This is a genomic window from Paraburkholderia rhizosphaerae, from assembly GCF_004366595.1.
In the GTDB taxonomy this organism is placed as follows: domain Bacteria; phylum Pseudomonadota; class Gammaproteobacteria; order Burkholderiales; family Burkholderiaceae; genus Paraburkholderia; species Paraburkholderia rhizosphaerae.
Genome location: NZ_SORE01000022.1, coordinates 54,919 through 112,589, shown reverse-complemented (window position 1 = coordinate 112,589; position 57,671 = coordinate 54,919). Strand labels below are relative to the sequence as shown.

The 57,671-nt window shown below is 62.7% G+C and carries 51 protein-coding genes and 1 pseudogene (2 of these 52 only partly in view); 25 read left to right on the top strand and 27 right to left on the bottom strand.

The features are described from left to right. From groL to BX592_RS25220, 3 genes are all read right to left on the bottom strand, one after another. Positions 1-1,629, bottom strand: the 5' portion of a protein-coding gene (groL, locus tag BX592_RS25230) for a chaperonin GroEL (RefSeq protein ID WP_134195739.1). 12 nt of this gene lie to the left of the window's left edge; only the first 1,629 of its 1,641 coding nucleotides appear in the window; it begins with the start codon at positions 1,627-1,629; the stop codon falls past the left edge of the window. A 46-nt stretch (positions 1,630-1,675) separates the two neighbouring features. Beyond that, positions 1,676-1,966: a co-chaperone GroES gene (gene groES / locus BX592_RS25225; protein ID WP_134195737.1), complete on the bottom strand. Its 291-nt coding sequence runs from the start codon at positions 1,964-1,966 to the stop codon at positions 1,676-1,678. A 362-nt stretch (positions 1,967-2,328) separates the two neighbouring features. Continuing rightward, positions 2,329-2,550 carry a hypothetical protein gene (locus BX592_RS25220; RefSeq protein WP_134195735.1) on the bottom strand — a complete coding sequence of 74 codons (222 nt, stop codon included), beginning with the start codon at positions 2,548-2,550 and terminating at the stop codon, positions 2,329-2,331. A gap of 260 nt (positions 2,551-2,810) precedes the next feature. Between BX592_RS25220 and BX592_RS25215 the strand changes: the two genes are divergently transcribed. Next, positions 2,811-3,215 carry a TerB family tellurite resistance protein gene (locus BX592_RS25215; protein ID WP_134195733.1) on the top strand — a complete coding sequence of 135 codons (405 nt, stop codon included), beginning with the start codon at positions 2,811-2,813 and terminating at the stop codon, positions 3,213-3,215. Positions 3,216-3,299: 84 nt separating this feature from the next. On the opposite strand, the gene BX592_RS25210 is transcribed toward BX592_RS25215, so the two are convergent. Then, positions 3,300-4,181: a LysR family transcriptional regulator gene (locus BX592_RS25210; RefSeq protein ID WP_134195731.1), complete on the bottom strand. Its 882-nt coding sequence runs from the start codon at positions 4,179-4,181 to the stop codon at positions 3,300-3,302. A 127-nt stretch (positions 4,182-4,308) separates the two neighbouring features. Here BX592_RS25210 and BX592_RS25205 point away from each other — a divergent pair, with 127 nt between their 5' ends. From BX592_RS25205 to BX592_RS25195, 3 genes are all read left to right on the top strand, one after another. After that, positions 4,309-5,079, top strand: a complete 771-nt coding sequence (locus BX592_RS25205) for a TerC family protein (protein ID WP_134195728.1) — start codon at positions 4,309-4,311, stop codon at positions 5,077-5,079. A gap of 89 nt (positions 5,080-5,168) precedes the next feature. Beyond that, on the top strand, positions 5,169-5,513 hold the full coding sequence (locus BX592_RS25200; RefSeq protein WP_134195726.1) for a TFIIB-type zinc ribbon-containing protein: 345 nt from the start codon (positions 5,169-5,171) through the stop codon (positions 5,511-5,513). Positions 5,514-5,919: 406 nt separating this feature from the next. Next, positions 5,920-6,276, top strand: a complete 357-nt coding sequence (locus BX592_RS25195; RefSeq protein ID WP_134195724.1) for a BON domain-containing protein — start codon at positions 5,920-5,922, stop codon at positions 6,274-6,276. A gap of 153 nt (positions 6,277-6,429) precedes the next feature. On the opposite strand, the gene BX592_RS25190 is transcribed toward BX592_RS25195, so the two are convergent. Continuing rightward, complete coding sequence (locus BX592_RS25190) at positions 6,430-6,888, bottom strand: GNAT family N-acetyltransferase (RefSeq protein ID WP_134195721.1); 459 nt, start codon at positions 6,886-6,888, stop codon at positions 6,430-6,432. 131 nt (positions 6,889-7,019) lie between these two features. After that, positions 7,020-7,340, bottom strand: coding sequence for a hypothetical protein (locus BX592_RS34015; protein WP_166676460.1), 321 nt, complete (start codon positions 7,338-7,340; stop codon positions 7,020-7,022). Positions 7,341-7,384: 44 nt separating this feature from the next. On the opposite strand from BX592_RS34015, the gene BX592_RS25185 reads away from it, so the two are divergent. Both BX592_RS25185 and BX592_RS25180 read left to right on the top strand, forming a co-directional pair. Beyond that, positions 7,385-8,779: a dienelactone hydrolase family protein gene (locus BX592_RS25185; protein ID WP_166676459.1), complete on the top strand. Its 1,395-nt coding sequence runs from the start codon at positions 7,385-7,387 to the stop codon at positions 8,777-8,779. Positions 8,780-8,958: 179 nt separating this feature from the next. Then, the gene (locus tag BX592_RS25180; RefSeq protein WP_134195717.1) at positions 8,959-9,363 is read left to right on the top strand and encodes a hypothetical protein; all 405 of its coding nucleotides are present in this window, start codon (positions 8,959-8,961) and stop codon (positions 9,361-9,363) included. Positions 9,364-9,503: 140 nt separating this feature from the next. Here BX592_RS25180 and BX592_RS25175 read toward each other — a convergent pair whose 3' ends face one another. Then, positions 9,504-9,764: a hypothetical protein gene (locus BX592_RS25175; protein WP_134195796.1), complete on the bottom strand. Its 261-nt coding sequence runs from the start codon at positions 9,762-9,764 to the stop codon at positions 9,504-9,506. A gap of 499 nt (positions 9,765-10,263) precedes the next feature. Between BX592_RS25175 and BX592_RS25170 the strand changes: the two genes are divergently transcribed. The 6 genes from BX592_RS25170 to BX592_RS25145 all read left to right on the top strand — a co-directional run bounded on the left by BX592_RS25170 (position 10,264) and on the right by BX592_RS25145 (position 18,640). Beyond that, the gene (locus tag BX592_RS25170) at positions 10,264-11,616 is read left to right on the top strand and encodes a TAXI family TRAP transporter solute-binding subunit (RefSeq protein WP_134195715.1); all 1,353 of its coding nucleotides are present in this window, start codon (positions 10,264-10,266) and stop codon (positions 11,614-11,616) included. Positions 11,617-11,816: 200 nt separating this feature from the next. After that, complete coding sequence (locus BX592_RS25165; protein ID WP_134195713.1) at positions 11,817-12,185, top strand: superinfection immunity protein; 369 nt, start codon at positions 11,817-11,819, stop codon at positions 12,183-12,185. A 220-nt stretch (positions 12,186-12,405) separates the two neighbouring features. Beyond that, positions 12,406-13,623, top strand: a complete 1,218-nt coding sequence (locus tag BX592_RS25160) for an MFS transporter (RefSeq protein ID WP_134195710.1) — start codon at positions 12,406-12,408, stop codon at positions 13,621-13,623. A 127-nt stretch (positions 13,624-13,750) separates the two neighbouring features. Continuing rightward, on the top strand, positions 13,751-14,947 hold the full coding sequence (locus tag BX592_RS25155; protein WP_134195696.1) for a cytochrome P450: 1,197 nt from the start codon (positions 13,751-13,753) through the stop codon (positions 14,945-14,947). 106 nt (positions 14,948-15,053) lie between these two features. Beyond that, complete coding sequence (locus tag BX592_RS25150) at positions 15,054-16,961, top strand: tetratricopeptide repeat protein (protein ID WP_134195694.1); 1,908 nt, start codon at positions 15,054-15,056, stop codon at positions 16,959-16,961. A 182-nt stretch (positions 16,962-17,143) separates the two neighbouring features. Further along, a complete protein-coding gene (locus tag BX592_RS25145) occupies positions 17,144-18,640 on the top strand; it encodes an amidohydrolase family protein (RefSeq protein WP_134195691.1) in 1,497 nt (498 codons plus the stop codon). 67 nt (positions 18,641-18,707) lie between these two features. Here the strand turns inward: BX592_RS25145 and BX592_RS25140 are convergent, their stop codons facing one another. The 5 genes from BX592_RS25140 to BX592_RS25120 form a co-directional block, all read right to left on the bottom strand. Then, the gene (locus BX592_RS25140; protein WP_134195795.1) at positions 18,708-20,216 is read right to left on the bottom strand and encodes an ABC transporter ATP-binding protein; all 1,509 of its coding nucleotides are present in this window, start codon (positions 20,214-20,216) and stop codon (positions 18,708-18,710) included. A 163-nt stretch (positions 20,217-20,379) separates the two neighbouring features. Then, positions 20,380-21,309: an ABC transporter permease gene (locus BX592_RS25135; protein ID WP_166676457.1), complete on the bottom strand. Its 930-nt coding sequence runs from the start codon at positions 21,307-21,309 to the stop codon at positions 20,380-20,382. 2 nt (positions 21,310-21,311) lie between these two features. Then, positions 21,312-22,430, bottom strand: a complete 1,119-nt coding sequence (locus BX592_RS25130) for an ABC transporter permease (RefSeq protein WP_134195689.1) — start codon at positions 22,428-22,430, stop codon at positions 21,312-21,314. Positions 22,431-22,543: 113 nt separating this feature from the next. Beyond that, on the bottom strand, positions 22,544-23,641 hold the full coding sequence (locus tag BX592_RS25125) for a BMP family ABC transporter substrate-binding protein (protein WP_243849721.1): 1,098 nt from the start codon (positions 23,639-23,641) through the stop codon (positions 22,544-22,546). Positions 23,642-23,764: 123 nt separating this feature from the next. Continuing rightward, a complete protein-coding gene (locus BX592_RS25120; protein ID WP_134195685.1) occupies positions 23,765-24,541 on the bottom strand; it encodes a GntR family transcriptional regulator in 777 nt (258 codons plus the stop codon). 404 nt (positions 24,542-24,945) lie between these two features. Here BX592_RS25120 and BX592_RS25115 point away from each other — a divergent pair, with 404 nt between their 5' ends. Next, positions 24,946-25,932 (top strand): polysaccharide deacetylase family protein, encoded by a 987-nt coding sequence (locus BX592_RS25115; RefSeq protein ID WP_134195683.1) that lies wholly within the window; start codon positions 24,946-24,948, stop codon positions 25,930-25,932. Between the two features lie 37 nt (positions 25,933-25,969). Here BX592_RS25115 and BX592_RS25110 read toward each other — a convergent pair whose 3' ends face one another. Next, a complete protein-coding gene (locus BX592_RS25110) occupies positions 25,970-27,661 on the bottom strand; it encodes an alkaline phosphatase family protein (RefSeq protein ID WP_377681596.1) in 1,692 nt (563 codons plus the stop codon). Positions 27,662-28,032: 371 nt separating this feature from the next. On the opposite strand from BX592_RS25110, the gene asnB reads away from it, so the two are divergent. Next, positions 28,033-29,868: an asparagine synthase (glutamine-hydrolyzing) gene (gene asnB, locus BX592_RS25105; protein WP_134195679.1), complete on the top strand. Its 1,836-nt coding sequence runs from the start codon at positions 28,033-28,035 to the stop codon at positions 29,866-29,868. Positions 29,869-30,018: 150 nt separating this feature from the next. Here the strand turns inward: asnB and BX592_RS25100 are convergent, their stop codons facing one another. Beyond that, entirely contained in the window at positions 30,019-32,199 is a 2,181-nt protein-coding gene (locus BX592_RS25100) for a malate synthase G (RefSeq protein ID WP_134195677.1), read from the bottom strand. A gap of 81 nt (positions 32,200-32,280) precedes the next feature. Further along, positions 32,281-32,688, bottom strand: coding sequence for a heme-binding protein (locus tag BX592_RS25095; protein ID WP_134195675.1), 408 nt, complete (start codon positions 32,686-32,688; stop codon positions 32,281-32,283). A 520-nt stretch (positions 32,689-33,208) separates the two neighbouring features. Between BX592_RS25095 and aldA the strand changes: the two genes are divergently transcribed. Beyond that, positions 33,209-34,654 (top strand): aldehyde dehydrogenase, encoded by a 1,446-nt coding sequence (aldA, locus tag BX592_RS25090; RefSeq protein ID WP_134195673.1) that lies wholly within the window; start codon positions 33,209-33,211, stop codon positions 34,652-34,654. Between the two features lie 327 nt (positions 34,655-34,981). Then, positions 34,982-37,366 carry a phosphoketolase family protein gene (locus tag BX592_RS25085; protein WP_134195671.1) on the top strand — a complete coding sequence of 795 codons (2,385 nt, stop codon included), beginning with the start codon at positions 34,982-34,984 and terminating at the stop codon, positions 37,364-37,366. Between the two features lie 15 nt (positions 37,367-37,381). Here the strand turns inward: BX592_RS25085 and BX592_RS25080 are convergent, their stop codons facing one another. Both BX592_RS25080 and BX592_RS25075 read right to left on the bottom strand, forming a co-directional pair. Further along, positions 37,382-37,810 (bottom strand): hypothetical protein, encoded by a 429-nt coding sequence (locus tag BX592_RS25080; protein ID WP_134195669.1) that lies wholly within the window; start codon positions 37,808-37,810, stop codon positions 37,382-37,384. A 277-nt stretch (positions 37,811-38,087) separates the two neighbouring features. Further along, entirely contained in the window at positions 38,088-38,357 is a 270-nt protein-coding gene (locus BX592_RS25075) for a hypothetical protein (RefSeq protein ID WP_243849720.1), read from the bottom strand. Positions 38,358-38,666: 309 nt separating this feature from the next. Here BX592_RS25075 and BX592_RS25070 point away from each other — a divergent pair, with 309 nt between their 5' ends. Further along, positions 38,667-40,424 carry a phospholipase C gene (locus BX592_RS25070; RefSeq protein WP_134195667.1) on the top strand — a complete coding sequence of 586 codons (1,758 nt, stop codon included), beginning with the start codon at positions 38,667-38,669 and terminating at the stop codon, positions 40,422-40,424. Between the two features lie 141 nt (positions 40,425-40,565). On the opposite strand, the gene BX592_RS25065 is transcribed toward BX592_RS25070, so the two are convergent. After that, a complete protein-coding gene (locus tag BX592_RS25065) occupies positions 40,566-41,471 on the bottom strand; it encodes a LysR family transcriptional regulator (protein ID WP_134195665.1) in 906 nt (301 codons plus the stop codon). Positions 41,472-41,621: 150 nt separating this feature from the next. On the opposite strand from BX592_RS25065, the gene BX592_RS25060 reads away from it, so the two are divergent. From BX592_RS25060 to BX592_RS25050, 3 genes are all read left to right on the top strand, one after another. Then, positions 41,622-42,365, top strand: a complete 744-nt coding sequence (locus BX592_RS25060) for an SDR family oxidoreductase (RefSeq protein WP_134195663.1) — start codon at positions 41,622-41,624, stop codon at positions 42,363-42,365. A gap of 89 nt (positions 42,366-42,454) precedes the next feature. Next, positions 42,455-43,354: an SDR family oxidoreductase gene (locus tag BX592_RS25055; RefSeq protein ID WP_166676456.1), complete on the top strand. Its 900-nt coding sequence runs from the start codon at positions 42,455-42,457 to the stop codon at positions 43,352-43,354. 208 nt (positions 43,355-43,562) lie between these two features. After that, positions 43,563-44,585 carry a GlxA family transcriptional regulator gene (locus tag BX592_RS25050; RefSeq protein WP_134195661.1) on the top strand — a complete coding sequence of 341 codons (1,023 nt, stop codon included), beginning with the start codon at positions 43,563-43,565 and terminating at the stop codon, positions 44,583-44,585. A gap of 223 nt (positions 44,586-44,808) precedes the next feature. Here BX592_RS25050 and BX592_RS34605 read toward each other — a convergent pair. After that, positions 44,809-45,157, bottom strand: a pseudogene (locus BX592_RS34605) (LLM class flavin-dependent oxidoreductase); the annotation flags it as partial. Positions 45,158-45,180: 23 nt separating this feature from the next. Here BX592_RS34605 and BX592_RS34915 point away from each other — a divergent pair. Further along, positions 45,181-45,315, top strand: a complete 135-nt coding sequence (locus tag BX592_RS34915) for a hypothetical protein (protein ID WP_279589207.1) — start codon at positions 45,181-45,183, stop codon at positions 45,313-45,315. Then, positions 45,316-45,555 (top strand): type 2 periplasmic-binding domain-containing protein, encoded by a 240-nt coding sequence (locus BX592_RS34600; protein ID WP_243849724.1) that lies wholly within the window; start codon positions 45,316-45,318, stop codon positions 45,553-45,555. Between the two features lie 72 nt (positions 45,556-45,627). On the opposite strand, the gene BX592_RS25040 is transcribed toward BX592_RS34600, so the two are convergent. The 7 genes from BX592_RS25040 to BX592_RS25010 form a co-directional block, all read right to left on the bottom strand. Then, the gene (locus BX592_RS25040; RefSeq protein WP_243849723.1) at positions 45,628-46,245 is read right to left on the bottom strand and encodes a superoxide dismutase; all 618 of its coding nucleotides are present in this window, start codon (positions 46,243-46,245) and stop codon (positions 45,628-45,630) included. A gap of 500 nt (positions 46,246-46,745) precedes the next feature. Next, positions 46,746-48,026 carry an MFS transporter gene (locus BX592_RS25035; RefSeq protein WP_134195657.1) on the bottom strand — a complete coding sequence of 427 codons (1,281 nt, stop codon included), beginning with the start codon at positions 48,024-48,026 and terminating at the stop codon, positions 46,746-46,748. Between the two features lie 14 nt (positions 48,027-48,040). Then, complete coding sequence (locus tag BX592_RS25030; protein WP_134195655.1) at positions 48,041-48,832, bottom strand: peptidylprolyl isomerase; 792 nt, start codon at positions 48,830-48,832, stop codon at positions 48,041-48,043. Positions 48,833-48,842: 10 nt separating this feature from the next. Then, positions 48,843-49,526 carry a respiratory nitrate reductase subunit gamma gene (gene narI, locus BX592_RS25025; RefSeq protein WP_134195653.1) on the bottom strand — a complete coding sequence of 228 codons (684 nt, stop codon included), beginning with the start codon at positions 49,524-49,526 and terminating at the stop codon, positions 48,843-48,845. Beyond that, positions 49,519-50,280: a nitrate reductase molybdenum cofactor assembly chaperone gene (gene narJ / locus BX592_RS25020; protein WP_134195651.1), complete on the bottom strand. Its 762-nt coding sequence runs from the start codon at positions 50,278-50,280 to the stop codon at positions 49,519-49,521. Before narJ ends, narI begins: the two co-directional genes overlap by 8 nt. A 1-nt stretch (position 50,281) precedes the next feature. Continuing rightward, positions 50,282-51,808, bottom strand: a complete 1,527-nt coding sequence (narH, locus tag BX592_RS25015; RefSeq protein WP_134195649.1) for a nitrate reductase subunit beta — start codon at positions 51,806-51,808, stop codon at positions 50,282-50,284. Continuing rightward, positions 51,805-55,608: a nitrate reductase subunit alpha gene (locus tag BX592_RS25010; protein WP_134195647.1), complete on the bottom strand. Its 3,804-nt coding sequence runs from the start codon at positions 55,606-55,608 to the stop codon at positions 51,805-51,807. Before BX592_RS25010 ends, narH begins: the two co-directional genes overlap by 4 nt. A 215-nt stretch (positions 55,609-55,823) precedes the next feature. On the opposite strand from BX592_RS25010, the gene BX592_RS25005 reads away from it, so the two are divergent. The 3 genes from BX592_RS25005 to BX592_RS34010 all read left to right on the top strand — a co-directional run bounded on the left by BX592_RS25005 (position 55,824) and on the right by BX592_RS34010 (position 57,270). Then, positions 55,824-56,390, top strand: coding sequence for a TetR/AcrR family transcriptional regulator (locus BX592_RS25005; RefSeq protein ID WP_134195645.1), 567 nt, complete (start codon positions 55,824-55,826; stop codon positions 56,388-56,390). A gap of 206 nt (positions 56,391-56,596) precedes the next feature. Continuing rightward, positions 56,597-57,022 carry an organic hydroperoxide resistance protein gene (locus BX592_RS25000; RefSeq protein ID WP_134195643.1) on the top strand — a complete coding sequence of 142 codons (426 nt, stop codon included), beginning with the start codon at positions 56,597-56,599 and terminating at the stop codon, positions 57,020-57,022. 92 nt (positions 57,023-57,114) lie between these two features. After that, entirely contained in the window at positions 57,115-57,270 is a 156-nt protein-coding gene (locus BX592_RS34010; protein WP_166676455.1) for a hypothetical protein, read from the top strand. 61 nt (positions 57,271-57,331) lie between these two features. On the opposite strand, the gene BX592_RS24995 is transcribed toward BX592_RS34010, so the two are convergent. Then, positions 57,332-57,671, bottom strand: the 3' end of a protein-coding gene (locus BX592_RS24995) for a hypothetical protein (RefSeq protein WP_134195641.1). The gene runs 449 nt beyond the window's last position; 340 of the gene's 789 nt are visible here — the last part of the coding sequence; the start codon falls outside the window, past its right edge; the stop codon is at positions 57,332-57,334.

The following is a 57,671-nucleotide window of genomic DNA, read 5'->3' as shown; positions in this document are numbered from 1 at the left end:
GCCCATGCCGCCCATACCGCCGGGCATGCCACCAGGCATCGGTGCATCTTCCTTCGGCAGTTCGCACACGGCTGCGTCCGTCGTCAGCAGCAGGCCAGCGACCGAAGCTGCGTTTTGCAGCGCGGTGCGCGTAACCTTCGTCGGATCGACCACGCCTGCTTCGACCATGTCGACGTATTCGCCGGTCGCTGCGTTGTAGCCGTAGTTACCCTTACCGGCCGACACCGATGCGACCACGACGCTGGCTTCTTCGCCGCCGTTCGTGACGATCTGACGCAGCGGCTCTTCCATCGCACGCAGCACGATCTTGATACCTGCGTCCTGATCGGCGTTGTCGCCCTTCACGCCAGCGATAGCCGCACGAGCGCGGATCAGCGCAACGCCGCCACCGGCCACGATGCCTTCTTCAACGGCTGCGCGCGTTGCGTGCAGTGCGTCTTCGACACGTGCTTTCTTTTCCTTCATTTCGACTTCGGTCGCAGCGCCAACCTTGATCACTGCCACGCCGCCGGCCAGCTTCGCCACGCGTTCCTGCAGCTTTTCACGGTCGTAGTCCGACGTCGCTTCTTCGATCTGCGTGCGCACTTGCTTCACGCGCGCTTCGATGCTGCCTGCTTCGCCAGCGCCGTCGATGATCGTCGTGTTTTCCTTGCCCACTTCGATGCGCTTCGCCTGGCCCAGTTCAGCCAGCGTTGCCTTCTCGAGCGACAGGCCGGTTTCTTCCGCGATCACCTGACCGCCGGTCAGGATTGCGATGTCTTCCAGCATGGCCTTGCGACGATCGCCGAAGCCCGGCGCCTTCACGGCAACCGTCTTCAGAATGCCGCGGATGTTGTTGACGACCAGCGTGGCGAGCGCTTCGCCTTCGACATCTTCAGCGATGATCAGCAGCGGACGGCCAGCCTTTGCGACCTGCTCGAGCACCGGCAGCAGATCGCGGATGTTCGACACCTTCTTGTCGTGCAGCAGCACGAACGGGTTGTCCAGAACGGCGACTTGCTTGTCCGGGTTGTTGATGAAGTACGGCGACAGATAGCCGCGGTCGAACTGCATACCTTCGACGACGTCGAGTTCGTCTTGCAGCGACTTGCCGTCTTCGACGGTGATCACGCCTTCCTTGCCGACCTTGTCCATCGCTTCAGCGATGCGATCGCCGATCGACGAATCGCTGTTCGCCGAAATCGCGCCGACTTGCGCGATTTCCTTGTTCGTCGTGCAGGGCTTGCTGATCTTGCGCAGTTCTTCGATCGCCGCTGCGACCGCCTTGTCGATACCGCGCTTCAGGTCCATCGGGTTCATGCCCGACGCGACGTACTTCATGCCTTCGCGGACGATGGATTGTGCGAGCACCGTAGCGGTCGTCGTACCGTCACCGGCGTTGTCGCTGGTCTTGGAAGCGACTTCCTTGACCATTTGCGCGCCCATGTTCTGGAGCTTGTCTTTCAGCTCGATTTCCTTCGCGACCGAGACACCGTCCTTGGTGACCGTCGGGCCGCCGAAGCTGCGCTCGAGCACGACATTGCGGCCCTTCGGGCCCAGCGTGACTTTGACTGCGTTGGCGAGAATGTTCACGCCTTCGACCATTTTCGAGCGGGCGGAATCGCCGAATACGACGTCTTTAGCTGCCATCTTCTAACTCCTTGAATGCTTTTGAATGAACTGGGACGTGAGCGACTTACTTGTTCACCACAGCCATGATGTCTTCTTCGCGCATCACCAGCAGTTCCTGACCGTCGACTTTGACCGTCTGGCCAGCGTACTTGCCGAACAGGACGCGGTCACCGATCTTCACGTCGAGCGCGATCAGGCTGCCCTTGTCGTCACGCTTGCCCGGGCCGACTGCGAGGATTTCGCCTTGATCCGGCTTTTCCGCTGCGGCGTCGGGGATCACGATACCCGAAGCGGTCTTGGTTTCCTGGTCAAGACGCTTGACGATCACGCGATCGTGCAAAGGACGAAGGTTCATACATACTCCTCTCTTGGTTGAGACTGAAGGACGCTGAGGACAACCCGGCCGGAGAGCCCGGCCGGAGAAATTGTTAGCACTCGGGTGCGACGAGTGCTAATTATATGGAGGGGGAGTGACAAATTCAAGAAGCGAGATCACGCCTGGTGGGGCCGGTTGTGACGCTCACTCAACTTTGAAATTTGCGTGACGGCGAGCGCGTGCATGCGGCTCCGAGGCCCGAAACAAGCTTTAGGATGCTTTTCAGAACAATTGGGAAGCGCAAATCTTCCGCATCAGGGATAACCCTTATCCAACTACGGAAGCGCGATCCGCACGGTCGTCCGGCGACCGTGCTCGCCAAGATCGGATAACCGCCCGCGTTAGCTGAAGTGATTCCGAAACGTCACCGCCGCAATCACCGCGACGCAGGGAATGAGCAGCAATGCGCCCCAGGGCAACTCATTGCGCTCGACGACCACAAACCAGTACATCCAGCCGGCGCCCAACGCGAGCGTCGCGAGGCCGACAAGCCAGGTCAGCGCGTACAACGTCGCACTCGACGGTTTTTTTCGCGTCTTCGGCTGTTCAGGAGTAGCTGGCATCGTATTTTCGCTGCTGCTTCAAAAGAATGTGTGCGCACTGGGATGCAGTCCCACTCGCGTGCACACCACGTTAAAAGATTACTCGAATTACCTGTCACCGGGCTATCACCCGCAGGCCCGGATTCACGCAAAACCCTCGCCCATCCCACTTCGGTTTTTTCGAAGTGCCGCTTCCGCCTTTGCAGATTTATCCGATCGCGCGCGTCGCCGAAACTAGGCGCTCCATCACTGCGGACCCGCTCCGCGAAAGGAATCGAGCCATGCGCACCTATCCCCGTAACAGCCCCGAAGCCGCCGCCCGCATCGTCGCGCTCGCGTTGACCGCGGACGGTCACGTCTGCAGTTCGGAAGACCGCGCGCTCGACCGGCTCAACGTATCGCGCGAACTCGGGCTCGCGCCCGGCGAATTTCACGGCATCGTACAGACGTTCTGCGAAGACCGGATGTTAGGGCCGGCATCGTGGGCCGAGCCGGCAGGCGACCCCGACGGCGATCTGCTGACCACACTGATGGCCGATATCGACGAGCCCACGCTACGCCGCAAAGTACTGCGCATTTGTCTTGCGGTCGCCGTCGCCGACGACTATCTCGCCGACGGCGAAATCGCGCTGCTGGCCGCGATGCTGGACGCGTGGCGTCCGCACCGCACGGCAATCGCGATGTAACGCGCCGAGCGCCAGGTTACCGCACCGAAACGCACCGCCGCACGGCACCCGCACGGCACCCGCACAACCCGACCGCACGCCGCGTCAAGCACGCGGTGCGGCCAGCACCTGCAATGCGAGCGGATGATGCTGGCCGCGCCGCGACCGTATCGCATGAATTTCCTCCGCGACACCGTCCGCGCGGCCAAGCCAGCGCAGCCCGCGCATCAACGACAAGTCCTCCGCGCCGAGCTCCGCAAGCGGAAACACACCCAGCCCGCGCGCCGCGAACACAGCCAGCAGCGCACTGTCTTCGAACTCGCCGACAATCTTCGGACGGATACCCTCAGCCTCGAACCACCGGTCCAGTCGCGCGCGCAGCGCGGCGTGCCCGGTCGGCAACAGCACGGGCAGTTCCGCCAGGCACGCCGGAAAACTGTCCTTGACGTTCTTGCGCACCAGCGCGGCCGGCCCATACCAGTCGACCGGCGATTCAACCAGACGCTCGCTGAACACGCGCAAGTCGCTGTTATGCGGCGCCGGCTGACACGCAAGCACAAGGTCGAGCCGATGCTGCGCAAGCTCCGCGAGCAGTTCGCCATGTTCGCCCTCATGGCACAACAGCCGCAGCGCGGGCGTTTCGAGCACCGGCGCGAGCAGCGCGTGCGCGGCAAGCTTCGAGATCCCATCCGACAGTCCCACCGCGAGCCGCGCAGCCGGTTCGCTGGCCGCCTCGCGCACTTCTTCGACGAGCGTCGCACCGAGATGAAAAATCTCCTCGGCCCGTGCGAATGCGGCCTGCCCCGCTTCGGTCATCGTCACGCCACGGCCAGCGGGCTTCAACAACTGGCGGCCCATCGACTTCTCCAGATCGCGAACCTGCGCGCTGATCGTCTGCACCGCCATATCGAGGCGCTCCGCAGCACGGGCAAACCCGCCCTCCTTCACAACAATCCAGAAGTAATACAGATGGCGGAAGTTCAGCATACAGACCTCGCTTCGAAAAAACCGATGTCGAACTGCGATTATCTCTGATTTCTCCGAAGCGCAACGAGGCCGATGATCGCACCTGGCGCATTACCCGACTCACTCTTTCTTTCGACTGCGAACTGCCATGGACCACCTGCTCGCGCTCGCCGCCGACCCCGCTGTCTGGGCGGCCCTCGTCACCCTTGTCGTGATGGAGGTCGTGCTCGGCATCGACAACCTGATCTTTATCTCGATCCTCAGCAACAAGCTGCCTGAAGCGCAGCGCGACCGCACGCGGCGCATCGGCATTCTGCTCGCGCTCGGGCTGCGGCTCGGACTGCTTGCAACCGTCGCATGGATCGCGCGCCTGACCGAGCCCGCGTTCGAGCTGTTCGGACACATGTTTTCGTGGCGCGACGTGATCCTGATTTCCGGTGGTCTCTTCCTTGTCTGGAAAGCGACGCGCGAAATGCACCACAACGTCGCGCACGACAGCGACGCTGAGCACATCGTGAGCGCCGCCGGCTCACTGACCGCATGGGCCGCGATCAGCCAGATCCTGGTGCTCGACCTCGTGTTTTCGGTCGACAGCATCATCACCGCGGTCGGCATGACGCAGCACGTGCCGATCATGTTTATCGCGGTGATCGTCGCGGTCACCGCAATGCTGTTCGCCGCCGGACCGCTGTCGCGCTTTATCGAACGTAACCCGACCATTGTGATGCTCGCGCTCGCATTCCTGCTCGTGATCGGCATGGCGCTGATCGCCGAAGGCTTCGGCTCGCATGTGCCGAAGGGCTACATCTACGCGGCGATGGGGTTCTCCGCATTCGTCGAGGGAATGAACATGCTGTCGCGACGCAAAAAGCGGCCGGCTGCAGCCAAGCGTCGCCAAAGTGCGGAATTTTCGAAGTAAAGACTCGACTTATCCAGATTCTTTCGACACGCACTCCGCGCTACATTGAAGCCATCGGAAGCGCTGACGAAAGCGCAAAGGAGCACGCAATGAAATGCCCCGTCTGCAAAACGCCCGACCTTTTGATGACCGAGCGCCAGTCGATCGAAATCGACTACTGCCCAAGCTGCCGCGGTGTGTGGCTGGATCGTGGCGAACTGGACAAGCTCGTCGCGCAGATGAACGACGCGCCCGCCGCACGTAGCGAAGCGCAGTCACGTAACGACGACGTGCGCGCGCACCAACGGGCACGTCCGCACCACGACAGCGAGCGGCGCCACGACGACCGCCATCGCGGCGATTATCGACACGACAACCGGCACGACAGCTACCGGCAGGAACACGGCGGATACAGAAAGAAACGATCGCTGTTCGACATCTTCGACTTCGACTGACGGTGCGGCAGCCATCCTTCGAAGGCAAACGTGACAGACCCTCAGGCTCTGGCCCCCAAGGTCCTCGGAAAGGCTAGAGCTCTTTAGGCCGGCGCAAGCCGGCCTCTTTTTTTGCCCCTCCTTTTTACCCTCACAGCAGCACTCCGGTGGGCCGTGACGCGGCGTGAGTAACCGGTAACCGGAACGAAACCGTTTGTCGCACCGACCCCGATTTCCGTGCGTTTCGAGAACTTCAGTGCGCTGAATAAAGTCGCATCTATTTTCGAAGGACAGAATGCGGGGGCATGCGAAATCGCGGCAGGCCGCGTGACACGACTCGCCTGTGCCCGATGTTCGTCCGCGTCGCCGCTCAGCCAGCGTGCCCGGCACGTCCAACGATCCACGAGATAACCAAGAGGAGCAATTGATGAAATTCCCGGTTCAGAAGCTGTTTGCATCCCGTACTCTCGCCGCCTGTGTGGCAGTCGCCGCATCGGTGATCAGCGCGGCAGCGATCGCGCAAAGCGCGCAAACCACCGAACAGCCGACCCGCGCGAGCATTCGCAAGGCAAACCACCGGCTCGAACACAATGTGCGTACCGCGCTGCTTCGCGCGAAGATCGACAATGCCGATATCCGCGTCGTCGCGCGCGGCGGCAAGGTCACGCTGGATGGCACGGTGTCGGATCAAAGCATGGTGCAGCCCGCCGGCGAGATCGCGGGCAAGGTCCCCGGCGTCACGTCGGTGCAGAATCTGCTGACGATGCGCGAAGCAGGGCATTAAGCACGACGCCAGGCAGGACATCAAGCGGTGCATTGAGCCGAACCGCAAGCAGCATGCTGGACGCGGCGCGCACGCCGCGCGTCCAGCCGCTTCACCCCACATCGCTCGCATGCCGGCGGTTGCGGTGTTCTTTATACCGACCGCGGCACAGCATCACCCCGCAACCGGCTTCGCCATCTCCGTCGTCGCCCCCCACCCGAGGCCTGCATAAAGGTCCCGCCCCGCATCGGTCGCATGAAGGATCGCAAACTGCACGCCGCGCCTCGCGAATTCCGCGTCGGCGCGCTGCATCAGTTCGTGCGCCAACCCTCTTCCGCGATACGCAGGCTCGACATAGACGTTCAGCACATAACCGCGCTGGTCCGAGCCCGGATGAGACGGATGCGGCGGCCAGTCGAGCAACATCAGGCCGATGCCCGCCACCGGATCACGACCGTCGGTCATCGCAAAACCGAAATATGTGCGGTTGCGCAAACGCGGGCGCAGCCATTTGCGGAAATGCGCGGTCATCGTTTGCAGCACGGCTTCGTCGCGGCCTGCTTCGCGGAACATCTGCTCGCGATGCCGGCAGATGAGTTCGAGATCCGTTTCTTCGAGCGCTCGCATTTCCATTCGATGCTTCTCCCCGATGCCGATCGGCATTCCCACCCCACTTCGGTTTTGCCGAAGTCTAGCATCGGGAATGCCAGATTGTGACCGCATCGCATCGTCATTAGCATCGCCGGCATGCATTCACTTCCACGTTAAGCGCCGCGCGTCACCCGCTTGCGTGCGCGATGGAGACCATGATGACCGCGCTGCTCGAAACGATCGGTTCCGTTGCCATGCTTGCCAGCCTTGCGACGCATGTATCGTCGTTGTGGCGCAGGTTGCGTGCGCGCTAGCGTCGGGCCGCTCGCCGGGTAGCGGCGGCACAGCGCAATCAAAACAAAAACCGACGCACTCCAGGTTTGCACTTCAGGTTTCAAGCGAATTCGTCGATATACATGTTCAGCGCGGCCACCCGCATCTGAAAATTTTCGCGAGACTTTTCGCTGGCTCTTTCGCAGATCGCTCGCGATCAAACCCGCTCACCATCAAACCGATAGAAACTGCAATGCGTCACACGATGACGCGACCGATCAAAGCCCTGCTGCTTTTATGCGCAGCGACTGGCGCGCTGAGCGTTGCGCCCGCGCCCGGCGAAGCGGCCACTCTGCCCGTCGCGCCGCTGAACGAACGCGTGCTGACCGTGCCGGTCGACGCGTCGCCTGCACCGGTGCGTCTGCAAGTCACCCTCTATATGCCGTCGCATGGCGGACCGTTTCCGCTGGCGCTGATCAACCACGGCGCGTCCGACAATCCCGCGCATGCACCACGCGTCGCCGACGAATTCATCCCTTACTACTTCCTGTCACGAGGCTACGCGGTCGCGATGCCGATGATGCGCGGCTATGCGGGCTCGGGTGGCCACCTGCGCCCGCATGGCTGCGACGTAATCGGCATCGGGCTCGACGCGGCGCACGACATCCGCAAAGTGCTCGACGTCGTGAAACAGCAGCCAGGCATCGATGCGTCGCGTATCGTCGTGGCGGGAAAAAGCATGGGTGGCTGGAACACGCTCGCGTTCGGCACGCTGAACTCACCCGATGTGAAGGGGTTGCTCGACTTTGCCGGCGGTGTCAAGGAAGGCGACTGCCCGACGCCCGACGCGAGCCTGATCAGCGCGGCTGCGCAACTAGGTGCACGCACACACTTGCGGTCGATCTGGTTCTACGGCGATAACGACGCGATATTCGCAACCGCGACGTGGCGGCAGATGTTCGCGCAGTACACCGCGGCGGGCGGCAGCGCGGAACTGGTCGACTACGGCGCGTTCCAGCAGGACGCCCATGCGATGACCGCATCCGGCGCCGGGCTGCCACTCTGGGTGCAAAAGGCCGATGCATTTCTGCGCAGCATCGGCATGCCGGGTGCCGAAACAGACCCGGCATATCTGCCGGGCCACGCACCCGCGTCGACCGCGTACGCGACCGTGAACGACCTGAAAGCGATTCCGTACCTGAGCGACGACCAGAAGGAAAAACTCTATCGTGGCTTTCTCGCCGCACCGCTGCCGCGCGCAATCGCAATCGGCGTAACCAACGGTTCATGGGCGTCGGGCGGCTTCGATCCGGCCGACACCGCGCTGACACGCTGCTGGCAAACCACGCAGTATTGCCAGTTGTATGCGGTGGACAACGCGGTCGTCTGGCCACGGCTCGCTGGCGCGCCACCAGCGACGAAGTTCGCGCCGCTTGCCGAAGTCTCGGCCGTCCCCTATCTGAACCCGCAGGGCCGCGCCGCATACGGCAAATTCCTCGCGATGAACCGGCCGCGCGCATTCGCGATCGCACCAGATGGCGCGTGGGGCGCGTCGTCGGGACTTGACCCGATCAACGGCGCGCTCGTTCAATGCGCGAACGGACACGCGGATTGCAAACTGTATGCGGTCGATAGCGATGTCATCTGGGGCGGCAAGTAATATCGCCAGCGCAGCGCGATGCCAATCCTGACGTCTTTGCCAGAAAGCACCTATCGATCGCCGCGAAAACACTTGACCTTCGTTCACGGGAATCATCGACACGCGTTGCTGTCGGAATCTCGCTTGCCGGTCGCGCGCATAGCGCAAGCGGCAGCCGCCTACGTTTCCGAGGATCCGCAATGAAACTGAGTTTCGTCCATCGATTCACCGTTCACGCAGCCGCACTGGCGCTCTCGCTTGCCGCTCTGGAGGCGGCCGGCGAGTCGCTGACCGAGCGCACCGCAAGCAACACCAATGGCATCCCGATCGGCGCGATCAAGCGAGATGCGCAAAAGATGCTCGAGGCGATCAGCGCTGAGCAGTACACCGGCAACGAGAACATCGGTTGGATGGCACAGGTCGTTCCGCACCGGGAAGACGGAATGGCTCGCGAAGACGAAGACGAAGACACGCGCGCGCGCACCGGCTCGCAAACCAACAGCGTTTTGCGCCTGCAGATGATCGCCGAACAGATCGCAACCGGCGAAGCAAAAGAAATCAGAGCGATAAAGCCCGTAACCGGCGACGCTCGCGTGCGCCCATAAACGCGCGCGTTTGCGCAATAGATGAAATAGATGACGATGAACCGATAACCAGCGCAATTCGCGCGGCGGACACTTATTCAGAATCGGCGTACCGCTCGCGACCGACACCCGAACGCCGTGAACGCCGCACACGCGCCGGTTCAGCCGACGTCGGCTTCGTCGATTTCCTTGCGCTCGCGCCGTTCTTCATTGCCGCGGCGTGCACGCAAACGCTGGTGGGACAGCCGTGCGATCACTTCGCCGGTGCTCGCGCCGGCGGGAATTTCGTTTCGGATCACCTTCGGCACCATGGGCAGGCCCTTGCGCTGCCGGCGAAGTGCCTTTGCGATGGCCGTCCGGCACGCCGGGCCATGGCAATCCCATTCGTCACGAATTCTCTCGCAGTAAGGGCACTTGTTCATAAGGGACAGTCTAACCGCAAATTCTCGTCCTTTCCGACGGGTCGCGACACTGGTCGTGCCCTGATAAACGACGCGCCTTGTCGGGTAAGGCTTCGTCACCGTCACGCGCATCTGCGGCACCTAGCCGCTCGAAAAGTCATCATTGTCATTTATGTCAATGATGACTATCGTACCGCTGTCGCACGGCATCGAAGTGAAATGCCGGCCTCATTCCATATCTCATGCGAATCGCGGCCGCGGGTCACATACCGATGGAAAACAGTCCGCAAGCGGTCGCGCATGCGCTGATCGGGTTCTTCGCGTAGCGAGGAGTCACTGGGAAAACGATGCAACGCGCGCGGGCGCGCTGCATCTCACACCCAGACACCCGGCACCCACCCCGCGGACCAACGCCGATACCGGGATGCGTTATGATCGTCGCGGCAGGCACTGGAACGCGGCACACGATCACGCATACCCCGCGCGTCACTCGCGCATAAGCCGATATCGGGGAGTGACAATGACAAAACGCGACCCCGCGTTGCACCGCATTCAGTCCGCGGAAATGACGCCCGCGCGCCGACGGCTGTTGATCGTCGTCGCGCTGCTCGCATTCGCCGCGCTCGTCTGGGCGGCATGGTCGATCGTCGAGCCCGCGGTCCACACCCGCATCGTGATCACCACCGGCGCCGACGAAGGCATTTACCGCGGCTTCGCCGAACACTACGCGCCGCTTCTGAAACGCAAAGGGATCACACTCGATATCCGCCCGTCATCCGGCGCGGTCGAAAACTATCAGCGTCTCGCCGATCCGAATAGCATTTACGAAGTCGGCTTTATCCAGTCCGGCACGGTCCATCCGAAAGAGTCCGACAACCTGCAGACCATCGCGGCGGTTTCGTATGAACCGCTCTGGGTGTTCTATCGCGGCGGCACGACAGTCGACCGGCTGGCGCAATTGCGCGGCAAGCGGATCTCGATTGGCGTACCGGGCAGCGGACTGCAGAATGTAGCGCTCGTTCTGCTCGGCTTCTCCGACGTCACACGCGACAACTCGACGCTGGTCGAAGTCGACGCCAACAACGCCTATCAAGGCCTCGAAAACGGCACGCTCGACGCTGCATTCTTTATCGGACGCCCCGATGCCCCAATGCAGCGAACTTTGCTGAACAGCAATCTGAAGCTGATGAACTTCGTGCAAGCGGACGCGCTGGTGCAAAAATTCCCGTCGCTCGCGAAGATCGTTTACCCGCGAGGCGCGACCAGCATCGCGAAAGACCTCCCGCCAGCCGATGTCACACTGCTTGGCGCGACCGCGCAACTAGTCGCGAAGGACACGCTGCATCCGGCGCTCGTCTATGTGCTGCTGGAGGCCGCGAAGACCGTGCACGGCGGCGAAGATTACTTCACGCCGGTCGGCGAATTCCCGAATCTGAACACCGCCGAGTTCCCGATTGCGGACGAAAGCACGCGCTACCTGAGATCAGGCCCGCCGTTTCTGCAGCGCTACTTGCCGTTCTGGCTGGCGAGCTTTATCGAGCGGCGCCTGCTGATCCTCGTGCCGTTTCTCGCGGTGCTGGTCGGCCTGCTGCAAGCGTTGCCGCGCATGCTCGAAGCGCGCATCAAGAAGCGTCTGATCGTCTGGTACCGTGAGCTGAAATCGCTCGAAGACGAAATCTGGACAACCACGCAGCCGACCGCCGAGCAAATTGCGCAATGGCGCGAAGAAATCGAAAGCATCGATGCGCATTCGGGACAAATCCGCTTGCCGCAGAAATACTTTCAGGACGTTTACTCGCTGAAGCAGGCGATTGCCGTTGTGCGCAACCGGATCATCCAGATCGCCGCTCACACGTCCCAATCGACGCGATAGCATCCGCGGCACCGTCACGGACAACCCGTCGCGGTTTGCCATTCCACACTGTCTCGCACGATTGTTCATAAAACCGCGATTGTGATTTGCGTCGCGGTCTCTTCCTTCGACACCTCGAACTCGCCTACATTTGATGCCAATGTACTCGCCGTTGCTGCAAGGGCAGCGAGGCAAGCTCAATCGGAAGAAGAGGTGATGCAATGACCAAATATGTCGAAGCAATCGGACTGATCGGCGCACTGGTGGTGTATCTGGTGCCATCGCTCGAAGCGGATGCGCGTGAACATCCTTACGCGCTCGCGATTACGCTGGTCAATGTCTTTCTCGGCTGGACCGTGATCGGCTGGTTCGCGGCGTTGCACGCGGCACGCACGCCGGAAGGCGGACAGCGGCTGACGCAGATTGCACGGACAGCACGGCTCGCGATTGCGCGCGGCACGATCGACAAACTCGTCGCGCATGCCCACCATCGCACGGCGTTTCGGCCACGATTCGCGCAGGCTCACGTGGCGGACGTGCGGGTGACGAAGACGCGCAGTACAAATCAGCGCGACTGGATGCGGAAGTAATTGGATGAAGCACGCCGCGCAACGGCGTGTTGCGGTGAATGCGTAGAGGAAGCGAATTGCGGTCGGCGAGTTTTTCGCCCGGCCGCTTTTTTATTGCACGGCCGCTTTGCCAAACTGCACTATCCCTTAGGCGCGGCAAGGTTTAAATCGCGCACGCAGCAGAAAATCGATCGATTGACGATAATCGAACGCTTTGTCTCCCACAGCAGACGGGTATTCGATGCAAACCGCCTCCGGCACGCCACGCGTGTTCCCCGCTTTCCTGCTTGTCGCGCTCGCGTTCCTCATCAACATGATGGGCACGACGCTACCGACCGAGGTCTACCGCTACTACCAGGCCGCCTACGGATTCACGCCGGCGACCATCACGGTGATCTTCGCGGTCTATGCAATCGGGGTGCTCGGCGCACTGCTGCTGGTCGGCAACTGGTCCGATCAGCTAGGCCGCAAACGGATGCTGACCTGCGGGCTGATCGCGTCGGCCGCATCGGCGCTCGTGTTTATCGTCAGCACCGGCCTGCCCGGACTGATGATGGCCCGCCTGCTATCCGGCGTCTCCGCGGGCATCTTTACCGGCACCGCGACCGTCGCGGTCATCGAGGCCGCACCCGCGAGATTGCGTCATCGGGCAACGCTCGCCGCCACCGCATCGAACATGCTCGGTCTAGGCTGCGGACCCGTGCTGAGCGGGTTGATTGTCGAGTATCTGCCGGCGCCGATGCGCACACCGTACGCGGTGCACATCGTGCTGATCGCGATCGCGCTGCTCGCGCTGCGCAGCGTGCCGGAAACCGCGCACCTCCCTGCTCAGGCGAAGTTGCGCATGCAACGTATTGCGCTACCACGGCCGGTGCGCGGCGCATTCGTGCCGGCCGCGCTATCGGGCTTCGCGGGCTTCGTCGTGGTCGGCTTCTTTACCGCGGTCTCACCGCAACTGATGCGCACCGTGCTCGGCTTTCATAGCGACGTCACGATCGGTCTCGTCGTATTTCTGCTGTTCGCTTCGTCGGCAGCCGGACAAGCCGCGCAAAGCCTGCTCGCGCCGTCATGGCGGCTACCGGCCGGTTGCATCGGCCTCATCGCCGGCTTGCTGCTGGTCGCACTCAGTACCATCGACGCCGCGAGCGGCGCGCTGCTCGCAGGCACCGTGTTCGCCGGGCTCGGCCAGGGCGCGAGCTTTCGCTCGGGTCTCGGCGAACTGACCGCGCGCAGCCCGGCCGATGCGCGCGCCGGCGTCACGTCCGCGTACTTTGTCGTGCTCTATGTCGCACTGTCGCTGCCGATCATTGGCCTGGGCATCGCGACGCAACGCACCGATATCCGGCACGCAACACTGCTGTTCGCGGCAGGCACGATTGTGCTGGTGATCGTCGCGATGGGCTTCCTGCTGCTCGGCAATCGCGATACGCGGCTCGACGCGAACGCAGCCGGAGAATGAGAATACGCACATCGTTGGGCGCGGTCGGGTCGAATTTAGCAAGGCGCAAGGAATAGCACGCGCGATCGAACGTTCTGGTCGGTATCGGTGGTTCGCCACCACTCCGCGACACGCATCGCTCACAATCATGAAACTCGCCGACTTCGCCACGCCATTGTTCCAGGCCAACCCGTATCCGACATATGAAGCGCTGCGCGCCGCAGGCCCGCTCGTGACGGTCGCGCCGAATTCGATGATTTCCGGCCATTACGACATCGTCGACAAGGTGCTGCACGACCGCCGCATGGTGCACAACTTCGAGGAGTCGGTGCGCAAACGCTACGGCGAAGACGGACTGAACCAGCCGGTGCTGCAGGGCCTGGGCCGGATGTTTCTGCTGATCAATCCGCCCGTGCATACGCGGCTGCGTAGCCTGATGATGAAGGCGTTCAACGCGCGGCAGATCGAATCGATGCGCAATATCGCGGAGGCGAGCGCGCAGCGTCTGATCGACCGCTTCGCGGGCAGTGGCAGCGTGGACCTCGTATCGGCGTATGCAAGGCCGTTTCCGATCGAGATCATCAGCCGGATGCTGGGCGTGCCGATCGAGCACGCGGACAAGCTCAGCGACGCGATGGAGCATCTCGCGAGAATGCTCGATGCGACGCCGGTGGATGCCGCACAGCTCGCCGCATCGAACGATGCGTACCAGACACTCGAACGCTTTTTCGCGGAGATCGTCGCAACCAGGCGCAAACAGCCAGGCGCCGATCTGATCTCAATGCTGATCACCGTTGAGGAAGATGGTGAGACGCTCAGCGAAGACGAGATTGTCGCGAATGTGATCCTGCTCTATCTCGCGGGCCACGAGACCACGTCGAACATGATCGGCAATGCGTTGATCGCGTTGCAGCGCCACCCGCAGCAGTTCGACGCGCTAAAACAGGATCTGACGAAACTGCCGAACGCGATCATGGAGTGCCTGCGCTTTGACGGCGCCGTGCAACTGGCCGGCCGCACCGCGAGCGAAGACACTGAAATTGCCGGCATTGAAGTACCGCGCAATACGCTGATCTATCTGTCGCTGGGCGCGGCGAACCGCGATCCGGCGAAGTTCGATCATCCGGATCGACTCGATATCGGGCGCGATCTGCCGCGCGTGATTACATTCGGCGGCGGCGTGCATCATTGCCTTGGCTATCGCCTCGCTCTGCTGGAACTCGAGACCGCACTCGGCGCGCTGCTATCGCGGCTGCCGGGGCTCGTGATCGACGGAATCGACCGCTTGCGCTGGAACGGCCGCACCAGCCTGCGCGGCGCTGCGTCGTTGTCCGCGCACTGGTAAGACCCGTCGGCACGCGGCGCGCGGAAGGCACCAGAAAGGCAGGCGGGCGATAATCCGACCTCACGCCCTTTCAGGGGCCTTTCCTTCGCCAGTCCGCTCGCCGCCCATGACGCCGTCTTCCGATGCACCGCCTAACGACGCACAACGCTTCCAGGCCGCCGTCCTGCTGTTCTCGAACCGGCGCGTCGCGGACGCGCTAAGCATCCTGCAACCGATCCTGCAGCAAAGCGAGCCCAGCCCAACGCGCGCATCGGCGCTGAATCTGGCCGGCGTCTGCGCGCTGAACCTCGGTCACCCGACGGATGCCGAACAATTCTGGCGGCGCGCGCTCGAAGACAAGCCGGACTACGCGGAGCCGCACTGCAACCTGGGCAGCCTGTTCCGGCGACTCGAGCGCATGCCGGAAGCGGAAGCGAGCTTCCGCGCGGCGCTCGCGTGCCGCGCGGACTACGTCGACGCGCACTACAACCTCGGGCTGCTGCTGCATCACGCCGGCCGTCTGGGGGAGGCGGAAGCCGCGTATCGCAGCGCGCTCACGCTCAGCCCGAAGCTCGCGACCGCGCACAATAACCTCGGCGCCGTGCTGCATGCACAGCGCCGGCTGGACGAAGCCCAGGCCGCTTTTGTGGAAGCGCTCGCCGGCAACCCGGAATACGGCGACGCGTATGTGAATCTCGGCAAACTGCTGATCGACCGCGAACGGCTGCAGGAAGCGGAGGTGATGCTTAGAGCTGCGGTGGTCGCGCAGCCGGAGCACGTACCCGCCCATCATCATCTCGGTTCGCTGCTGGCCCTACTCAAGCGCTTCGATGAAGCGGAACCGGTACTGCGTCACGCGCTCACGCTCGCGCCGCAAACACCGGAAATTCACACGAGTCTCGCGAGCACGCTGATTGAAACCGATCGCTACCTCGATGCCGAAGCGGCAAGCCGCACCGCGCTCGCGTTTCGCGACGACGATGTGAACGCGCTGCATACGCTCGGTATCGCGCTGAACCGGCAGGGCCGCACCGGCGAGGCCGAAGCCGTCTGGCGACGCGCGCTCGAGATCCAGCCCGCGCATGCAGCCGCGAAGTTCGGCCTCGCGACGCTGCTGCTACAGACGCAACGCTACGAAGAAGGCTGGCCGTTGTATGAAGCGCGCCACGAGCGAGGCGACGCCCAGAAGCGCGCAAGCGCGCCCGACGTGAGTTGCCCGCGCTGGCAAGGTGAATCGCTGCACGGCAAATCGTTGCTGATCTGGCGCGAGCAGGGCTTTGGCGACGCGCTGCAGTTCGGCCGCTATATCGCATCACTGAGAGCGCAAGGTGTCGCGCACCTTACGTTCGCGTGTCCGCCCCCGCTGAGCCGGCTATTTGCAAGTGTGCACGGCATCGACGCGGTGGTCGATACGCATGCGGCCGTCGCGCAGCGGCAGTATGACTACTGGACCTTTTTGCCTAGCGTACCGGGCCTGCTGCACGATAAAGCGCTCCCGCCCGCGCAATTCCTGACGCCCGACGCCGGGCTCGTCGACCGATGGCGCAGCCGGCTCGCAGGGCTCGCCGCGCGCAAGATCGGTCTCGTATGGAAAGGCAACGCGAAGCATGTGAACGACCATCACCGCTCGCTGCCGTCGCTTGAAACGCTCGCGCCGCTTTGGGGCACCGCGGACACGAGCTTTGTCAGCCTGCAAAAAGGAGCCGGCGAGGACGAAGCGAATTTCGCACCGGCGGACCAGCCGATTCTGCCGCTCGGCGCCGAGCTAACGGATTTCGCCGACACGGCGGCGGTGATCGCCCAGCTCGATCTGGTGATCTGCGTCGATACCGCGGTCGCGCATCTGGCCGGCGCGCTCGGCAAGGCTTGCTGGGTGATGCTACCCGCCACCGACAATGAATGGCGCTGGACGCGCGCCCAAACTGGGCCCGCGTCGCCGTGGTACGCGGATAACGTCCGCGCATTCCGCCAGACAGAGCCGGGCAATTGGGCGCAGGCGGTTCAAGCAATGCGGGCGGCGCTCGAAATGCGCTGAGCACTGGTACAGCGACGGCAACGAGCGCGGTCGATCACGCCATCATCACACGCTTGACGTGCTGACCAACGTACGTCGCCCTTTTTTGCCCAGTTAAAATCGAACGCATCAACGCTGCTGGCGCCACGCCGATCCCCCTTTCGCGCGACGCCTCCGCCCCAAACAGGTAGAAGCCCTCGCCGATGAGCACCGCAATCGACTGCACCTGGCTACTCGCCGACCCCGGCACACAAGCGGCGCAAGCCGACATGCGCATCGCGATCGACAACGGCCGCATTGCCACGCTCACCGCATCGCCCACCACGATCACGCCGACGTCGCCGCGACGCGTCGCGCTACCCGCGCTCAGCAACGCACACGATCACGGCCGCTACCTGCGCAGCGCGAGCGTCGGCGCGTTCGACAAGCCGCTCGAAAGCTGGCTGCCGTTCATGGGTCTGGTCCCCGGCGCCGATCCGTACCTCAGCGCGGCCGCCGCATTCGCGCGTTCGGTGCGCCACGGTGTCGCGAATCTGATGGTGCATTACACGCGCGTGCAAGGCGGCATGCCGTACGTCGACGAAGCGCGCGCGGTCGCACGCGCGGCACGTGACGTCGGCAACCGCATCGGCTTCGCGCTCGCGCTGCGCGACCGGCACGGCATCGCGTATTGCGACGATGCGACCGCGCTTGCCGCGCTGCGCCCGTCGATTCGCGACGCGGTGGCCGCAAGATTGGCCGTCAAACCGGTGTCCGCCGCGCAACAGCTCGCACTCGTCGACGACGTCGCGCAGATGGTCGACGAAGAAGGCTACGGTGAGCATGTGACGGTGCAATACGGCCCGACCGGTGTGCAGTGGTGCTCGACAGCGCTGCTCGAGGCGATTGCGCAAGCATCGGCCGAGCATGACCGTCCGGTCCACCTGCATCTGCTGGAAACGCGCTATCAGCGAGAATGGGCCGATCGCACGCATCCCGAAGGGATCGTCCGCTTTCTGGACGACATCGGTTTGTTGAGCCCGCGGCTCACGCTTGCGCATTGCGTGCATGCGCGCGCCGATGAGCTGGAACGCCTCGCCGAACGCGGCGTGACGATCGCGATCAACACGAGCTCGAACCTGTATCTGAAGTCCGGCATCGCGCCGGTGCCCGACATGCTTCGGCATGGCTGCCGTGTGGCGCTCGGCCTCGACTGCACCGGCACCGACGAGGACAACGATGCGCTGCGCGAAATGCGCCTCGCGTACCAGTTGCACCGCGGCTGGGGTTTCGACGTGACGATGGATCGCGCGCAGTTGTGGGCATTCGCCGCGCAACACGGCCGGCGCAGCGTGCTCGGCGCGGCCGCCGACAAGCAGCCGGGCGGCCGGCTCGCACCCGGCGCGGCCGCCGATCTGGTGCTGCTCGACTGGGATGCGCTCGACGACGACGGCCTGCTCAACCTCGACCCGCTCGACCTGCTGCTTGCGCGCGGCAGCGGCGCGCATATCGATCAGGTGGTGATCGGCGGGCGAACCGTGGTCGCGCAAGGCCGCGCATGCGGCGTCGACGAAGCCGCTGTGCGCGCTGAACTGATCGGACAGCTGCGCACCAGCATCGCCGCGCAGCCGTCAGTGCATGCGTGGCATCAGACGCTTGATGCGTTGTCGGAAGACCTCGGCCCGTTCTACATGAAAAGCGCGTGGCACGGCTGCTGCTGAACATTGCACGCGACGCGCCGCAACGCGCGGGCAACGCGACGCGATCCAGTCGCGATCACGATCAGGCTCAGCGCGCCTCAACCGCTACCGCCACTTCGCCCGCCATCGCCCGCGCGATCGTTGGCTGATCCGTCTGCTGCGCGGGCGCGTCGTACACGATGCGCCCTTCGCTCATCACGACGATCCGGTCCGCGAGTTCGACGATTTCGTCGAGGTCTTCGGAGATCAGCAGCACCGCGGCACCACGATTGCGCTGCTCGACGATACGCGCGCGGATCTCAGCCGCCGATGCGAAGTCGAGACCAAAACACGGGTTCGCGACAATCAGCACGTCGACATCGCCGGACAGCTCGCGCGACAGGATCGCGCGCTGCACGTTGCCGCCGGACAGGTTGCTGATCGGCTCGTCAGGCGATGCGGTCTTCACGCGATACGCGGCGATCAGGCGCTGCGCATACCGGCGAATGCGCGCCGGCGACAGCCATCCGCCCGGAGCGCGCAATCCCGGCTGGTCGAACACGCGAAACGCGATATTTTCGGCCACCGACATATGGGCGACCGCGGCATTGCGCAACGGCTCCTCGGGCAAGCAGAACACCTTGCCCGCGCGCATTTGCGCGCGCTGTGGCTGGTACGCGCGGCCGTCGACGAAAAGTCGTCCGCCGCTGGCTTGACGCTGCCCCGACAACACCTCGACGAGCTCCGCCTGGCCATTACCCGACACGCCGGCAATGCCGACCACTTCACCAGCCCGCACCGTGACGCTCACATCGCGCACCGCCGGCACGCCATCGTCATCGTCCGCGCTGACCCGCTCGAGCGCGAGCGCAACCGGCTGCACCGCGAAATCCCATCGGTGACGCGGCGCCGCTTCACGCAGCGTCGCGTCGCCGACCATCATCCGGCTCATCGCGTCGACCGACAGTTCGCCGACCATGCCCGCGCCCGCCAGCTTGCCGCGCCTGAGCACGCTCACTTCATCTGCGTACTGCATCACTTCGCGAAACTTGTGGCTGATCATGATCACCGTCAGCCCTTCGCTGCGCGTCAGCGAACGCAGCAGCGACAGGACCTGGTCGGCCTCGGCGGGTGTCAGCGCCGACGTCGGTTCGTCGAGAATCAACAGACGCCGCGCCAGATACAGCTGTTTCAGAATTTCGAGCTTTTGCCGTTCGCCCGCCGCAAAGCTTGCGACCGGCCGATCAAGCGGCAAGCCGAACGGCATCCGCTCAAGAAACGCGTGCAGCGTCGCCTTCTCGGCGCGCCAGTCGATCAGCGCCGGCACATCGGCGCGCGCCATCACGAGGTTCTCTGCGGCCGTGAGCGACGGCACCAGCGTGAAATGCTGATAGACCATCCCCATGCCGCGTCGATGCGCGTCACGAATGCCGTCGATCGTGACCTCGCGATTGTCGAGCAGGATCTGGCCGCGCGTCGGCCGATGTTCGCCCATGATGCATTTCACCAGCGTCGACTTGCCCGCGCCGTTCTCGCCGAGCAGCGCGTGGATCGTGCCGGCGCGAACCTTGATCGATACGTCGTCGAGCGCGACGTGTGCGCCGAAATGCTTCGACATCCCGACCGTTTCGAGCGCAAGGCCGGCACGCGCCGATCTGCCGCCAACGTGCGGCGTGGAAGGGACAGCAGATAAAAGAGTCATCGTCTAAACCTCGAACCGGATCGTGCACGTCGCGCAGCGCGTCCGCCCCGCTCGCCGCACACGCCCGGACTTGCATTGATCAGCGGCGCGAAATCGACAATTCGGCCGGTACGCCCTTCATATTGCGGCGCGGTGACGACGACGCGACCAGCACCACGAGTGTCAGCAGATACGGCGCCGCATTGAAAAAGTAGTAGCCGGAAGTCAGACCGACACTCTGCAGCGCCGGCCCGATCGCACCGGCCGCGCCGAACAGCAATGAAGCGCCGACGCACGCGAGCGGACGCCAGCGCGCGAAGATCACCAGCGCGACGGCCATCATTCCCTGCCCGGACGACAAGCCCTCGCTCCAGCTGCCTGGGTACGACAGCGACAGAAACGCACCGCCGACGCCCGCCATCAACCCGCCGAGCGCGGTGACCAGCAACCGCACGCGGTCCACCGAATAGCCGGCCGCGCGGGTTGCGGCCGCGGAATCGCCGCACATGCGCACGATCAGCCCCCAGCGCGTGCGCCGCAGCGCCCACGCGCAAACAGCCGCCAGCACGATGCCGATCACGAACAGCGGGTTGATCTGCAACGCGGCCTGCACCTGCGGCAGCGTGGACCACGCGCCGAGCGCGAGCGACGGCAGATGCGGCGCATCCGGCTGGATATACGGCTTGCCGAAAAAGAACGCGAGGCCGGTGCCGAACAGCATCATCGCAATGCCGATCGCAATGTCGTTCACGCGCGGCAGCCGGCAGATCGCGCCATGCAGCGCGCCGAACGCGGCGCCCGCCAATCCCGCGCACAGCGTGCCGAGCCACGGCAAATGCGTGTGATAGCTGACCGCATAAGCCGCCATCGCGCCGAATACGAGCGTGCCTTCGAGGCCAAGATTGATCCGCCCTGACTTCTCGGTCAGGCATTCGCCGACGCTCACAAACAGGAATGGCGTCGACACGCGGATGGCGCCCGCGAGCATCGCGAGCGGTACGGTCCAGATACCGATATCCGTAGCAGTCATGTTCAGTTTCCTTCGATGCCGGGTTCGCTGCGCGGCGCGCGGAAGATCGCAAAACGCCCATACAGCGTCTCGCTAACGAGCAACACTACGAACAGCGTGCCTTGCAGCAGCAGCACAGTCGCGTCCGGTAAATCGAGCCGCCGCTGGATCAAACCGCCTGCCGCCGAAATGCCGCCGACGAGTATCGCGACCGGCACGATCGCCAGCGCGTTATGGCGTGCGAGAAACGACACGAGAATGCCGGAAAAGCCATAGCCCGCGGCCAGCGATGCGTTTGCACGCCCTTGCACCGCGGCGACCTCGAAATAGCCAGCGAGGCCCGCGCAAGCGCCGGCCAACGCGCAGGCCGTGACGATCAGCCGGCCTACCGGCAAGCCCTGCGCGCGCGCCGCGCGCAGGTTGCCGCCGGTGAGCCGCGCGGCAAAACCAAACGTCGTGCGACGCATCAGCAGCCACGCGACCAGCGCGAGCGCGATGCTCGCCGCGAGCCCCCAATGCACGCTCGTGCCGGGTATGTTGCCGACCATGTTCGCGTCGCCGATCGGCCGCGTCGACGACTTGATCGAACTGGCCGGATCGCGCAATGGTCCTTCGACGAAGAAGTTCATGATCGCAATCGCGAGATAGGACATCAGCAGGCTCGAGATGGTCTCGTTGGCGCCGCGAAAATGCCTGAGCGCGCCGACCAGGCCGATCCATGCGGCGCCGCTCGCGAGCGCCGCGGCGACCATCGCCAGCATCACGAGCGCCGGCGGCCCGCCGCCGTTGAACGGCAGCGCCGCGCAGGCGGCCGCGAAGCCGCCCAGCACGAGCGCGCCCTCGCCACCGATCACGACGAGGCCGAGTTGCGCCGGTATCGCGACGGTCAACGCGGTGAACACGAGCGGCGCCGCGCGCACCAGCGCGTTCTGCAGCGAGAACGCAGTGCCGAAGCCACCGCGCCATAGCAGTTCGAAGAATTCAAGCGGCGAAGTGCCGAGCGCGAGCAGCAGCAGCGAAAAAAGCACGGCGGCGCCGCATACGGCCAGCGCCGAAATCGTCAGCATTTCCGCGCTTTGCCGTAGCGGCATGAACCGGTCGCGGCGGTGCTGAAACACACCGGCGGTGAGCGGCTGAGTCATATTGGGTGTAGCGGATTGCGTCCGATCGCTTGCCATAAATCAGGTTGCAGATAAGTCATTTCATACGCCACGGAGCCGGCCCGCTGCACGCGAACCGGTCCGCGCAAGCGACATCACGCGATCGAGCCGACCACGCCTTCGACCAGGTAATTGGTCTGCTCGAGGAACGGATCGTAGTTGCCGTACGTCTTGTCGATCACGATCTTGCCGGTATTGCTGCGAATCGGACCGACGTACACCGGCTTGCCCGCTTTCAGGTCGGCAATCGCCGCGAGGGCGGCCGTGCGCGCCTGCGGCGTCGCGCCCGCGCCGAATGGTGTGCTCGCAACCAGATCCTTGTCGTAGCCGCCGGCCAGCACGTTCGGCAGTTTGCGTCCCGCGGCGATGTCGGCGGCGTAGGCCTTGTACGCGGTCTCCCACTTCGCTTCGGCTCCGGTAATAAAACCCTTCGGCGCCAACGCGGCTTGGGATGTGTTGTGGCCGCAACTTTTCGCGCCATGCTGCTCGGCCGTTTCGACGACCACCTTCGGGCTGTCGACGTGACACGCAATCACATCGCAACCACCCGAGATCAACGCATTGGTCGCTTCCGCCTCGCGCACCGGCAACGACCAGTCGCCGGTAAAGATCAGCTTGACCTTGGCATTCGGATTCACCTTGCGCACGCCGAGCGTGAACGAGTTGATCGTGCGCAGTACGATGCCCACCGGCTTGGCCGCGACGTAACCGATCATGTTGGTCTTCGTCGACAGCCCGGCAGCCACGCCATTCACGTAGTGCCCCTGATCGCGATACGCGAAATAGCCGCCGAGGTTCGCGGGATGTTTCGCCGGGTCCCACAGCTTGCTCGCATGGCGGAACTGCACGTTCGGATATGCGCGCGCGAGATCGACCATGTACGGGTCGAAATAACCGAACGACGTGCCGAGAATCAGCGACGCGCCGTCGAGCTGGATCATCGACTCCATTGTTTTACGCACCGCAATCGTTTCGGGCACGTTCTCTTCTTCGACCACATTGACGTTCGGCAGCGAACGCAACGCCTGGGCGGCCACCGCATGCGACTGGTTCCAGCCGAAATCGTCGCGCGGGCCGACGTAGACGATACCGACCGTCAGCTTGTCTTTCGCGGCCGCGATGCGCGGCATCACGCCGGCCGCAAGCCCGATCGCGCCTGCGCCGGACAGGGTGAGAAAGTGTCGACGATTCATCTGCTGCTTCATGGGTGCTTCGCTCCAGGCAATGAGTGTGTTCGGGCGTGTGGGAGTCACGCGTCGAGTCGGGTCGAGGTTGCTATGCGGTTGCTATGTGTTTGCTGCGGGCTTATGGCAACGTCATTTGCTGCGCGCGCGATTTGCCGCTGCCGTTGCGCGCGGGTTGGACGATGCCGCGCGTGCGCTTGGCGCGGGTTTGTCGGGTGGCGAGAATGCCGTCGAATAGCGGCCGAGTATTTCGACCACGTCATGCCGCTCTTCATCCGGAGGATCGACCAGCGAGCGCGCTTCAAGCGCTTCCAGGTGCTCGCGCATCAACTGCTGCGCACGGCTGGCGTCGCGCTTGCGCAGTGCGTCGATTAGCGTGCGGTGCTCGCGCATCCCGCACTCCTGCGACGGCTCATGTCCATGCACCGCGAGGATCAGCGAGCAACGCGACACCACCTCGGACACATAGCGCTCCATCAACGGATTGCCGGTCAATTGCGCAAGCAGCAGATGGAATTCGCTCGCGATGCGCAACTCGAGCTTCGCGCTGCCCGCGCCGAGCGTGGCCTCTTCGGCGCGCACATGTTCATCGAGCAGCGCGGCGAAATGCGGCTGCCAGTTCAGAGCGACCAGACGCACCACCTCGACTTCGAGACAACGGCGCACGTCGAATACCGCCTTCGCTTCTTCACGGCTCGGCCGTGCAACGGTTGCGGTGCGCTTGTTGCCCGTGTCGATCAGCCCTTCGTTCGCGAGGCGCGCGAGTGCCGCGCGGATCAGCGTGCGGCTTACGCTGAAATGCGCGGCAAGCGCATCTTCGGGCAGCTTCGTGCCCGGCACGAGCGCCTGCTCGACAATGGCCTGCCGCAACGACAGATACGCAACATCGGCACGACTGACTGGCTTCATGAAAGAAAGCGGTAAGAGAACTGGAATGGTCGCGCACCACCGCGCATCGACCAGTAAGTGGACGCGACAGTTCGCAACTTGTATGCCAGGCAGATACGTCAAGGATACGAAACGCGCGGCTGACGCATACAGGAATGAGCTTGCGATGTCCGGGCGTCGACTGGACACAGTGAATCGAGCGTCGCGCACGCACCGCGTTACGCCCACTTTTGGCGCGTACGATGCGCCATCGCGGCGAATCGGCACCCCGTTTTGGTACACCGTTTTGACGGGTTGCTGCATACGCCAAAACCACGTATTGTCGACAGCGATTTTTAGTCAGGGATACAACACATCGAACACGATGCGTACATGCGTTCCCTGGCTAGTGGTTGAACGCTTCCTTTCATTGCTCTTCATCTTTTATGAACGAAACCCGCTGTGTCCATGCAGCCCAGCAGACCGAATTCGGTCCGCTCACTACCCACGGCCGCTTCCCTTACCGGCCGATCACGGACACCGATGCATTCCGCTGGCCCGGCGACAAAACACTCGCGGTCTATCTCGGCTTCAACATCGAGCACTTCGCGTTCGGCGGCGGACTCGGTGCGGCACTGGGCCCGGTGTCGCCCGAGCCGGACGTGCTGAACTACAGCTGGCGCGAATATGGCAATCGGGTCGGTGTGTGGCGTTGCCTCGAACTGTTCGATCAGCTTGATATGCCGGCAGGCGTGTTGATCAATACGTCGCTGTACGACCATTGCCCGGAAGTGATCGATGCGTGCGTCGCGCGCGGCGACGAGTTGATCGGACATGGCCATACGAACTCGCAACGGCAAAGCACACTCAGCGAAGCGGACGAACGCGCGCTGCTCGTGCATTGCCGCGACCGGATCGCCGCGCATACGGGCACGCCACCGGCCGGCTGGCTGTCGCCCTGGATTTCCGAGTCGCATGTCACGCCCGACCTGCTCGCGCAGACCGGCTATCGCTACACGCTGAACTGGTGTCACGACGATCGACCGGTGCCGATGGCCACGCGCGGCGGCCCGCTATGGTCGATTCCGTATCCGCAGGAATTGAACGATCTGCCGATGATGATCGCCCGTCATCTGGACGGCCGCGCGTTCGCCGACATGATCATCGATCAGTTCGACGAAATGCGCGATCAGGTGCGCTCGGACCGGCATCCGCAGGCGCTCGTGATGGGCATCGCACTGCATCCGTATCTGGTCGGGCAGCCTTACCGGCTACGTCACTTGCGGCGCGCGCTGCAGCATATCGCCGCGGCGCGCGCACAAGGCGACGTGTGGATCACGACGCCCGGTGCGATCGCGCGTCATATGGACGCGATGCAAAGCGCGGGACTCGTGCGCAGCGTCACGCCGCCGCACGATTTGCAGGCGGGCTGACGCCCGTCAGGGTCGAATCGTCACGCGAAAGCAGTGCTTAAAAGCGGTCGCGATCGAATTGCGGCAGCACCGGCGTCCCCTCCAGCGCGACCGAATGCAGCAGTTCAGGCTCGAGACCCAGCACATGAAGGATCGACGGCGCGACCTGCGTGGTGAGCACCGGCTGATCGATCGTGCGTCCCGTATCGTGCGCGTGCGGCACATAGACCACCAGCCCAAGGTGACTGTCGTCCGGCGCGTTGCCGCCGTGCTCTTCGTCCTTCGAAGTGCTCGTCGTATAGATCACGCCAGGATTCGGCTGCACGATGATGTCCGGCGTACGGCCGAGCGCCGGGTTGCCGAAGCGCGCGGCGAGTGCCGGGCCGGACAGGATATACGCTTGCGGACCGTCTGCGCAGATGCCCGGCGCGTTGCAACTCAGGTTGGCCTTCAACGTCTTCACGACCGTCGCGGCCTGACTCTGATCGCGCAGCCAGATCAGGCCGACGTCGTCGGTCTGCACAAAGCCGGTATCGACAAGACCGCTACCGTCATTCAGATTGCCGCTCTTCGTGGCGGCCTGACCGAAGTTGCCGTTCGGGTCGAGGAAGTTGTTCGCTTCGAGCAGCTTCGTTAGCGTGTCGCCGTTTTTCACGAGCTTCGTGTGATCGGTCGGCGATTGGCCATGCTTCGACGTAACGATAATCGCGGTCGAATCATAGAGGCCACGCTGCTTGAGTTCAGTCACGACGCGCGCCAGCGAGTTGTCGATATAAGTAATCGCGGCTGCCACCTGCGGCCCCGGCGTAAAGTCGGCATCCAGATAACCGCCGCCGCTCGCGACCGGCGCCTTCTGCGCGACGCTCAACGTCTGGAAGTCGGCGCCGAATACCGTCGGCACGTCTGCGTTCGATTTCCCGGTCGAGTCCTTACCGTCAATCTCGTTCAGCATTTCCTGCACGTGGAAATTGTCGAATGTTTCGGTATGCGTGAAGACATCCGTATAGTCGGTCTTCGTCGCAGCGTCGATCGAGTTGATCTCGGTGCGTGCGAGATCGTCGACGCCCACGCCCGATGGACCGTTCAGCCAGTCGTAGCCCCATGCATGCTTGTCCGCCCACGCGGTACGCGAGCCGCGCATGTTCTGCTTGACTACCTCGAACAGCGTATTCGTCTTCACATAGTTGTGCGGGAATACCGGCTGGCAAACGCCGCCGATCTTCGCATGCGGAATCGCCTGCGGGTTGAACGCGCCGCCGCCGTCGAGATGAGTCAGCGCGCCGCCGTTCTGCGCATCGATGCCGGTGGTTTCGTCGAACACCACATTCCAGCCTTGTTTGCCGGTGCACTGCGTGTCGGACGGCGCATACAGCGTGCGGTCATATGACACGTCGTAAAAGAGACCCGCCGTCTTCGGCGAACCGCCGGTCACGAGTGCGGCAAGACCCGGGAACGAGTCCGACAAGCCGGGTGTGTGCGCGTTCGTGTAGGTCGTGCCCGCTTTCGCAAGCAACGCGAGGTTCGGGCACGCATTCGACCCGATACAGCGCGCGACATCCTGCTGATGCAAGCCGTCGAAGCTGATCAGCAGCACATGTTTCACCGGACCATGGCCGTTGCCTTGTCCACTGGCATGACCCTGCCCGTGACTGTTTCCGTCCTGATCCTGTCCGCCCATCGCCGCCGCGCTCGCCGCATGCATCGCGGCAAGCGACATCGCAACGGCGCCGATCATGTACCGCACACGCATCGATTTCCCGGTCGTTCTCATAGTTCCATCCTTTCAGGGGTTGATGAAGTAACACTTGGTAATCGATGACGAATGTGCAGCGCGAGAAAGGCGTTTCCGTGATTTATCGCTTTCATATTGCTGAATTACGCGGATCAGCGGCGTTTGTGCAACAACGCGCGGTGCTTAAGGTTCTGTTAAGCGGCGCGCGAGTGCGGAGATTGCGCGGCTCGTCAAGGAATTTGCGCGACCTGATAAGCGTTATCCGCTGTGCAGTGCAGTCGCGTCGCGTGACAGGTCACGGCGCGGTCACGTCCAAATCGCGTCGACGCGACGCGATCCATTTGCGACGGGTGCGCACGCGCGTCGTTATCTGACTGACAGGAGTCGATATGTGCGGTATCGCGGGATGGGTTGACTACGAGCGAGATCTGAGCAGCGAGCGCGCGATCGTTCAGGCGATGACGGACACGATGGCGTTACGCGGACCCGATGCGCAAGGTATCTGGATCGGCCGGCATGCCGCATTGGGTCATCGCCGGCTTGCGGTTATCGATCTGCAAGGCGGCGTGCAGCCAATGTGCGCGTTCGAAAACGGCAGCACGATCGCGTGCGTCAGTTATAGCGGCGAGGTCTATAACTTTGCCGAACTGCGCGACGTTTTGTGCAAGCGCGGTCACGCATTCAGAACGAACAGCGACACCGAGGTCGTGCTGCGCGCCTACCTCGAATGGGGCGATGCGTGCGTCGAGCGCTTTACCGGGATGTTCGCGTTTGCGATCTGGGATGTGCGCGAACAGCAACTGGTGCTGATCCGCGACAGGTTCGGCGTGAAGCCGCTCTTCTATCAGCCGTTCGGCCGCGGCGTGCTGTTCGGCTCCGAGCCGAAGGCGATTCTCGCGCATCCGGAGGTGCGCGCGCGCATCGGGCTCGACGGCTTGCGGCAGACACTGACAGTTGGCCGCGTCCCCGGTCGCGCGATATACGACCGCATGCATGAAGTGAAGCCCGGCTACGTCGTGCGTGTCTCGCGCGACGCAATCACCGAGCGCTGCTACTGGAAACTCGAAGCGCGCGAGCACGCCGATTCGCTGCCGGTTACGATCGAGACGGTGCGCGCGCATCTGGACCGGATCGTGCAGCAGCAGACCGTGTCCGATGTGCCGCTATGCAGCCTGCTGTCGGGTGGCCTCGACTCGTCAGCCATTACCGCGCTGGCCGACCGCGTGATGCGGCATCGCCACGGCTCGCCGGTGAAGTCCTACTCCGTCGACTTCGCCGACGCGGGCATACCGTTCGTGGCCGACCAGGATCGCGGCACGTCCGATACGCCGTTCGTGCGGGAATTCGTCAAACAGTTGTGCACGCAACATACCGAGGTCGTGCTCGATCCCGAACAACTCGCCGACTTCGACGTAAGGCGCAAAGTGGGCGATGCGCTCGACGCGAACTGGATCCTCGGCGGCGATCTTTATCCGTCGCTTTATCTGCTATTCAGCGCGTTGCGCGAGCATTCGACGGTCGCACTGTCTGGTGAAGCCGCCGACGAAGTATTCGCTGGATATCAATGGTTTCATCAAGCCGAATCCCTCAACGCGCCGACGCTGCCGTGGCTACGCGTGCTTCCCGATCCGGGCGGCGTGCTGTCGCAAGACCTGCTCGAAGAACTGCGCTTGCGCGAATACCGCGCCGATATGCATGCGCAGATGTCGGCCGCCACGCCGTCGCTGCCTGGCGAGACAGGCGTCAAAAGACGCATGCGCGAACTTTGCTTTCTCGCGCTGACGTGCTGGCTACCGGTGTTGCTCGACCGCAAAGACCGCATCAGCATGGCGCTGGGACTCGAAGTTCGCGTGCCGTTCTGCGATCACGAGCTCGCGCAGTACGTATTCAACACGCCCTGGAGCATGAAAACGTTCGACGGCCGCGAGAAAAGCCTGCTGCGCGCCGCCTGCGACGACGTGCTGCCCGAAGCGATTCTGCAGCGTAAGAAGAGCCCGTATCCGGTCACGCAGGACCCGGCTTACGAACGGCTGTTGCAGCAACGGATGACGGCGCGGCTCGCGAAGCCGTCGCCCATCGTGCAGCAGATGTTCGACCTTGACGCGTTGCGCAGCTTGACCGCCAAACCGGTCGGCGACGTGAGCATCAACCATGAGCGCGTCAATATCGATCATGCGCTTGCGCTGATGGATTGGCTCGAACGCTACGACGTCGAGCTGGTGTGAGAATTGTGTGGCGCCGCGGCATGGTAAACGTACCGCGGCAAACGTATCGCGGTACACGCAACGCCGTAAACGCAACGCGGCGCTTACCCGCCGGCCATGCCAGCAGATAAGCGCCGCGCTTCACGCGTGATGCGTGCTTCTGATGCGTGCTTAGCCCTTCGCCTTCAGTTCGAGACGGAACTTGTGCAGCAGCGGCTCGGTATAACCGCTCGGCTGTTCGCGTCCTTCGAACACCAGCGCACATGCGGCCTTGAACGCCAGCGATGCGTCGTAGTTCGGCGCCATCGGCTTGTAGTGGCGGTCACCGGCGTTCTGCTGGTCGACGACCTTCGCCATCCGGCGGAACGTGTCCTCGACCTGCTCGCGCGTCACGACACCGTGCTGCAGCCAGTTCGCGATGTGCTGGCTCGAGATCCGCAGCGTGGCGCGGTCTTCCATCAAGCCGACGTTGTTGATGTCCGGCACCTTCGAGCAGCCGACACCCTGGTCGATCCAGCGCACCACGTAACCGAGAATGCCCTGCGCGTTGTTATCGACTTCCTGACGGATCTCGTCAGCGCTCCACTGCGCCTTCTCGACAACCGGCACGGTCAGCAGACCGGCCAGCAGTTCGTCGCGCACGCTGGCGTAATCGGTGTGCTCGAGTTGCTGCTGAACCGCCTGCACGTCGACCTGGTGATAGTGCAGCGCATGCAGCGTCGCGGCCGTCGGCGACGGCACCCACGCGGTGTTCGCGCCGGCCTTCGGATGCGCAATTTTCTGCTCGAGCATCGCGGCCATCAGGTCCGGCATCGCCCACATGCCCTTGCCGATCTGCGAACGGCCGCGCAGACCTGCCGCGAGACCGACCAGCACGTTGCTGCGCTCGTATGCATTGATCCACGCGGTCGACTTCATATCGCCCTTGCGCAGCATCGGGCCCGCTTCCATCGACGTGTGCATCTCGTCGCCGGTGCGGTCGAGGAAGCCGGTGTTGATGAACGCGACGCGCGCGCTCGCTTCCGCGATACACGCGAGCAGGTTCACGCTGGTGCGGCGCTCCTCGTCCATGATGCCCATCTTCATCGTGTTGCGCGCGAGGCCCAGCACGTCTTCGACGCGCCCGAACAATTCGTTCGCGAACGCGACTTCGGCCGGGCCGTGCATCTTCGGCTTCACGATATAGATCGAACCGGTGCGCGAATTCAGCTTGTGGGTGCGGTCATGCAGCGCGCACAGCGTCGTAACGATGCCGTCGAGAATGCCTTCCGGAATTTCGTTGCCGTCGCGATCGAGCACAGCCGGGTTCGTCATCAGATGCCCGACGTTGCGGATAAACAGCAGCGAGCGGCCATGCAGCGTCAGCTTCGAACCATCCGGACGGCGGTACTCGCGGTCCGCGTTCAGGCGGCGCGTGAACGTCTTGCCGTTCTTCGTGACCTCTTCGGTCAGCGTGCCGTTCATCAGACCGAGCCAGTTGCGGTAGAGCTCGACCTTGTCGTCCGCATCGACCGCCGCGACCGAGTCTTCGCAGTCGATGATGGTCGTCACCGCCGCTTCGACGAGCACGTCCTTCACATGCGCCGCATCGGTCTTGCCGATCGAATCAGTTGCATCGATCTGGATTTCGAAGTGCAGACCGTGGTGCTTGATCAGCACCGCGGTCGGCGCCGCCGGTTCGCCATGGAAACCGGCGAACTGCGCCGGGTCGCGCAGCGCGCTGCTGCCGTGCTTCAGCGTGACGAGCAGCTTGCCGCCATCGATCGCATAGCGCGTCGCATCGGCATGCGAACCGTTCGCGAGCGGCGCGGCTTCGTCGAGGAACGCGCGGGCGCGCGCGATCACCGCGGCGCCGCGCTTCGGGTTGAAGCTCGCGGTTTTCTCCGCGCCATTGGTGTCGGCAATCGCATCGGTGCCATACAGCGCATCGTACAGGCTGCCCCAGCGCGCGTTCGCTGCGTTCAGCGCGTAGCGCGCGTTCGACAGCGGCACGACCAGCTGCGGGCCCGCCTGCTCGGCGATTTCGGTGTCGACGTGGTCGGTCGTCGCTTGCACGCGTGCCGGCGCCGGCACGATATAGCCGATGTCCTGCAGAAACTTGCGGTACGCGTTCGCGTCGCGCACCGGTCCCGGGTGCGCGCGGTGCCATGCATCGATCTCGCTTTGCAGCCGCTCGCGCTCGGCGAGCAGCGCGCGATTTTTCGGCGCGAGGTCATGCACCAGTTTGTCGAAGCCGGCCCAGAACGCGGCGCTGTCGACGCCGGTGCCCGGCAGGGCTTCTTTTTCAATGAACTGGTCGAGGTTGGCGGCCACTTGCAGGCCGCCGCGTTGAATCATCTTCGTCTGAGTCATCGTCGGTACATCCTGTCTGCTGTTTCGTTGGGGCGAGTGGGTTTCGCTGTATGACGGCGCACGGGCTGGGCGCGATATCCGTCAATTGGCGACGCTCTGTGCGCCGGCTCGGGCGACCTGCGCATCTTCCGGCGACTTTACGCCGGACACGCCGACGGCGCCGACCACCTGGCCGTCGACCACGATCGGCACACCGCCTTCGAGCATGCCGGCCAACACCGGCACGCTGAGAAACGCGGTACGTCCGCCGTTGATCACATCTTCGTACTGCTTCGACTCGCGGCGGCCCAGTGCTGCCGTGCGGGCCTTTTCGGTCGCGATATAGCTGCTGATCGGCGCGCAGCCGTCAAGGCGCAGGAGCCCGAGCGGATGGCCGCCGTCGTCGGCGACCACGATCGTGACCGCCCAATTGTTCTTGACCGCCTCGGCGCGGGCGGCCTCGAGAATCCGCGTCGTTTCGGCGACGGAAAGCGTGGGCTTGTTCAACATATTCGATTTTCCTTTCGACTAGTGGTTTCTCCCGGCGCGCGCCGGACCGGCGAAGCCGATGTCCGCCCTGCCCCGCGCGCGCCGCGGAACGCAGCCATCCATATACATGGCAATGACCGTTCCCGGTGGATCGTTGCGACGCCTGAACCTTTCATTCATGGCACTCGAACGGCGGGGTGCAGCCGACAGTGCGGCGCGTCCGGACGCGATGACGCCCGAAACGCGGGTTCGGGGGCGAGAGTACCACTTTGAAATGCGTTCTGTGTACCGTGGCGGCAGTCTAAGGCGGCACGGGGGTCTTGCTTTCGCGACGATTGTTGCGAGGATTCGCGGCGACTATTGCGTCAATTGCGGCGCCAATTGCGGCGTCAATTGCGGTCGCAACGGCGGCGGCAACTGCTGTAGCAACTCGAGCGGCAACAAACACGGCGTCGCGAGGTCTACTGACTGCATTCGATGCGCACGCACCGAATCCACGCCGCTCGCACGCGGCAACCTCTTCAGCCAAAGGTGACCACGCATGAGTTCGACCCAACCGTATTCGCTTTTTATCAACGGCGACTGGATGCAGTCGACGGGCGGAGCACGCCTGACGATTCGCAGCCCGGCCACCGGCGAAACGATCGCCACCGTAACCGACGCGACCGATGCCGATGTCGATCGCGCAGTCGATGCCGCGCAAGCGGCGTTTCCCGCATGGAGCCGCCGCACCGCGCAAGAGCGCGCCGACTTCCTGCTGCGCCTGAATGTGCTGATCCAGCGCGAGCGCGAGCGTCTCGCGCGCCTGCTGACCCAGGAAGTAGGCAAGCCGATCCGCGAGGCACGCGGCGAAATCGACTTCACGATCGAGCTGATCCGCTACGCGGCCGAAAACGCGCGCCGCATTGAAGGCGACATCGTGCCGGGCAGTCGCCCCGGAGAAAAAATCCTGATCGAGAAGCTGCCGCACGGTGTGATCGGCGGGATTACCGCGTGGAATTTTCCGGCCGCGCTGCTGGCGCGCAAGGTCGCGCCGGCCATCGCCGCCGGCAACACCATCGTGCTGAAACCGCATGAAATCACGCCTGTCACATCGCTCGAAATCGGCAAGCTGATCGCCGAAGCGGGTATTCCGGCGGGCGTCGTGAATATCGTAAGCGGCGGCATCCGCACCGGCGAACGGCTTGTGACACACCCGCTGGTCAAACTGATCACAATGACCGGCAGCACCCGCGCCGGCAAACAGATCATGGCCGCCGCGGCGCCGTCGCTGAAGGAAGTCCGGCTCGAGCTGGGCGGCAAGGCGCCGTTTATCGTGCTGGAAGACGCGGACCTCGAACTGGCCGCGACCGCAGCCGTCGAAGCACGCTTTCTGAACGCAGGTCAGGTTTGCACCAGCAACGAGCGCACCTACGTTCATGAAGCCGTCTATGACCGTTTCATCGAACTCGTCACGCAGAAAATCAAGGCGCTGAAAGTGGGCGACCCCGACGACGAGACGACCGATATGGGACCGAAGGTCAGCAAGGTCGAACTCGAGAAAGTCGATGCAATCGTGTCGAAAGCTGTACAGCAAGGCGCGAAGGTGCACTTCGGCGGCGGCCGGTTGAGCGGCGGGATGTACGAACTCGGCCACTTCTACCAGCCGACGCTGCTGACCGGCATCACGCATCAGATGGATATCGTGCGCTCCGAAGTATTCGGGCCGGTGGTCTCCGTGCTGAAAATCGGCAGTTTCGACGAAGCGTTGAAGTTCGCGAACGATTCCAACTATGGTCTTTCCGCGTATCTGTTCACGAAAGATATCGGCGTGCTGATGCGCACGTCGGCCGAGCTGAACTTCGGCGAGATCTATGTGAACCGCTCGCTCGGCGAGGCGCCGCAGGGCTTCCATCACGGCTATGGCGACAGCGGCCTGGGCGGCGAGGACGGCAAGTATGGGCTCGAGGCGTATGTGCGTACCAAGACGATTTATCTGAACGCCTAACAGAGCACAGGCGCACGTCGCCGGCGAGGCGGCGTGCGCTGCTTCGAAGCCGTTGTAATGCGTTTGCAATGCGTTTGCGAGGCGTTCGCGTCGCATTGTGACATCCGCGCATTGCGTCGCTTCGCGCCCCACGTTCCACCATGCCGTTTCCACCGCTTGCGTAGCGTCATCAAGCCGCGCGAAAGACGGTCGAAAAATCGCGATGCGCGACCTATGATTAGTAACTCGCCCGGCGTCGCGCATCCCACGGCGGCGCTGCCCGACGTCATTCGCGACGCATCGCCATGCTCCCCGCGTCGCGACATACCGCACACGGAGGCACTCGCAATGGCCGACGCTCCTCTCGCCCAATCTCCGCTGCAATCCGAAGAATTGCGCAAAATGGACCGGTACTGGCAGGCCTGCAACTATCTGTCGGCCGGCATGATTTACCTGCGCGCGAACCCGTTGTTGCGCAAGCCGCTCACCGCCGAGCATATCAAGCGGCGGCTGCTCGGCCACTGGGGGTCCGATCCAGGGCAAAGCTTTCTGCTCGTGCATCTGAACCGGTTGATCAAACAGCGCGACCTGAATGTGATCTTTATCTCAGGTCCCGGCCATGGCGCGCCCGCAACCCTTGCGCATAGCTACCTCGAAGGCCGCTACTCGGAGATCTATCCGGATCGCAGCGAAACCGAGGACGGGATGGCGCAGCTGTTCCGGCTGTTTTCGTTTCCGGGCGGCGTCGGCTCGCATTGCACGCCTGAAACGCCGGGCTCGATCCATGAAGGTGGCGAGCTCGGCTACAGCCTGTCGCATGCGTATGGCGCGGCGTTCGACAACCCCGATCTGATCGTCGCCGCGATGGTCGGCGACGGCGAAGCCGAGACCGGGCCGCTCGCCACATCGTGGCATTCGAACAAGTTCCTGAATCCGGCGCGCGACGGCGCGGTGCTGCCGGTGCTGCATCTGAACGGTTACAAGATCGCGAACCCGACGATACTCGCGCGCATTCCGCATGAGGAACTCGAAGCGCTATTCATCGGCTACGGCCACAAACCGTACTTCGTCGAGGGCGACGATCCGACCCAGATGCATCAGAAAATGGCGGCGACGCTCGACCGCTGCATCGACGAAATTCATGCGATCCAGCGCGAAGCGCGCACGCAAGGCGTACGCAAGCGCCCGCGCTGGCCGATGATCGTGCTGCGTTCGCCGAAAGGCTGGACCGGACCGCGCGAAGTCGCCGGGCATAAGGTCGAAGGTTCGTGGCGTTCGCACCAGGTGCCGATCGCCGACGCGGTAGTCAGCCGCGAAAGCCTGCGCCTTGTCGAAGCGTGGTTAAAGCGCTATCAGCCAGAAACGCTGTTCGATGCGTCGGGGCGTCTCGTCGATGAATTGCGGGCGCTCGCGCCGGAAGGCTCACGCAGAATCAGTGCGAATCCGCATGCGAACGGCGGCGCGCTGTGCAAGGCGCTCGATTTGCCGCCGTTCCAGGACTATGCGGTCGCGGTAAAAAAACCGGCCACCGAATATGCGCCGCCGACCGACATACTGGGCAAGTTCCTGCGCGACGTGATGCGCCGGAACATGACGTCGTTCCGCGTGTTCGGCCCGGACGAAAACGCGAGCAACAAGCTCACGGCTATTTATGAAGTGTCGAAAAAGACCTGGCTTGCCGAATACGAGGACAGCGATGCCGACGGCGGCGAGTTGTCACACGACGGCCGCGTGATGGAGATGCTGAGCGAACACACGCTCGAAGGCTGGCTCGAAGGCTACACGCTGACTGGCCGTCATGGGCTCTTCGCGACGTACGAAGCGTTCGTGCATGTGATCGATTCGATGTTCAACCAGCACGCGAAGTGGCTCGAAAAAGCGAAGCGCGAATTGCGCTGGCGGCAGCCGGTGCCGTCGCTGAATCTGCTGATCACGTCGCTTGTCTGGCGTCAGGACCACAACGGCTTTACGCACCAGGACCCGGGTTTTCTCGACGTCGTGACGAACAAGAGCCCCGACGTCGTGCGCATCTATCTACCGCCCGACGCGAATTGCCTGCTGAGCGTCGCGAACCACTGCCTGCGTTCACGCGATTACGTGAATGTGATCGTCGCCGACAAGCAGCCGCATTTGCAGTACCTCGACATGAACGAAGCCGTCACGCACTGCACGAAGGGCATCGGCATCTGGGACTGGGCGTCGACCGATCAGGGCTTCGAACCGGATGTGGTGGTCGCGTGCGCGGGCGATATCGCGACGATGGAAGCGCTCGCCGCCGTCGAAATTCTGAAGGGACTGTTTGCCGACCTGAAGATTCGCTTCGTCAATGTGGTCGATCTGTTCAGACTGATGCCCGAGACCGAACATCCGCATGGCTTGTCGAACCGCGATTTCGATTCGCTGTTCACGACGAGCAAGCCGGTGATCTTCAACTTCCACTCGTATGCGACGCTCGTGCACAAGCTCACGTACAAGCGCACGAATCACGAGAATATCCATGTGCACGGCTATGCGGAGCAAGGCAACATCAATACGCCGCTCGAGCTCGCGATCATCAACGGCATCGACCGGTTTACGCTCGCGATCGATGTGATCGACCGCGTGCCGAGTCTACGCGGAACGGGCGACCACGCGAAGGAGCGGCTGCGCGATCAGATCATCGATCACCTGAACTACGCACACACCGAAGGCATCGATCGCGAGGAAATTCGTGAATGGTGCTGGAAGGGGTGAGCAGCGCGAATGCGTTCAACGCTGCACCGAGCGTGGGCCGAACAGCTTGCGGTAATACTGGCGGCCCGCGTCCAGGTGCGCGTCGAACGCGAAGCCGAGCGACAGCATGTCGCGCATATCGGCGCCGCTGATTTTCATCACGTAGCTATGTTCGGTTGCGACAAGCCGGCAATCGTCGGCTGCGTGCGCCGCGCTGAACCACTTGCCGGGGTCCGCGTGGCCCGCCGGATACGTGCGCGCGCCGCTTTCGACTTGCCAGCCGCCGTCGAGCAGAATCCATACGTCTTCGGTCGACCCGGCGGTTGTGCAATCGACAATCACCGCGCCGATCTGCGCTTCCCATTCGTGTGAATGATCGATGGTCCAGCGCAGTTGGGCGGTGTTCAGTTCGGCGAAAAACGGGGTTTTGCGAAGCAGGTGGAGGTAGGTGGTGGAGGGTTTCATGGTGGGTTGAGCGCGTTGGCAGATAACAGATTCCATGATCGGTTATTCCACCGCGGCAATCATCCCGTGCAGATGGCGAACTTCATTCCAATTGCTTTAACAACAACGGCGGGTGCGGAGACTGCGGTGACTCTGCGCCCCTCACCCGATCAACTCCGACACCTCGATCAGGTTCACCTTGCGCATCGACGCACGTGACCACCAGATGATCGAGATGATCGATCAGGCTCATCGCAGGTTCACCCGTTTGTCCGGCTGAAAGAAATGCAGCGCACGGCTACAGCTGTTCCGCTTCGAGCGCGACACGCTGACCGTCATACGGCGTCGCGCCGTTCGGCTCGATTGCCCGCAGAATGCGCAGCTTGCCCAGTTCGAACGCAAGGCGTATCTGATGCTCGCTTGTGTCGTTCGCACCGAGGCGCGTGCACACCGTTTCGTGAGGCAGCGCATACGCGCGATAACCCCAACCAAAGCCATAGACGGAAAACCAGACTGCGGCATCCTGGCGCAGCATCGGCGCGGTCATGTTAAGCGGCGACTCAGTCATCGTGCTCATCCACAAAAGAAGTGTGTACGTTGGTAGGGGCGTGCCCTGACCATTATAAGAAGCGCGCGCCCGCACGCACTCATGCCTTCGTTTAGAAAGCAGCGCGCGAGGTTACACCATGCCGCGCTTGAACAAACGAAATATTAAGTACGCTCCACGTTAGAAATATGCCTCTCAGGCTTAATGATCAAGTGATTCAATGACGCGAGCCGTTGATGTCGCAACGACTGCATCGCCCCTAATCCACCATTCCTTTTTCCTTTCCGGCTTCCTTACACCAGGACAAGCCAAAGGCGGAGCTTTTTGCGTATGTTTCGTCAAGCTTTATTGCCCATCTCGCTCGCAGCGTCGTTGTTCGCGCTAGCTGCGTGCGGCAGCAGCAACAGTAGTTCGTCAACGCCGGCCGCCACCGCGCCGCAGGCGTCGTTGCAGGACTCGCTCCCCACCACGACACCAATCAAGCACCTCGTGGTGATCTACGGCGAAAACGTATCGTTCGATCACTACTTCGGACGTTATCCGGATGCCGCAAACCCGGCCGGCGAACCGATGTTCACCGCGGCGCCGAACACCCCGGCCGTCAACGGCCTGACGCCCGCGCTGCTCAACAACAATCCGAATGCGACGAATCCGCTGAACGCCGCGCTGACCCCGCCGGCTAACGTCGGCCCGTTCCGTCTCGACCGCTCGGAGGCGAACACGGCCGACCAGAATCACGGCTACACCGCGGAACAACAGGCGTACGACCACGGCCTCGCCGATGCATTCCCCGCATTTACCGGCCAGGGCACGAGCGGCGGCGCCGGCACATTCGGCACCGCCGGGCAGGTGATGGGCTACTTCGACGGCAACACGGTCACCGCGCTGTGGAACTACGCGCAACACTTCGCGATGAACGACAACGCGTACACGGACACGTATGGCCCGTCGACGCCCGGTGCGATCGAAGTGGTCGCGGGCCAGACCAATGGCGTCGTACTGCCGCCCGCCGAAGCGGCGCTGATCCCGCCGAGCGGTCCGCTGCCGTCGGTCGCGCAAGGCACGCTCGTGCGCGACACGCAAGGCGGGCTGACGCTGATCGGCGACAGCGATCCGACCGGCGATGTGTGCTCGGGCTCGACCACGGTCGCGTTCTCCGCGACCAACAAGAACATCGGCACGCTGCTTTCGGCCGCGAATATTCCGTGGGGCGGCTTTATGGGCGGCTTCAACCTGCAAACGGTCAATCCGAACGGCACGACCGGTTGCATGCGCAGCCACTTCTCGAGCGTGTTGAATGCGTCGCCGAACGACTATACGCAGCATCACAACTGGTTCCAGTACTACCCGTCGACCGCCAATCCGACGCATGCGCGGCCGAGCTCGATCCAGGCAGTCGGCTTTAGCGTCGAGGCCGATGGCAAGACGCCCGACCCCGCGAATCACGAATACGACACCGCCGATTTTTTCTCGGCGGTCGAGCAAGGCAACTTCCCGGCCGTGTCGTATCTGAAAGCGCCGGGGTTCGAAGATGCGCATCCGGGCAACTCGGATCCGATCGACGAGCAGGCGTTCGTCACGCAGGTGGTCAACTTCCTCGAGCAGCAACCGGACTGGAAGAGCACCGCGGTGATCGTCACCTATGACGACTCCGATGGCTGGTACGACCACCGTTTCGCGACGCCGACCAGCTCATCGTTCGATCCGGACGCCGACCAGCTGAACGGCGCGGGTAACTGCTCGGCGGCCGGCGTCGCGCAGCCGATGGGCGTGAACGGCGGCACGATCAACGGCCGCTGCGGCCCCGGCACGCGGATTCCGTTCCTCGTGATCTCGCCATGGGCGAAGGTGAACTTCGTCGACGACACGCCGATCAGCCAGGCCTCGGTGGTCCGCTTCATCGAAGACAACTGGTTGCAATCGCAACGAATCGGCCAGGGCTCATTCGACGCGACCGCAGGCTCGCTGATGTCGATGTTCGATTTCTCGGGCAGCACCGGCAAAGCACCGACGCTGTTCGTCAATTCAAACAGCGGCACGGTGGTATCGCAGGCGCCGGCGAACTCGGCTAACCCGACGCCGAACTGATGGGCGGTGATTGCACCGTGATCTGATGTAGACGAAGCGAACGGCGAAAGAACGCCGTTCGCTTTGGCATAGAAACCCGCGGAACCGTCCGTATTCCTCTTTGCACGCGGGCCGCGCACGCATCTCGCGCGCGTTCGACATTCAATCGCGCGGCGCCGCGTGCGCTGCTTCGAAACGGCGTGCAACCCAATCCATAAACACGCGGACTCGCGGCGACAACTGCCGTGAGCGCTGATACACGAGCGACACGGGCATCGACGGTGGCGGCATGTCCGGCAGCAGCTCGACCAGCGCGCCGCTGCGCAGGTCTTCCTCGACATGAAACCGCGGCACCTGCGCAAGCCCAAGACCGAGGCGAATCGCCGCAAGATAGCTTTCAGTGCCGGTGACCGAAATCGCCGCCGGCAGCGCGACCGTTTGCGTCGTCTCGCCGACCGTGAAGCCAAGCGGGTTCACATTGCCGCTGGTAATCGAGCGTAGCCCGACCATCCGGTGCCCGGCCAGCGCGTCGAGCGTCGCCGGTGTGCCGAATTGCCGAAGATACGCAGGCGTCGCGCACGTCAGATGCCCGAGCATCGCGACCTGACGTGCAACCAGTTCGCTGTCGCGCAGGTAGCCATAGCGCAGCACGCAATCGACCCCATCCTGAACGATATCGACCCAGCGGTCGCTTTCACTCATCGCGATCTCGATCCGCGGGTATTGCGCGAAGAAGTCCGGCAGCGAAGGCATCAGGAAATGGCGCGCCAATGTGCCCTGTACTTCGATGCGCAACGTGCCGGTAGGCTGCGCGCCGCTAAACGCGCCCTCCGCGTCCTCGATGTCGTCGAGGATCGCAAGACAGCGCCGGTAATACGCTTCACCGTCGAGCGTCGGGCGCACCACGCGCGTGGTCCGCTGCAGCAGGCGCACGCCCAGCCGCGTTTCCATCTGACGGACCACTTTCGTGACCGTGGAGCGCGGCACTTCCATGTCGTTGGCCGCGAGCGTGAAGCTGCGGCGCTCGACGATCCGGGTGTACAGGCGCATCGCATCCAGTCGGTCCACGCTTTCTCCCATTTGTTTCCACGACGGAAACAGTGATGGCCATTCTAAGCCGATTATGTTCCGGCCGGGAAAGTCCATAGTTAAGTCCAAGCCGCAACGCAATCGCACCCACACAACGCGGCGACCCACTGGACACACTGGAGAACGCAGATGAGCACCACTCAACAATCGAAAGTCGCCCTCGTCACCGGCGCATCGCGCGGCATCGGCGCCGCAATCGCACGACAACTCGCCCGCGACGGCTTTATGGTTCTGATCAACTATTCGAACAATGCGCGTGAAGCCGAAGCGCTCGCCACGCAAATCGACGAAGCGGGCGGCCACGCGACCACCGTGCAGGCCGACGTCAGCGACCCGGCCGCCGTCAGACGCATGTTCGACGCGGCCGAAGCCGCGTTCGGCGGCGTTGACGTGCTTGTCAACAATGCCGGCATCATGCGTCTCGCGAAAATGGCCGATAGCGACGATACGTTGTTCGACAGCCAGATCGCGATCAACCTGAAGGGCACCTTCAATACGTTGCGCGAAGCAGCACGCCGGCTGCGCAACGGTGGACGAATCATCAACACGTCGTCAAGCGTCGTGGGCCTTTATCAGCCGACCTATGCGGTCTATGCCGCAACCAAGGCCGGCGTCGAAGCGATGACGCATATCCTCAGCAAGGAGATGCGCGGCCGCAACATCACGGTGAACACGGTTGCACCTGGACCTGTCGCGACCGACCTGTTCTTCGACGGCAAGCCGCAAGACGTGATCGACCACCTCACCAAACTGACGCCGCTCGAACGATTGGGTACGCCGGAAGACGTCGCGAACACCGTATCGTTTCTCGCGGGCCCGAACGGCGGATGGATCAATGGCCAGACGCTGCGCGCCAATGGCGGCGCGATCTGAACACTGTGGAATCCCGATCGAATCGTGGATTGATATCGCGACGCACGTCAGCGTCTGAAAAAAACCGAAAAGTTCAAAGAGGCACCATCATGAGCAAAGTCATTCTGATCACCGGCTCGTCCAGCGGTTTCGGCCGTCTTACCGCGGAAGCCCTCGCCAAAGCCGGCCACACCGTCTACGCATCGATGCGCAACACCGCTGGCCGCAATGCGCCGATCGTCGCGCAAATGGCCGACTTCTCGAAGACACACGACGCAGATCTGCGCACCGTCGAACTGGACGTGCAATCGCAAACGTCAGTCGATGCCGCGGTCGAGCAGATCATCGCGCACGCCGGACGCATCGACGTCGTGGTGCACAACGCGGGTCACATGGCGTTCGGCCCCGCCGAAGCATTCACGCCGGAGCAGTATGCACACCTGTACGACGTGAACGTGCTCAGCACGCAGCGTGTGAACCGCGCGGTGCTGCCTCATCTGCGCGGCCAGCGTAGCGGCCTTGTCGTCTGGATCTCGAGCAGCAGCTCGGCTGGCGGCACGCCGCCGTATCTCGCGCCGTACTTCGCGGCGAAGGCCGCGATGGATGCCATTGCTGTCCAATATGCTCGCGAGTTGTCCCGTTGGGGCATCGAGACGTCGATCATCGTGCCCGGCGCGTTCACAAGCGGCACCAACCATTTCGCGCACACCGGCACGCCCGCTGACGCCGCGCGCGCGGCTGACTACGAGGCCGGCCCTTATGCGGGTTTCGGCGAGCAGATCCAGCAGGCATTCAATGCGATCGTGCCGCCCGATGCCGATGCGAGCCTCGTGGCCGATGCGATTGTCAAGGTCGTAAACACGCCATTTGGGAAACGTGCATTCCGTGTGTATATCGACCCAACCGAAGACGGTGCAGAAGTTGGGTTCGCAGTGATCGATCGCATACGCAGCGAAATGCTTCGTCGTGTCGGCATGTCGGATCTGCTCAAACCCCGCGTGTCGACGTAAAAACCTTGGCACGTAGCAGCGGTTCGTGCAATACGTGCCGCTGAAAACGTGTGTTTGCGTAGCGCGCGTGTCGGTAAACGACGCAATGTGTCGACGTCGATAACAAGCTTTTTCAAATTAGCATATAGTCCAAACTGATTCTGTTATCACATTTGGATATCGCTGTTTCGATGGATGTCCGTATGCCCTTCACTCGTTACTTCGATCGATGCGCAGCGTTGCTCTTCTAATCTTCCCGGGCGTCCAGGCCCTCGACGTATTCGGCCCGACCGATGTCTTTTCGGAAGCAAATGTTTTTCTCCCGCCGGAGTCCCACTACCGGCTTCAGCTCATCTCCACCGATCACGGTTCGCTACCGTGCTCGAGCGGGTTGCGCATTCATGCGGACCAGCACTTCAGCGAGGCGGAAGAATGCCATGACCTGCTGCTTGTAGCGGGCGGCCCGGGCCTTGTGCGCCGGCCGCTCGAAGATGACGTGCATGAGTGGCTCAAGCGCGCGAGCCGAGGCTCGCAGCGTTTCGGTTCGATCTGCAACGGTGCGTTGACGCTCGCGCGCGCCGGGTTGCTCGACGGCCGTGTCGTCACCACGCATTGGGGCAGTGCCGCGATGCTGGCGTCGCTGTGCCCGAGCGCACGCGTCGAGTCCGATCGCATTTTCATGCAGGATGGCGAACTCTATACGTCGGCGGGCATCACCGCGGGCATCGATCTCTCGTTGTACCTGCTTGCGCAGGATCACGGGCCCGAGCTCGCGCTACGCGTCGCCAAGCGAATGGTGACGTTCCTGCAGCGTGCAGGCGGGCAATCGCAATTCAGCCCGCATCTGACGCCGTATGCGGAAGCGTCGTCGCCGATCGCGCAGGTGCAGCAGTATGTGCTCGCCCATCTAGCGGACGATCTCAGCATCGCGGTGCTGGCAACGGTCGCGAAGATGAGCATGCGCCATTTTTCGCGTGTGTTTGCGCGTGAGGCACACGTGACGCCGGCCGAATTCGTCGAAAGCGCGCGCATCGACGCCGCGCGCGTGATGCTCGAAAACGGCAGCGCGCCGCTGAAGACCATCTCGTCCCGTTGCGGGTTGCGCGATGCGCATCATCTGCGTGCAGTGTTCAAGCGGCGCCTGGGCATTACGCCACAGCAGTACCGTCTCCACTTCAGTCCACCCGATACACGCGCGCCTGCGCAGACAGCGCTGGAAACCGAACTGTCCGCCGCGGCGGATATGGACTGAGCCGCCGCAGCAGCCGCGCGAGCCGAGCGATGCACCGGGCGGTGTGCGGTGCGGCGCGCGCGCCGGCCGGCCGTTCTTAAAACGGCAACACCTTTTGCCAATTTTCGAAGTCGCATCGAAAGATGTGCATACCGAACGGTCACATCCAGGTGACGCCGCCGCGATATACCCATGACGCACGCGATATACCCATGGCATGCGGAGCCGTGCGCGGAACAAGCGTTCAATCGGCGACCGCGCGATTCACGATACCGCCGGGTTCGGGTCGCCATTCGTCGATCAGCGCCTTCACACGCGGGATGACCTGCCCGGCAAATTCGCGCATCGACGCCTCGAACGGCTGAAACTGCAGCATGAAGAGTTCGATACCGGCGCGGTGAAACGCGGCAATCCGTTGCGCCACCGTGTCATAGCTGCCGACCTACGGCCGGCCGCGCACGAAACGGATCGGCTGGCCGCAGCAGATAGTTGTCGACGTCGAAATGCTGCCCTTGTAAGTGCGTGCGTTCGCCGCGCAGTAGCGAATCGACGACGCTGATCCATTCACGTCCATACGCGTACCGCACATCGTGCCGCCGAACAACGCGGCGCGCACTTGCGTGTGATCGCGGACGGTTGTGGTGGCCTTGCGCAATACAACCGCTTCTATACGGCGACGACCGCGTTCGCCAACCGTCATCCGGACGTGTTGCACGTCGTATTCGACGAATTGAATCGCACCGGCAAATAAGTGAAGGCGCATCCGCAGGTAGCAGCGCGGATTCTGAGCCCGCTATGGGGCAATATTCCGGCGCAGACCGTCGACCTTGCGAATACACGCCGCAGCTACGACATCGTGCCGGTGCGCAGCGGCCAGCTCGGTGACCAGCAGCACATTGCGGACACTTACTACGCGGCGCGCATGATTCCAAAACCGCTGAACGCGTCCGACATTCTGATCTGGACACCGCGCGCGACTGCGCAGCCGTGAGCGCACGTCGTCGTCGCGTGAACGCGCGCACAACCGTGCGGCGGTTCACGCATGCGTACGTGCTTTTCCGCTTTACACCTTGTCGTAGTTCGCCGACGCGAAGTTCCAGTTGATCAGCTTTGCGGTCAACTCTTTCAGATAGTCGGGACGACGATTCTGATAGTCCAGATAGTACGCATGCTCCCACACGTCGACAGTCAGTAACGGCGCTTTACCGGACGTGAACGGCACGTTCGCGTTGCTGGTCTTCATCACCGACAGCTTGCCGTTGTCGGCAACGAGCCAGCCCCAGCCGCTGCCGAACTGCGACGCGGAGACCTTCACCAGCTGCTCGTGCAGATGATCAAGCGAACCGAAATCGCGGATGATTGCCGCGCGCAGTTTCTCTCCTGGCTGCGTCGGCGTCGGGCTCATCGAGTTCCAGTAGAAGTTGTGATTCCACGCCTGGCCGGCATTGTTGAAGATGTCTTCGAACGCCGAGTCGCCGTACGTCTTCACGATAATCGTCTCGAGCGATTGGCCGGCGAACGGCGTGCCCGGCACGAGCTTCGACAGGTTCTCGAAATACGCGCGATGGTGCTTGCCGTAGTGCAGGCCGATCGTACGCGCGGAGATCACCGGTTCGAGTGCATTCTCCGCGTACGGCAACGGCGGCTGCGTTTGCGGCGAAGCGCCGAGGTAGGCGGGCATAGCGGCCATACCGGCAGCCTGCGCGGACTCAGCGGGCAGCATGCCGGCAGAAGCGCCGGCGAGGCTTGCCACGACTGCACTGGCAGCGCCTTTCGTTGTTCTTGCAAGGAAATCGCGTCGTTGAATGGAAGCGGCGGTCATCAGTTAGCCTTGGGAAAAGAAGGGAGTGGGAACACACCTCTCATACAGGCTTTGCCGCTTCGAGACGCACCGGTCGATCATCGAAAGCGCGGCAACAGCCGCTCTTAAAACGATCAACCGAAGTACGTTATTCCCTAACGGCATCGCACGCTATGCGCAGGTGCTTCCTTACACCCTTAAGGTCTTAGACCTCCAAGGCAATCAGATGACTGATGCCTGCTCCTGGGCATCCTGAAAATTCAAACTTCTTCAAAAGCGTTTCGCACGCGCGGGGAGAGGTTCAAGATCGGAGCGTCGCGCTCGGACACGCTTCACCGCTTGCGAATGTCGCGGCGCGAGGCGCGTTGCCGCACAGCGCTTCAGCTTGCGCCCGCGGTGCGCCCGGCCACCGGCGTGCGCTTGACCTCGGACAGATAGATCAGGATCAGCGACACCCAGACGATCCCGTACAGAAACATGAAGCACGTCGAGCGCACCTTGAAGAAGTCGAGCAAGATGCCGAACAGGATCGGCAGCAAGAAACCGCCGAGACCACCGGCGAGACCAACGATACCGGTGACCACGCCCATATTGTTCGGAAAGTCGTCCGCGACATACTTGAACGTCGACGCCATGCCGAACGCGAACACCGCGCCCAGCACAAAGGTCAACAACACGAACACGATCACCGAGGTCCGCAAATGCAGGCTCATCGTGCCGTCGATCGTGTGAATCACGAAATCGGTTGGCGGATACGACAGCAGGAACAGACAGATCCACGCGACCCACAGCCCCCACCATGTCACGCTATGCGCGCCAAAACGGTCCGCAAGACCGCCGCCCACCGCGCGCAGCACCGACCCCGGCAGCGAAAACCCGGCGGCAAATGCAGAGGCCATCACGAGTGACATTCCATATTCGGCTTTCAGATATTGTGGGATCCACAACGAGAGCGCGGTAAAACCGCCGAATGTAATCGAGTAGTACTGGCACAAGCGCCACACGTGCGGGTCGCGCAGCACCTTGAACGAATCGAGCCATGAACCCTTCGATTGCCCTGCGCCCGGGTCGCGCGCCGACGCGAACCAGAAGATCACCGCGGTGACCAGCAGCGCGATCGCATAGACGCGCGGCACAAAGCGCCAGCCGTATGCGGCCTGCAGCGATGGCGTGACAAACAGGTTCACTGCGGCGCCCGCGGTGCCCGCACCGAAGAAGCCCATTGCGAAACCGCGCCGCTCTGGCGGAAAAAAACGCGCGACATACGGCGTGCCGACCGCGAACGACGCGCCGACGCAGCCGAGAAAAAGACCGATCACAAGGAACTGCCAGAACGCCGTCGCATAGCTGACGATGTACACCGGTATTGCGCAGATCACGAGCAGCGTCGTCATCACGATGCGGCCGCCGAAGCGGTCGGTCCATGCGCCGAGCGGCAACCGCATCAGCGCGCCGGTCAGCACCGGCGTCGAGGTCAGCAAGCCGAACTGCGTGCTATTGAGCTGCATGTCTTCGCGCAATTGCACACCGAGCACACCGAACATCATCCATACGACAAAGCAGACCAGAAAGGCGAGCGTGCTCGCGAACAGCACGGACCAAGCCTGCGCGCTCACGGCCGGCGCTGCGCCGACGTTCTTCAGATTGCCCTGTACGCTCATGGTTGCGCCCTCATCTATTGAACCAGCGGACCGTTGGCTTCGCCCAGCTCGACGCCGTCGATGCGCGCACGCGACGCCAGCACCGTCACATACTGCTGCATCGCCTTGTGCATCACGCGCTCGCCGAGAAAACGCGCGATATCCGCTTCGACCGCATCGAATGGCATCTGCTCGCCTTCCACACGATGGTCGATGCGCACGATATGAAACCCGAAGCGGGTATTCACGAGTCCCGGCAGCACGCCGATGTCTTGCGTGTCGAAGATCGCATGCTCGAACTCCGGCACGCTGTCGCCGCGCAGCAACTGCCCAAGGCTGCCGCCGACGCCCGACGACGGACAGTTCGACACTTCGCGCGCGGTGCTTTCGAAAGTCTCGGGCGCGGCTAGCACGCGAGCCAATGTCGTTTCCGCTTCGCGCCGGATCAGCGCAAGCGGCGCGCGGCCGGTGACCGCGAACAGAATGTGGCTCGCAAAGACGATATCGTTGCGCCTGAAGCGCGCGAGATGGCGCTCGTAATAGCGTTCACAGTCGGCACGCGTCGCGTTCGGGACAGTCAATTCCTGCGCCAGCAGGCGGTCAACCGATGCATCGTCGAGCGGGTCGCCGTCATGCACGAGTTGCAGTTCGACGGCACGTTGCCGCAACAGCTCGCGAATCGCGAGCGCTTCGCGGGCGGCAGCAAGCGGATCGGCCGCGTCCGGATGATGTTCGGCCTCTTCGCTGATCGATGCGGTATCGATCGCGATGCCGTTGACGGTCAATGCACCGTCGTTGCGCTGTTCGGATTGCTCTAGCGTGCTCACGCGCGCCTCCTCAACGTTTGCGCACCAGCTGATATGGGCGGATCAGATAGGCGATCGACGCGACGCCGCTCCAGATATGCACGAGCCGCGTGAATGGCGTGATCAGAAAGATCGTGAAGCCGAGCGCGATGTGCACCTGATAGGTCAGTGGCACGCCGATCAGCAAGCTCGCGTTGTTCGGCTGGAACGTCACGACGCCCTTCACATAGTCGCTAAGCTGTTCGAACATCACACCGTCCATATGGTGCATCGACAGCACCACGGTGCCGAGGCCGAGCGCGAGCTGCACCCACAGCATCAGCACGACGACAATGTCCGACACGCGGCTATTGCGTCGAATCCGCACATCGCCAAGGCGCCGATGAATCAGGATAGTCAGCCCGATGATCGCGACGATACCGGCCGCACCGCCGGCGATCATCGCGACCAGCTGGTGCCCCGACGCCGACAGGAACGGCGCCACCATCCAGTGCGGTGCGAGAAAGCCGGCAAAGTGACCGAGCACGACGATCAGCACCCCCCAATGAAACAGATTGCTGCCGAGCCGCAACGCGCCGTGTCTGAGCATCTGCGACGAGTCGCTTTTCCATGTGTACTGTTCGCGGTCGAAGCGCACCAGGCTGCCCAGCAGCAGAACCGCAAGACAGATATACGGATAGATGCCGAATATGAACTGGTGAATGTAGTCATCCATGGCGAGGCTCCCGGGTACGGTTCACTGCGTTCGGCGAGGCGGCCGGGTTGGGCCGGTTATCGTAGAAGTGCACGGGCACCTGAGCGGGCACCTGACCCGGCGTCGGCGCACCGACAAAGCGGACGGGTTCGTCGGCCCATGCGGCGTCCAGCGCGCGATAATCGTCCGACGACGGAGGCGTTTGCGCATCGTCATCGCCCACTTCATGCGGCGTAGCGCCCGCACCGATACCCGCGAGCGACATCAACGCACTGACGACGAAGCTGTACGGGCTGCCGCGTTTGGCGAGTTGCGCGGTGATTGATTGCAGAATCTCGCCGGTTTCGCCCAGTAGCGAACGCGCTTCGGCCGCCGGCAGCCGCGAAAGATATTCGAGGAACACCGGCAGATAGTCCGGCAGTTCACCTGCGCCGAGATGCAGCCCGTGCTGCTCGTACATCTGCAGCAGATCGACCATCGCCTGTCCGCGGTCGCGCGATTCGCCGTGCACGTGCTCGAACAGATAGAGCGATGTTGCGCGCCCGCGATCGAACAGCGCGACATAGTTCTCCTGCAGCGTGAACAGATCGCGCTCGCGGCAATAGTCGAAAAAACGCTCGAGTCCCGCACGCGCGTCGCGGCTAAAGCCGCGCTCGCGTTGCAGCCGTTCCCGCGCTTGCGGCAACGCATCGAACAGAGGCTCGACCGGGTAGCCGAGCAGCGCGCCGAGTATCGCGTACGCGGTACCCGGCGGATTGGCGTCTTTCGCACCCATGTCAAAACTCCTGGCGAATCGGGATCTTGCGATTGCTCTTGCGCGTCGTGAACAGGCTCGCTTCGGAGCGACCGTCGGAACAGCCATTGCCGAACGAGAAGCCGCACGACGAGCGCAGATCGAACGCGTCTTCCGCGTACTCGCGGTGCGAGGTTGGAATCACGAAGCGGTCTTCATAGTTCGCAATTGCCAGATAGCGGTACATGTCCTCGACTTGCGCGACCGTGAGCCCCGCCTGCTTGAGCACACCCGGTGCGTCGACCTGGTCGACGTGCCGCGATCGCATGAACGCACGCATCGCGAGCAGCCGCTCGAGTGCGAGCTTCACCGGCTCTTCCTTGCCGGCGGTCAACAGGTTCGCGAGGTAGCGCAGTGGAATGCGCAGCGAGTTCACATCGGGCAGATACCCATGCATGCCGAGTTCGCCGCTATTCGCGGCCGCGTTGATCGGCGAAAGCGGCGGCACGTACCAGACCATCGGCAGCGTCCGGTACTCGGGGTGCAGCGGAAACGCGATCTTCCAGTCGATCGCCATCTTGTAGACCGGCGAGCGCTGCGCGCCGTCGATCCACGCTGCCGGCACGCCATCGCGCTCCGCCTGCGCGATCACCGCGGGATCGTGCGGGTCGAGAAACACCGACAGTTGCGCTTCGTACAGGTCGGTCTCGTGCTCGACACTCGCGGCCTCGCTGATCCGGTCCGCGTCGTACAGCAGCACGCCGAGATAGCGAATGCGCCCCACGCAGGTTTCCGAGCAGACGGTCGGTTGCCCGACTTCGATGCGCGGATAACAGAAGATGCACTTTTCCGCCTTGCCGCTATGCCAGTTGAAATAGATCTTCTTGTACGGGCAACCGGACACACACATACGCCAGCCGCGGCATTTATCCTGGTCGATCAGCACGATGCCGTCTTCCTCGCGCTTGTAGATCGAACCGGACGGACACGCCGCGACACAGGCCGGATTCAGGCAGTGCTCGCATAGCCGCGGCAGATACATCATGAACGTGTTTTCGAACTGCCCGTAGATCTCTTTCTGCACGTTCTCGAAGTTGTAGTCTTTCGAGCGCTTCGCGAATTCGCCGCCGAGAATCTCTTCCCAGTTCGGCCCCCATTCGATTTTCTCGAGCCGCTCACCGCTGATCAGCGAGCGTGGCCGCGCCACCGGCATCGCCTTCGCGTCGCCCGCGTCCTGCAGATGCGCGTAGTCGAACGTGAAAGGCTCGTAGTAGTCGTCGATCTCGGGCAGATGCGGATTCGCGAAGATCTGCGCGAGCAATCGCCACTTGCCGCCCAGACGCGGCTCGATGCGGCCGTCGGGTTTGCGCGTCCAGCCGCCGCGCCAGCGGTCCTGATTCTCCCAGTCCTTCGGATAGCCGATGCCGGGCTTCGTTTCGACGTTGTTGAACCACGCGTATTCCATCCCTTCCCGGCTCGTCCAGACGTTCTTGCAGGTGACCGAGCAGGTATGGCAACCAATGCATTTGTCGAGATTCAGCACCATCGCGATCTGCGCACGCACCTTCATGAGGTTTCTCCTTCACGCTGTTTGTGCTCGGTGGCAGGGTTGACGGGATCGGCCGGCGCATCGTCGAGCCAGTTGACCTCTTTCATCTTGCGCACGATCAGGAATTCGTCGCGATTCGAGCCGACCGTGCCGTAGTAGTTGAAGCCGTACGCGAGTTGCGCATAGCCGCCGATCATATGCGTCGGCTTCAGCGACACGCGCGTGACCGAGTTATGAATGCCGCCGCGTGTGCCGGTGATTTCCGAACCCGGCGTGTTCACGATCTTTTCCTGCGCGTGATACATCATCACCATTCCGTGCGGGATCCGCTGGCTCACCACCGCGCGTGCGCACAGCGCGCCGTTGGCGTTGTAGCACTCGATCCAGTCGTTATCGACGACGCCGATCTGCTTCGCGTCGGTTTCCGATAACCAGACAATCGGGCCACCGCGCGATAGCGTGAGCATCAGCAGGTTGTCCGTATACGTGCTGTGAATACCCCACTTCTGATGCGGCGTGATGAAGTTCAGCACGATCTCCGGGTTGCCGTTCGAGCGTGCGCCGAGCATCTTTTCGTAGTTGCCGGTTTCGATCGGCGGCTTGTACACGCATAACGATTCGCCGAACGCACGCATCCACAGATGGTCCTGATACAGCTGCTGGCGGCCGCTGATCGTGCGCCATGGAATCAGCTCGTGAACGTTCGTGTAACCGGCGTTGTACGACACGTGCTCCGATTCGATACCGCTCCAGGTCGGCGACGAGATGATCTTGCGCGGCTGCGCCTGGATATCGCGGAAGCGGATTTTTTCATCGGCACGCGCGTCGGCGAGGTGCGCGTGTTCGATGCCGGTGATCGCGGACACCGCTTCCCATGCTTTCACCGCGACGGCGCCGTTGGTCTCCGGGGCGAGCGAAAGAATCACCTCGGCCGCATCGAGTGCGGTGTCGATGCGCGGGCGTCCTGCCGCACTGTTGCTTGTTCCGTCCGCACTCATGCTGTCATTCGCGACGCGATAGTTCAGCGCGCCGAGCAGTTCGACCTCTTCCTTCGTGTCCCAGCTGATGCCTTTGCCACCGTTGCCCAGCTTGTCCATCAGTGGCCCAAGCGACGTGTAGCGGTCGTAGGTCGCCGGGTAGTCGCGCTCGACCACCATCACCGACGGCATCGTCTTACCCGGCTGCGGCTCGCAATCGCCGCGTTTCCAGTCTTTCACGTCGAACGGTTGAGCGAGTTCCGCGGGACTGTCGTGTGCAATCGGCGCGAGCACGACATCGCGTTCGACGCCCAGGTGTCCGACACTCAACTCCGAGAAGCGCTTCGCGATCCCTTTGAAGATTTCCCAGTCGCTCTTCGATTGCCATGCGGGGTCGACCGCCGCGGATAGCGGATGAATGAACGGATGCATGTCGGACGTATTCATATCGTCCTTCTCGTACCACGTCGCGGTCGGCAACACGACGTCCGAGTACATGCAGGTGGTCGACATCCGGAAGTCGAGCGTGACCAGCAGATCGAGCTTGCCGCGCGGCGCTTCTTCCTGCCACACCACTTCTTCCGGGCGCGGGTGGCCGCTCTTGACCACTTCCTCGCCTTGCACGCCGTGCGTGGTACCGAGCAGATGCTTGAGAAAATACTCGTGACCCTTGCCCGACGAGCCAAGCAGATTCGAACGCCAGACGAACAGGTTGCGCGGGAAGTTGGCCCCGCTGTCGGGGTCTTCGCAGGCGAGCCGCAGGGTGCCCGATTTCAGGTTCGCTGCAATCGTCGCGGCGGCTTGCGATGGATCGTCGAGACTGCGGCCCACCTTCAGCGGATTGACACCGAGCTGCGGCGCGGACGGCAGCCACCCCATCCGCTCAGCACGCACGTTGTAATCGATCGGCGTGCCGGTAAACTGCGTCTTGTCCGCAAGCGGAGAAAGCAGCGCGGTCGGGTCCATCGGGTCGTAGCGCCATTGGTCCGTGTGCGCATAGAAGAACGACGTCGCGTTCATCTGACGCGGCGGCCGGTGCCAGTCGAGCGCGAATGCGAGCGCGGTCCAGCCGGTTTGCGGACGCAGCTTTTCCTGCCCGACGTAATGCGACCAGCCGCCACCGGACTGGCCGACGCAACCGCACATGATCAGCATATTGATGATCCCGCGGTACGCCATGTCCATATGGAACCAGTGATTGATCCCGGCGCCGATGATCACCATCGACTTGCCGTGCGTCTTGTGCGCGTTTTCCGCAAACTGACGCGCGACGTTGATCACGTCCGCGCGTTTCACACCGGTGATCGCTTCCTGCCACGCGGGCGTATAAGGCAGGTTGTCGTCGTAGCTCTTCGCGACATGTTCGCCGCCCAGCCCCTGATCGAGCCCGTAGTTCGCGACGAACAGATCATAGACAGTCGCGACCAACACGTCGCCGTCACGCGTGGCGACGCGGCGCACGCCGATCCTGCGTGACAGTTCGGATGCGTGCGACGTGTGCGTGAAATGCGGATGGCGGATATTGCCGAAGTACGGGAACAGCACATCGACAACGTCGTCATGCGCGTTCACCAGCGATAGACGCGACACCAGCGATGCACCCGTCGCCGCTTCCTCCTTCAGGTTCCACTTGCCCTTGTCCTCGCCTTCTTTTTGCCCCCAGCGGAACCCCGCGGACCCGACCGGCACCGCGAATGCATTGCTCGCCGTATCGACGACCACCGTCTTCCAGTCCGGATTGTTCGCCTGGCCCAGGCCATCGTCGAAATCGGACGCGCGCAACAGGCGCTCGGGCACATAGCGGCCATCGCGCGGGATCAGCCGCACGAGACACGGCATATCGGTAAAGCGGCGGCAATAGTCGATGAAATAGTCGCTTTTGCCGGCGAGGTGGAATTCCTTGAGGATTACATGGCCCATCGCGAGCGCGAGGGCCGCGTCAGTGCCCTGCTTTGGATGCAGCCAGATGTCGCCGAATTTCGCGCCTTCCGCATAGTCGGGAAACACCGACACGATTTTCGTGCCCTTGTAGCGCACTTCGGTCATGAAATGCGCATCGGGTGTACGCGTCTGCGGGACGTTGGAGCCCCACATCACAATGAACGTCGAGTTGTACCAGTCGGCGGATTCGGGCACGTCGGTCTGCTCGCCCCAGGTTTGCGGCGACGCGGGCGGCAGATCGCAATACCAGTCGTAGAAGCTCAGGCATACGCCGCCGATCAGCGACAGATAGCGCGAGCCTGCCGCGTACGACACCATCGACATCGCCGGAATGGGTGAAAAACCAGTCACGCGATCTGGTCCATACCGCTTCACGGTATAGACGTTGGCCGCGGCGACAATCTCGTTCACTTCATCCCATGTCGAGCGGATAAAACCGCCGAGACCACGGCGCATCTGGTAGCTGCGTCGCGCCGCATCGTCCTCGACGATCGATTGCCATGCGTCGACCGGTTCGAGGGTACGCCGCCGCTCGCGCCATAGTTTGACGAGCGCGCTGCGCACGAGCGGATATTTGAGTCGATTCGCGCTGTACAGATACCACGAATACGACGCGCCGCGCGAGCAGCCGCGCGGCTCGTGATTCGGCATATCGGGGCGTGTGCGCGGATAGTCGGTCTGCTGGGTTTCCCAGGTGACGATTCCGCCTTTCACATAAATCTTCCAGGAGCAGGAGCCGGTGCAGTTCACGCCATGCGTCGAACGTACGATCTTGTCGTGCTGCCATCGCTGGCGATACGCGTCCTCCCACTTTCTGTCTTCGTCGGTAACTGCGCCGTGTCCATCGGAGAACTGCGGCCGGGCCGTTGAAAAGTAACGCAACCTGTCCAGAAAGTGACTCATATGAGATCTCGTATCTGTCTGTGGGGGCTGGTCCAGACATTAAAGGATGCAACAAAGAATAAGTAAAGTTGACACATATTTAAGGCGCGAATGTTGATGCTTATCAACGTCCATGCGATTCGCATAGGTGCTTCGGTATTCGCATGGGGGCAAGAAATCGTCGATGTTAGGAAAACCGCTTGACTGTCTATCTATGAGTAGATAAAGTACGAGTCATGGAAACGACAGCAACAGTCCGCGAGCAGCTTCTCGATCACGCCATCACGTTGATGATGCTGCATGGCTACAACGGGTTTAGCTATCGCGATCTGTCCGAACTGGTCGGGGTGAAAACTTCAAGCATCCACTACTACTTCCCGTCGAAGGAAGACCTGGCGCTCGAAGCGGTCAACGAATACAGCGACCAGATCTTCGGGCTGCTTCGCTCGGTAGATGCGTCGTTGCCCGCGGATGCAAAGCTGTCGAAATACACGAAGCTGTTTGGCCGTGTGCTTGGCGATGGCGATCAGATCTGTCTGTGCGGCATGCTCGCCGCCGACATCGGGTCGCTGCCGGACACGGTTCGTGCCGCTGTGCAGGCCTTTTTCAAGGCCAACGAAAGCTGGCTCGCGAAGGTGCTCGCACAAGGCGTGAAAGAACGCACGCTTGCGGTAAATGGCAAGCCGGAAGCAGCGGCGCGCACGTTGTTCGCCGCGTATCAGGGCAGTGCGCTGGCGAGCCGGTTGTTTCAGACAAAATCGCGGCTCGAAGAAGTCGAGGCGTCGTGGAAGGTGTCGAAGTAGAGTGAATGTCATACAGGTGCAGGTCGAGCGGTTCGCCGCTTTTTTGCAGCGACGGTTATCTATCTTCCAGTAGATTGATAGTCGACCGGAGCGAAGCTTTAAGCTGTATCGGGCTTCAAGCAGGCATCGTCGTCATTGGATAACGACGAGTGCCGGCCAACCCGCAAGCAGGTCCCATTTAACCCAACGCGAACAGGAGTTCCATCATGTCGATCGAAAAAGTGCTGTACCGTGCTCACGCTCACGCAACCGGCGGCCGCGATGGCCGTGCGACAGTGGCCGATAGCAAGCTCGATTTCAAGCTGACTACGCCGCGCGAGCTCGGCGGAGCGGGCGGCGACGGCGCGAACCCGGAGCAACTGTTCGCGGCCGGCTACAGCGCATGCTTTATCGGCGCGATGAAGTTCGTCGCGGCGCGCGACAAGATTTCGATGCCGGCGGACGCGTCGATCGACAGCAGCGTCGGCATCGGCCAGATTCCGAATGGCTTCGGTATCGAAGTCGAGATGAAGATCTCGCTGCCGGGTATGGATCGCGCGGCGGCTCAGGCGCTGATCGACAAGGCGCACGTCGTCTGTCCGTATTCGAATGCGACGCGCGGCAATATCGACGTAACGTTGACGCTGGTTTAAGCGAGCGCTTAGGGTGTCGAATTAACCTGATGTAGCCCGGCACGAACGCAGCATGCGCCGTGCCGGGTCCCTCAAACAACGGAGTCACGATCATGACAAGACCATTGGCCGCGTCCTTGCTGGTCGGCGGCGCCAGCCTTACTGCAATCGCACTGGTTGTCGCCACCGCGGCGCTCAGCGCACCGGCATTCGCAAACGACGCCGGCGCGACACCCTACCCGCTTAGCGCTGCCGCTTCGAAAGCGTGATCGTCTCGAACAGCTCATAGTTCGGCGTCGGCATCTGATCGGCGCCTGGCGGTGTACTGTCTCAATGCAGTAAGCCCATTTGCGCCGCCCGCGACTCGGCGCGCCGGATGTCGGCCGCGCTGCCTTCGAATCCTGACGCTGCATCGGCCGCTTGATAGCTGACGCCCGTCGCACGAAACATCAACAGCATCAACACATTGCGGGTCAGCGTTGGCTCCTTGCAGTGGTTCCCCAACGTGCACCACTGTCGCAGCAGATCCAGCGCGCGCAAGTTCCCGTGTTGCGCGAGCATATAGAGCGCGTCGTCCAGCATCACGCCGTTGCCGAGTGAGATCGTGTTCCATGAGGTTGGATAACGCATCGCCAACTCAAGGATCGCGCCGGCCTGACCTGTGCCAGCT

Excerpts from the sequence above, each read along its gene's own strand:
- groES (WP_134195737.1), bottom strand. The coding sequence starts at position 1,966 with ATGAACCTTCGTCCTTTGCACGATCGCGTGATCGTCAAGCGTCTTGAC.
- BX592_RS25220 (WP_134195735.1), bottom strand. The coding sequence starts at position 2,550 with ATGCCAGCTACTCCTGAACAGCCGAAGACGCGAAAAAAACCGTCGAGT.
- BX592_RS25215 (WP_134195733.1), top strand. The coding sequence starts at position 2,811 with ATGCGCACCTATCCCCGTAACAGCCCCGAAGCCGCCGCCCGCATCGTC.
- BX592_RS25210 (WP_134195731.1), bottom strand. The coding sequence starts at position 4,181 with ATGCTGAACTTCCGCCATCTGTATTACTTCTGGATTGTTGTGAAGGAG.
- BX592_RS25205 (WP_134195728.1), top strand. The coding sequence starts at position 4,309 with ATGGACCACCTGCTCGCGCTCGCCGCCGACCCCGCTGTCTGGGCGGCC.
- BX592_RS25200 (WP_134195726.1), top strand. The coding sequence starts at position 5,169 with ATGAAATGCCCCGTCTGCAAAACGCCCGACCTTTTGATGACCGAGCGC.
- BX592_RS25195 (WP_134195724.1), top strand. The coding sequence starts at position 5,920 with ATGAAATTCCCGGTTCAGAAGCTGTTTGCATCCCGTACTCTCGCCGCC.
- BX592_RS25190 (WP_134195721.1), bottom strand. The coding sequence starts at position 6,888 with ATGGAAATGCGAGCGCTCGAAGAAACGGATCTCGAACTCATCTGCCGG.
- BX592_RS25185 (WP_166676459.1), top strand. The coding sequence starts at position 7,385 with ATGACGCGACCGATCAAAGCCCTGCTGCTTTTATGCGCAGCGACTGGC.
- BX592_RS25180 (WP_134195717.1), top strand. The coding sequence starts at position 8,959 with ATGAAACTGAGTTTCGTCCATCGATTCACCGTTCACGCAGCCGCACTG.
- BX592_RS25175 (WP_134195796.1), bottom strand. The coding sequence starts at position 9,764 with ATGAACAAGTGCCCTTACTGCGAGAGAATTCGTGACGAATGGGATTGC.
- BX592_RS25170 (WP_134195715.1), top strand. The coding sequence starts at position 10,264 with ATGACAAAACGCGACCCCGCGTTGCACCGCATTCAGTCCGCGGAAATG.
- BX592_RS25165 (WP_134195713.1), top strand. The coding sequence starts at position 11,817 with ATGACCAAATATGTCGAAGCAATCGGACTGATCGGCGCACTGGTGGTG.
- BX592_RS25160 (WP_134195710.1), top strand. The coding sequence starts at position 12,406 with ATGCAAACCGCCTCCGGCACGCCACGCGTGTTCCCCGCTTTCCTGCTT.
- BX592_RS25155 (WP_134195696.1), top strand. The coding sequence starts at position 13,751 with ATGAAACTCGCCGACTTCGCCACGCCATTGTTCCAGGCCAACCCGTAT.
- BX592_RS25150 (WP_134195694.1), top strand. The coding sequence starts at position 15,054 with ATGACGCCGTCTTCCGATGCACCGCCTAACGACGCACAACGCTTCCAG.
- BX592_RS25145 (WP_134195691.1), top strand. The coding sequence starts at position 17,144 with ATGAGCACCGCAATCGACTGCACCTGGCTACTCGCCGACCCCGGCACA.
- BX592_RS25140 (WP_134195795.1), bottom strand. The coding sequence starts at position 20,216 with ATGTCGAAGCATTTCGGCGCACACGTCGCGCTCGACGACGTATCGATC.
- BX592_RS25135 (WP_166676457.1), bottom strand. The coding sequence starts at position 21,309 with ATGACTGCTACGGATATCGGTATCTGGACCGTACCGCTCGCGATGCTC.
- BX592_RS25130 (WP_134195689.1), bottom strand. The coding sequence starts at position 22,430 with ATGACTCAGCCGCTCACCGCCGGTGTGTTTCAGCACCGCCGCGACCGG.
- BX592_RS25125 (WP_243849721.1), bottom strand. The coding sequence starts at position 23,641 with ATGAATCGTCGACACTTTCTCACCCTGTCCGGCGCAGGCGCGATCGGG.
- BX592_RS25120 (WP_134195685.1), bottom strand. The coding sequence starts at position 24,541 with ATGAAGCCAGTCAGTCGTGCCGATGTTGCGTATCTGTCGTTGCGGCAG.
- BX592_RS25115 (WP_134195683.1), top strand. The coding sequence starts at position 24,946 with ATGAACGAAACCCGCTGTGTCCATGCAGCCCAGCAGACCGAATTCGGT.
- BX592_RS25110 (WP_377681596.1), bottom strand. The coding sequence starts at position 27,661 with ATGCGTGTGCGGTACATGATCGGCGCCGTTGCGATGTCGCTTGCCGCG.
- asnB (WP_134195679.1), top strand. The coding sequence starts at position 28,033 with ATGTGCGGTATCGCGGGATGGGTTGACTACGAGCGAGATCTGAGCAGC.
- BX592_RS25100 (WP_134195677.1), bottom strand. The coding sequence starts at position 32,199 with ATGACTCAGACGAAGATGATTCAACGCGGCGGCCTGCAAGTGGCCGCC.
- BX592_RS25095 (WP_134195675.1), bottom strand. The coding sequence starts at position 32,688 with ATGTTGAACAAGCCCACGCTTTCCGTCGCCGAAACGACGCGGATTCTC.
- aldA (WP_134195673.1), top strand. The coding sequence starts at position 33,209 with ATGAGTTCGACCCAACCGTATTCGCTTTTTATCAACGGCGACTGGATG.
- BX592_RS25085 (WP_134195671.1), top strand. The coding sequence starts at position 34,982 with ATGGCCGACGCTCCTCTCGCCCAATCTCCGCTGCAATCCGAAGAATTG.
- BX592_RS25080 (WP_134195669.1), bottom strand. The coding sequence starts at position 37,810 with ATGAAACCCTCCACCACCTACCTCCACCTGCTTCGCAAAACCCCGTTT.
- BX592_RS25075 (WP_243849720.1), bottom strand. The coding sequence starts at position 38,357 with ATGACTGAGTCGCCGCTTAACATGACCGCGCCGATGCTGCGCCAGGAT.
- BX592_RS25070 (WP_134195667.1), top strand. The coding sequence starts at position 38,667 with ATGTTTCGTCAAGCTTTATTGCCCATCTCGCTCGCAGCGTCGTTGTTC.
- BX592_RS25060 (WP_134195663.1), top strand. The coding sequence starts at position 41,622 with ATGAGCACCACTCAACAATCGAAAGTCGCCCTCGTCACCGGCGCATCG.
- BX592_RS25055 (WP_166676456.1), top strand. The coding sequence starts at position 42,455 with ATGAGCAAAGTCATTCTGATCACCGGCTCGTCCAGCGGTTTCGGCCGT.
- BX592_RS25050 (WP_134195661.1), top strand. The coding sequence starts at position 43,563 with ATGCGCAGCGTTGCTCTTCTAATCTTCCCGGGCGTCCAGGCCCTCGAC.
- BX592_RS25040 (WP_243849723.1), bottom strand. The coding sequence starts at position 46,245 with ATGCCCGCCTACCTCGGCGCTTCGCCGCAAACGCAGCCGCCGTTGCCG.
- BX592_RS25035 (WP_134195657.1), bottom strand. The coding sequence starts at position 48,026 with ATGAGCGTACAGGGCAATCTGAAGAACGTCGGCGCAGCGCCGGCCGTG.
- narI (WP_134195653.1), bottom strand. The coding sequence starts at position 49,526 with ATGGATGACTACATTCACCAGTTCATATTCGGCATCTATCCGTATATC.
- narJ (WP_134195651.1), bottom strand. The coding sequence starts at position 50,280 with ATGGGTGCGAAAGACGCCAATCCGCCGGGTACCGCGTACGCGATACTC.
- narH (WP_134195649.1), bottom strand. The coding sequence starts at position 51,808 with ATGAAGGTGCGTGCGCAGATCGCGATGGTGCTGAATCTCGACAAATGC.
- BX592_RS25010 (WP_134195647.1), bottom strand. The coding sequence starts at position 55,608 with ATGAGTCACTTTCTGGACAGGTTGCGTTACTTTTCAACGGCCCGGCCG.
- BX592_RS25005 (WP_134195645.1), top strand. The coding sequence starts at position 55,824 with ATGGAAACGACAGCAACAGTCCGCGAGCAGCTTCTCGATCACGCCATC.
- BX592_RS25000 (WP_134195643.1), top strand. The coding sequence starts at position 56,597 with ATGTCGATCGAAAAAGTGCTGTACCGTGCTCACGCTCACGCAACCGGC.
- BX592_RS34010 (WP_166676455.1), top strand. The coding sequence starts at position 57,115 with ATGACAAGACCATTGGCCGCGTCCTTGCTGGTCGGCGGCGCCAGCCTT.